Origin of the sequence: Finegoldia sp. BIOML-A2 (genome assembly GCF_009678315.1) — a bacterium.
Classification (GTDB): domain Bacteria; phylum Bacillota; class Clostridia; order Tissierellales; family Peptoniphilaceae; genus Finegoldia; species Finegoldia magna.
Window position 1 is genome coordinate 1 of the sequence record NZ_WKZE01000002.1, and the last position, 57,671, is coordinate 57,671.

At 30.9% G+C, this 57,671-nt stretch carries 54 protein-coding genes, 2 pseudogenes and 1 riboswitch (1 of these 57 running past the window's edge); of the genes and pseudogenes, 53 read left to right on the top strand and 3 right to left on the bottom strand.

What is annotated here, in order from left to right; translation table 11 throughout:
* Both GKF99_RS02040 and mobC read right to left on the bottom strand, forming a co-directional pair.
* Positions 1-113: pseudogene (locus GKF99_RS02040) on the bottom strand (relaxase); the annotation flags it as partial.
* 1 nt (position 114) lies between these two features.
* Positions 115-471: a plasmid mobilization relaxosome protein MobC gene (gene mobC / locus GKF99_RS02045; RefSeq protein ID WP_154272563.1), complete on the bottom strand. Its 357-nt coding sequence runs from the start codon at positions 469-471 to the stop codon at positions 115-117.
* Positions 472-781: 310 nt separating this feature from the next.
* On the opposite strand from mobC, the gene GKF99_RS02050 reads away from it, so the two are divergent.
* The 29 genes and pseudogenes from GKF99_RS02050 to GKF99_RS02190 all read left to right on the top strand — a co-directional run bounded on the left by GKF99_RS02050 (position 782) and on the right by GKF99_RS02190 (position 33,981).
* A complete protein-coding gene (locus GKF99_RS02050) occupies positions 782-1,405 on the top strand; it encodes a TetR/AcrR family transcriptional regulator (protein ID WP_010815642.1) in 624 nt (207 codons plus the stop codon).
* 93 nt (positions 1,406-1,498) lie between these two features.
* On the top strand, positions 1,499-3,244 hold the full coding sequence (locus GKF99_RS02055; RefSeq protein ID WP_154272564.1) for an ABC transporter ATP-binding protein: 1,746 nt from the start codon (positions 1,499-1,501) through the stop codon (positions 3,242-3,244).
* Positions 3,238-4,971, top strand: coding sequence for an ABC transporter ATP-binding protein (locus GKF99_RS02060; protein WP_154272565.1), 1,734 nt, complete (start codon positions 3,238-3,240; stop codon positions 4,969-4,971). The genes GKF99_RS02055 and GKF99_RS02060 overlap by 7 nt, the downstream gene beginning before the upstream one ends.
* Positions 4,972-5,051: 80 nt before the next feature.
* A complete protein-coding gene (locus tag GKF99_RS02065) occupies positions 5,052-5,633 on the top strand; it encodes an MptD family putative ECF transporter S component (protein WP_010815644.1) in 582 nt (193 codons plus the stop codon).
* The gene (locus GKF99_RS02070; protein WP_154272566.1) at positions 5,633-6,367 is read left to right on the top strand and encodes an energy-coupling factor transporter transmembrane component T; all 735 of its coding nucleotides are present in this window, start codon (positions 5,633-5,635) and stop codon (positions 6,365-6,367) included. The genes GKF99_RS02065 and GKF99_RS02070 overlap by 1 nt, the downstream gene beginning before the upstream one ends.
* Positions 6,368-6,369: 2 nt before the next feature.
* Positions 6,370-7,833, top strand: a complete 1,464-nt coding sequence (locus tag GKF99_RS02075; RefSeq protein WP_154272567.1) for an ABC transporter ATP-binding protein — start codon at positions 6,370-6,372, stop codon at positions 7,831-7,833.
* A gap of 42 nt (positions 7,834-7,875) precedes the next feature.
* A complete protein-coding gene (locus GKF99_RS02080; protein WP_154272568.1) occupies positions 7,876-9,240 on the top strand; it encodes an MATE family efflux transporter in 1,365 nt (454 codons plus the stop codon).
* A 238-nt stretch (positions 9,241-9,478) separates the two neighbouring features.
* A complete protein-coding gene (locus GKF99_RS02085) occupies positions 9,479-9,889 on the top strand; it encodes a sigma factor-like helix-turn-helix DNA-binding protein (protein WP_150889017.1) in 411 nt (136 codons plus the stop codon).
* Between the two features lie 435 nt (positions 9,890-10,324).
* The gene (locus GKF99_RS02090; protein WP_009345237.1) at positions 10,325-10,534 is read left to right on the top strand and encodes an excisionase; all 210 of its coding nucleotides are present in this window, start codon (positions 10,325-10,327) and stop codon (positions 10,532-10,534) included.
* Positions 10,535-10,611: 77 nt separating this feature from the next.
* A complete protein-coding gene (locus tag GKF99_RS02095) occupies positions 10,612-11,847 on the top strand; it encodes a tyrosine-type recombinase/integrase (protein ID WP_005956591.1) in 1,236 nt (411 codons plus the stop codon).
* A 219-nt stretch (positions 11,848-12,066) separates the two neighbouring features.
* Positions 12,067-12,450: pseudogene (locus GKF99_RS02100) on the top strand (hypothetical protein); the annotation flags it as partial.
* 121 nt (positions 12,451-12,571) lie between these two features.
* Positions 12,572-13,849, top strand: a complete 1,278-nt coding sequence (locus tag GKF99_RS02105; protein WP_154272569.1) for an ABC transporter permease — start codon at positions 12,572-12,574, stop codon at positions 13,847-13,849.
* Positions 13,850-13,859: 10 nt separating this feature from the next.
* Positions 13,860-14,504, top strand: coding sequence for an ABC transporter ATP-binding protein (locus tag GKF99_RS02110; RefSeq protein ID WP_094207262.1), 645 nt, complete (start codon positions 13,860-13,862; stop codon positions 14,502-14,504).
* Positions 14,505-14,514: 10 nt separating this feature from the next.
* Positions 14,515-15,891 carry an ABC transporter permease gene (locus GKF99_RS02115; RefSeq protein WP_154272570.1) on the top strand — a complete coding sequence of 459 codons (1,377 nt, stop codon included), beginning with the start codon at positions 14,515-14,517 and terminating at the stop codon, positions 15,889-15,891.
* A gap of 78 nt (positions 15,892-15,969) precedes the next feature.
* Positions 15,970-16,626: a response regulator transcription factor gene (locus tag GKF99_RS02120; protein WP_094203785.1), complete on the top strand. Its 657-nt coding sequence runs from the start codon at positions 15,970-15,972 to the stop codon at positions 16,624-16,626.
* A complete protein-coding gene (locus GKF99_RS02125; RefSeq protein WP_154272571.1) occupies positions 16,623-17,936 on the top strand; it encodes a HAMP domain-containing sensor histidine kinase in 1,314 nt (437 codons plus the stop codon). Before GKF99_RS02120 ends, GKF99_RS02125 begins: the two co-directional genes overlap by 4 nt.
* 11 nt (positions 17,937-17,947) lie before the next feature.
* Positions 17,948-18,514 (top strand): hypothetical protein, encoded by a 567-nt coding sequence (locus GKF99_RS02130; RefSeq protein WP_154272572.1) that lies wholly within the window; start codon positions 17,948-17,950, stop codon positions 18,512-18,514.
* A gap of 141 nt (positions 18,515-18,655) precedes the next feature.
* Entirely contained in the window at positions 18,656-19,708 is a 1,053-nt protein-coding gene (locus GKF99_RS02135; RefSeq protein WP_094224800.1) for a zinc ABC transporter substrate-binding protein, read from the top strand.
* Position 19,709: 1 nt separating this feature from the next.
* Complete coding sequence (locus GKF99_RS02140; protein ID WP_094207285.1) at positions 19,710-20,351, top strand: metal ABC transporter ATP-binding protein; 642 nt, start codon at positions 19,710-19,712, stop codon at positions 20,349-20,351.
* Positions 20,344-21,150 (top strand): metal ABC transporter permease, encoded by an 807-nt coding sequence (locus GKF99_RS02145; protein ID WP_094207257.1) that lies wholly within the window; start codon positions 20,344-20,346, stop codon positions 21,148-21,150. Before GKF99_RS02140 ends, GKF99_RS02145 begins: the two co-directional genes overlap by 8 nt.
* 115 nt (positions 21,151-21,265) lie before the next feature.
* The gene (locus tag GKF99_RS02150; RefSeq protein WP_094207256.1) at positions 21,266-22,156 is read left to right on the top strand and encodes a YitT family protein; all 891 of its coding nucleotides are present in this window, start codon (positions 21,266-21,268) and stop codon (positions 22,154-22,156) included.
* Positions 22,157-22,168: 12 nt separating this feature from the next.
* Positions 22,169-23,026 (top strand): S1-like domain-containing RNA-binding protein, encoded by an 858-nt coding sequence (locus GKF99_RS02155; RefSeq protein ID WP_094207255.1) that lies wholly within the window; start codon positions 22,169-22,171, stop codon positions 23,024-23,026.
* Positions 23,007-23,759: a peptidylprolyl isomerase gene (locus GKF99_RS02160; protein ID WP_094208716.1), complete on the top strand. Its 753-nt coding sequence runs from the start codon at positions 23,007-23,009 to the stop codon at positions 23,757-23,759. Before GKF99_RS02155 ends, GKF99_RS02160 begins: the two co-directional genes overlap by 20 nt.
* Before the next feature lie 19 nt (positions 23,760-23,778).
* Positions 23,779-25,338 (top strand): cell wall-binding repeat-containing protein, encoded by a 1,560-nt coding sequence (locus GKF99_RS02165; protein ID WP_154272573.1) that lies wholly within the window; start codon positions 23,779-23,781, stop codon positions 25,336-25,338.
* A gap of 414 nt (positions 25,339-25,752) precedes the next feature.
* Positions 25,753-27,003, top strand: a complete 1,251-nt coding sequence (locus GKF99_RS02170; protein WP_154272574.1) for a dicarboxylate/amino acid:cation symporter — start codon at positions 25,753-25,755, stop codon at positions 27,001-27,003.
* Between the two features lie 150 nt (positions 27,004-27,153).
* Positions 27,154-29,124 carry an excinuclease ABC subunit UvrB gene (gene uvrB, locus GKF99_RS02175; RefSeq protein WP_094205807.1) on the top strand — a complete coding sequence of 657 codons (1,971 nt, stop codon included), beginning with the start codon at positions 27,154-27,156 and terminating at the stop codon, positions 29,122-29,124.
* Positions 29,125-29,133: 9 nt separating this feature from the next.
* Positions 29,134-31,953: an excinuclease ABC subunit UvrA gene (gene uvrA, locus GKF99_RS02180; protein ID WP_154272575.1), complete on the top strand. Its 2,820-nt coding sequence runs from the start codon at positions 29,134-29,136 to the stop codon at positions 31,951-31,953.
* A 61-nt stretch (positions 31,954-32,014) separates the two neighbouring features.
* Positions 32,015-32,704: a response regulator transcription factor gene (locus GKF99_RS02185; RefSeq protein ID WP_002836609.1), complete on the top strand. Its 690-nt coding sequence runs from the start codon at positions 32,015-32,017 to the stop codon at positions 32,702-32,704.
* Positions 32,704-33,981 carry a HAMP domain-containing sensor histidine kinase gene (locus tag GKF99_RS02190; RefSeq protein WP_154272576.1) on the top strand — a complete coding sequence of 426 codons (1,278 nt, stop codon included), beginning with the start codon at positions 32,704-32,706 and terminating at the stop codon, positions 33,979-33,981. The genes GKF99_RS02185 and GKF99_RS02190 overlap by 1 nt, the downstream gene beginning before the upstream one ends.
* Before the next feature lie 41 nt (positions 33,982-34,022).
* Here the strand turns inward: GKF99_RS02190 and GKF99_RS02195 are convergent, their stop codons facing one another.
* Complete coding sequence (locus GKF99_RS02195) at positions 34,023-36,959, bottom strand: transglycosylase domain-containing protein (RefSeq protein ID WP_154272577.1); 2,937 nt, start codon at positions 36,957-36,959, stop codon at positions 34,023-34,025.
* Positions 36,960-37,086: 127 nt separating this feature from the next.
* Here GKF99_RS02195 and hflX point away from each other — a divergent pair, with 127 nt between their 5' ends.
* The 24 genes from hflX to asnA form a co-directional block, all read left to right on the top strand.
* On the top strand, positions 37,087-38,343 hold the full coding sequence (gene hflX, locus GKF99_RS02200; RefSeq protein WP_154272578.1) for a GTPase HflX: 1,257 nt from the start codon (positions 37,087-37,089) through the stop codon (positions 38,341-38,343).
* A complete protein-coding gene (locus GKF99_RS02205) occupies positions 38,330-38,974 on the top strand; it encodes a YigZ family protein (protein ID WP_154272579.1) in 645 nt (214 codons plus the stop codon). The genes hflX and GKF99_RS02205 overlap by 14 nt, the downstream gene beginning before the upstream one ends.
* Before the next feature lie 39 nt (positions 38,975-39,013).
* A complete protein-coding gene (gene nadE, locus GKF99_RS02210) occupies positions 39,014-39,739 on the top strand; it encodes an NAD(+) synthase (RefSeq protein ID WP_154272580.1) in 726 nt (241 codons plus the stop codon).
* 12 nt (positions 39,740-39,751) lie between these two features.
* Positions 39,752-40,477, top strand: a complete 726-nt coding sequence (locus tag GKF99_RS02215; protein WP_154272581.1) for a YebC/PmpR family DNA-binding transcriptional regulator — start codon at positions 39,752-39,754, stop codon at positions 40,475-40,477.
* Positions 40,478-40,479: 2 nt separating this feature from the next.
* On the top strand, positions 40,480-41,226 hold the full coding sequence (gene lgt, locus GKF99_RS02220; RefSeq protein ID WP_154272582.1) for a prolipoprotein diacylglyceryl transferase: 747 nt from the start codon (positions 40,480-40,482) through the stop codon (positions 41,224-41,226).
* Between the two features lie 30 nt (positions 41,227-41,256).
* Positions 41,257-41,850 (top strand): SOS response-associated peptidase family protein, encoded by a 594-nt coding sequence (locus tag GKF99_RS02225; protein WP_347233077.1) that lies wholly within the window; start codon positions 41,257-41,259, stop codon positions 41,848-41,850.
* Between the two features lie 229 nt (positions 41,851-42,079).
* On the top strand, positions 42,080-43,477 hold the full coding sequence (locus tag GKF99_RS02230; protein WP_154271078.1) for a glycine--tRNA ligase: 1,398 nt from the start codon (positions 42,080-42,082) through the stop codon (positions 43,475-43,477).
* 4 nt (positions 43,478-43,481) lie between these two features.
* Positions 43,482-44,747 (top strand): Glu/Leu/Phe/Val dehydrogenase, encoded by a 1,266-nt coding sequence (locus GKF99_RS02235; protein ID WP_154272584.1) that lies wholly within the window; start codon positions 43,482-43,484, stop codon positions 44,745-44,747.
* Complete coding sequence (locus tag GKF99_RS02240; RefSeq protein ID WP_154272585.1) at positions 44,747-45,631, top strand: DNA glycosylase; 885 nt, start codon at positions 44,747-44,749, stop codon at positions 45,629-45,631. Before GKF99_RS02235 ends, GKF99_RS02240 begins: the two co-directional genes overlap by 1 nt.
* A gap of 178 nt (positions 45,632-45,809) precedes the next feature.
* On the top strand, positions 45,810-46,094 hold the full coding sequence (locus GKF99_RS02245; RefSeq protein WP_002836581.1) for a co-chaperone GroES: 285 nt from the start codon (positions 45,810-45,812) through the stop codon (positions 46,092-46,094).
* Positions 46,095-46,107: 13 nt separating this feature from the next.
* Positions 46,108-47,727 carry a chaperonin GroEL gene (gene groL, locus GKF99_RS02250; protein WP_154272586.1) on the top strand — a complete coding sequence of 540 codons (1,620 nt, stop codon included), beginning with the start codon at positions 46,108-46,110 and terminating at the stop codon, positions 47,725-47,727.
* A 105-nt stretch (positions 47,728-47,832) separates the two neighbouring features.
* Positions 47,833-48,951 carry a GTPase gene (locus GKF99_RS02255; RefSeq protein ID WP_154272587.1) on the top strand — a complete coding sequence of 373 codons (1,119 nt, stop codon included), beginning with the start codon at positions 47,833-47,835 and terminating at the stop codon, positions 48,949-48,951.
* A complete protein-coding gene (locus tag GKF99_RS02260; RefSeq protein WP_094205784.1) occupies positions 48,944-49,159 on the top strand; it encodes a hypothetical protein in 216 nt (71 codons plus the stop codon). Before GKF99_RS02255 ends, GKF99_RS02260 begins: the two co-directional genes overlap by 8 nt.
* A gap of 29 nt (positions 49,160-49,188) precedes the next feature.
* Positions 49,189-49,277, top strand: a riboswitch (THF riboswitch).
* A 102-nt stretch (positions 49,278-49,379) separates the two neighbouring features.
* Positions 49,380-49,934 (top strand): GTP cyclohydrolase I FolE, encoded by a 555-nt coding sequence (gene folE / locus GKF99_RS02265; RefSeq protein ID WP_035109546.1) that lies wholly within the window; start codon positions 49,380-49,382, stop codon positions 49,932-49,934.
* Entirely contained in the window at positions 49,934-50,413 is a 480-nt protein-coding gene (locus GKF99_RS02270; protein ID WP_154254325.1) for an HD domain-containing protein, read from the top strand. The genes folE and GKF99_RS02270 overlap by 1 nt, the downstream gene beginning before the upstream one ends.
* A gap of 11 nt (positions 50,414-50,424) precedes the next feature.
* Positions 50,425-51,240, top strand: coding sequence for a dihydropteroate synthase (folP, locus tag GKF99_RS02275; protein WP_154254324.1), 816 nt, complete (start codon positions 50,425-50,427; stop codon positions 51,238-51,240).
* Entirely contained in the window at positions 51,240-52,058 is an 819-nt protein-coding gene (gene folK / locus GKF99_RS02280) for a 2-amino-4-hydroxy-6-hydroxymethyldihydropteridine diphosphokinase (RefSeq protein ID WP_154272588.1), read from the top strand. The genes folP and folK overlap by 1 nt, the downstream gene beginning before the upstream one ends.
* A 143-nt stretch (positions 52,059-52,201) precedes the next feature.
* Complete coding sequence (locus tag GKF99_RS02285) at positions 52,202-52,849, top strand: redox-sensing transcriptional repressor Rex (RefSeq protein ID WP_094205778.1); 648 nt, start codon at positions 52,202-52,204, stop codon at positions 52,847-52,849.
* Between the two features lie 99 nt (positions 52,850-52,948).
* A complete protein-coding gene (locus tag GKF99_RS02290; protein WP_094207228.1) occupies positions 52,949-53,494 on the top strand; it encodes a hemerythrin domain-containing protein in 546 nt (181 codons plus the stop codon).
* 111 nt (positions 53,495-53,605) lie between these two features.
* Entirely contained in the window at positions 53,606-54,760 is a 1,155-nt protein-coding gene (locus tag GKF99_RS02295) for a glycosyltransferase family 4 protein (protein ID WP_154272589.1), read from the top strand.
* A gap of 82 nt (positions 54,761-54,842) precedes the next feature.
* Positions 54,843-55,364 (top strand): VTT domain-containing protein, encoded by a 522-nt coding sequence (locus tag GKF99_RS02300; protein WP_241673559.1) that lies wholly within the window; start codon positions 54,843-54,845, stop codon positions 55,362-55,364.
* A gap of 6 nt (positions 55,365-55,370) precedes the next feature.
* Positions 55,371-56,369 carry a glycosyltransferase gene (locus tag GKF99_RS02305; protein WP_154272590.1) on the top strand — a complete coding sequence of 333 codons (999 nt, stop codon included), beginning with the start codon at positions 55,371-55,373 and terminating at the stop codon, positions 56,367-56,369.
* Between the two features lie 127 nt (positions 56,370-56,496).
* Positions 56,497-56,817, top strand: coding sequence for a septation regulator SpoVG (spoVG, locus tag GKF99_RS02310; RefSeq protein WP_094207224.1), 321 nt, complete (start codon positions 56,497-56,499; stop codon positions 56,815-56,817).
* Positions 56,818-56,941: 124 nt separating this feature from the next.
* On the top strand, positions 56,942-57,671 hold the 5' portion of the coding sequence (asnA, locus tag GKF99_RS02315; protein ID WP_094205772.1) for an aspartate--ammonia ligase. It continues 281 nt past the right edge of the window; 730 of the gene's 1,011 nt are visible here — the first part of the coding sequence; its start codon is at positions 56,942-56,944; the stop codon falls past the right edge of the window.

Below are 57,671 nucleotides of genomic sequence, written 5' to 3' on the forward strand. Positions count from 1 at the left end.
TGACATTTAAATGAAGATACTAAAATTTTTTCATCAGTTTTTTCACTCTTAGTTATATAATCTATTGCCAAATTTAGAGTTGATTTTATAGGATGTATTTTTGTAATTGCCATACTAATCACCAGAACTTTCTTTTGATTTGTTAAGAAGTAGGGAATGGATCTGCCATATTTCTTTTGCCAATTTTTCTATTTTTTCTCGCATATAATCAATGTCTTTCTTGTAAATTACTCCCGTTGTATTAGTTGCTTTTGCAATCTGGTTTATATTATTTGTTGCATTTGAAAGTAGCCATTGTAGGTTTCTAAATGGTTCTAAATCTACAACATAAATCTCTTTTTCTAATACACATTTCCTAAGAAAGTGGGACATAGTTTTGCAGTTTGCAAGTTTCATTTTCTTTTCAAAAACTTCTTTTTCTTCTTTAGTTAGTTTTATTTCTATTCTTTCATTTCTAAATCTATTTGCCATTTTATTCTCCTTTTTAAAATATATTTCGGGGTCTTAGGGTTCTCCCTAACAAGGTAAAAATTTAAAAAAAATGGAGCATTCCGTAAAGGTATGCTCCATTAATTTTTTCGTAAGTGTCCGTACACTTACTGTGCTTGCTATTAAAGTTATAAGCGTTAAGCCTGTATTTAATTATTAGTAATTATATCATAATTAAGTATGATTTTCTACTGTTCCTATTGACAAAAATAAGATAAGAGTATATAATGATAACTAAGTTATCTATATGCCGCAAACTTATAAATTTAGCCGTTAGTAAAGGAAGTGGGATATGACAGAAATTACTGGTTATGATTTAACACATAAAAAGATTATGGATAGTGGTAAAGTTAATTTTTTAAATGATGGCTATGAACGAGCTAATTTAAGAAAAATTTGCAAAGATGCTGGGGTTACAACGGGTGCTTTTTACAGGCATTTTAATGATAAAGAAGATTTATTTATCAGTTTAGTTGATCCATTGGCAAACGAACTTTTGGGTTTTTATAGCAAGTTTGAAGAGGAATCTTTTCAAAACATAGAAAAAAATTGTGGAGAAGATTTATCAAAAATTAACATTGAAGGGTCAATTGAATCTGCATTATATATGTTTAGCAAAAAAGATTTATTTAATCTTTTAATATATAAATCATATGGTACGAAATATGATAATTTTATAGAGCTTCTTGTGGAAAAGGAAGATATAAACAGACATAAAGCGTTTCAGATTATTTCAAAGAAAAAGAATATAAAATCAGAAGTCCCTAAAGATGCAATGCATTTGTTAAACCATGCTTATATTAATGCATTGTGTGAAATTATAATACATTCTCAAACAGAAGAAGAAGTAAAGTTAAACACAAGAATAGTTTCGAAGTTTTTTTATGATGGATGGGAGAAATTGCGATGTTTTTAAATATAAGGGAAAGGGTATTAAACGCCCTTATATTTTTTAAAATAAAGATAACTAAGTTAGCTAATTAAGTTATTTCATTTGGAGGTGTTGATTATGAAACAAAAAAGTCCTGCTACTATATTGTGGGAGCTTGCAAAAAAGGAACATTCAAAGTTAAAAACATCTGTATTTATAGCGAGTATCGGTGTTATTACAGGGATTATTCCATATATTGCAGCAAGTCGTATTTTAGTTGAATTGTTAAAGGGAAATGAGGATTTTAAAATTTATTCTTTATGGTTAGGAATAGGATTGTTATCCTACATCTTAAAATCATTTTTATACTCTATGGCTTTATCTGTATCCCATAAAGCAACTTTTAGTGTACTGAAAGATGTTCGTTTAAGAATGCTTGAAAAACTTCCAAAGATGCCATTAGGAGAAATAATATCTGTTCCAAGCGGAAACTTTAAGCAGATTATAGTGGATCAGGTTGAAAGTATGGAGAAACCGCTCGCTCACCTGTTGCCTGAAATGACATCGAATCTCTTAGGTTCTTTGAGTATATTTATTTACTTATTATTTCTTGATTGGAGAATGGCTCTTTTATCATTAGTATCCATTCCTGTGGGAATGCTTTTTATGGGACTCGTAATGAAAAATTATGCTGTTCAATATGAAGGATCTGTAAAGGTAAATCGAGAAATGAATTCTGCAATTATTGAGTATGTCAATGGAATAGAAGTGATAAAAACATTTAATCAAGACAAGAGATCGTACGCAAAGTACAAAGATAAAGTCATTGCAAATGCAAGATACTTTTATGAATGGATGAAGAGTTGTCAGTTACCTGTATCTTTATCTAAAAATATATCTCCTACTACAATGATAACAGTGCTTCCATTTGGTTGGTATTTCTACATTAGCGGCAGTTTAAGTGCAGAAGTATTTATATCTGTAATTATTCTATCTTTAGGTATTGCAGGACCTTTACTTGAAACAATCAATTTTGTTGATGGTCTTGCTAAGATAGGAACTATTGCTAATTCTATTAACTTAATTTTAGAAGGAAAAGAACAAAAGCATTCTGATAGAGAAGTAACTATCCAGCAATATAATATTGATTTACAAAATGTAAAGTTTGGATATGAAGAAGAAAAAGAAATTCTTCATGGAATATCCCTAAACATAAAAGAAGGGACAACAGTGGCTTTTGTTGGACCAAGTGGAAGTGGCAAGTCAACTTTAGCAAAATTAATAGCTGGATATTGGGATATTACGGAAGGAAATATAAATATTGGTGGATACAATCTTAATGAAATTCCATTAAAGCAATTATATAGTTTAACTGCCTTTGTTTCGCAGGATAATTTTTTGTTCAACGAAAGTATTAGGGAAAATATCCGAATGGGTAATCCAAGTGCCAGTGATAAAGAAGTAGAAGACATTGCTAAGAAATCGGGTTGTCATGATTTTATTATGAAAATGGAACATGGTTACGATACGGTTGTCGGAAGTAGTGGTAGCCATGTTTCTGGTGGAGAAAGGCAAAGAATATCTATAGCAAGAGCAATGCTCAAAAATGCACCTATTGTAATACTTGATGAAGCTACTTCATATATAGATCCTGAAAATGAAGTGATTATAAAGCAAGCTTTATCAAAGCTTATAAAAGATAAAACGGTGATTATTATTGCTCATAGATTATCAACTATAACAGATGCAGAACAAATATTCTTAATTGAGAATGGAAAACTTGTTTCATACGGTAAGCATGATGAATTATTAAAAGGTTGTGAATTATACCGAAATATGTGGAACGCTCATATAGGAACAAAGGATGGTGGGATGAAATGTTAAGTGCTTTAAAAAAGATTTTAGATTTCTCAGGTGATGAAAAGAAAAATGTATATCACTCTATATGGGTAAGTTTTTTGTTTGCGATTTTTCATATGCTTCAAATCAGTGCTATTTATTTTATAGTGAAAGCAATTGTCCAAAAAGACATGAGCATGATGCCTGCGTGGATCGCATTAATACTTCTTGTTATTAGCATAATCGGAAGAAGTGTTACAAATTATTTTTCACAATTACAGCAATGCCATGCAAGTTATTTTATGGTGGCAAATAAAAGAGTAGCAATAGGTGAAATGTTAAAAAAAATACCTATGGGATTTTTCAATGAAAACAATATTGGTGAAGTGGTTGGAATTTCTACAACTGTTTTAGAAGATGTAGAAAATACCGCAGCAATGGTTATGGTAAATACATTATCAGGTTTTATAAACACGATAATATTTACAATAATGATTTTAGCATTTGAGTGGAGAATAGGTTTTATTGTTGCAATTGGATGCCTATTGTACTTATTTGTTCTCTCAAAAATGGAAAGCAAATCAAGGAGTGTTCTTCCTAAAAGACAAAAAGCATCTGCTAAATTGGTTGATGCCATTTTAGAGCAAATTGGAGGAATGTCTGTTATAAAATCCTTCAATTTAACAGGGAAAGGAGATGAAAAAGTCAGAGGTGCTATTGAAAATAGTAGAAAAATAAATCTTGATTGTGAAAAACTGTTTACACCTTATACGATTTTGCAAAATATTCTTTTGGATTTGTTTAGCATTTTGATAATAGGTGCAGGTATTTTCTTTTATATCAAGGGAGAACTCTCATTCTTAAATACAGTTATGACGATTATAATTTCTTTTCTTGCTTTTTCTCAAATAAAATTGGCAGGAAGTGCAACAACCTCTCTCAGAGTTGTTAGTGGATCTATTGAGCAAACAAAGAAGTTAGAGAAATTTCCACAGATGGATATTGATGGAAAAGACATAAAGCCTACTACTTTCGATATTTCTTTTGATAATGTAGAGTTTTCTTATTCAGGCAAAAAAATCCTTGATGATATTTCTGTCAAGATACCACAAAACCAAATGACAGCTATAGTTGGACCTTCAGGAGCTGGAAAAACTACATTTTGCAATTTGATAGCGAGGTTTTGGGATGTAGAGAAAGGAGAAATCAGCATAGGTAAACGTAATATTAAAGAATATTCATTGGAGTCATTAATGAGACAAATTAGTATGGTTTTTCAAAATGTTTATTTATTTCAAGACACTATTGAGAACAATATAAAGTTTGCCAAGCCGAATGCTACACATGAGGAAGTTATAGAAGCTGCAAAGAAAGCGTGTTGTCATGAATTTATTATGAAGCTTCCTGAACAATATGAAACAGTTATAGGAGAGGGAGGTGCAAGTCTATCTGGTGGAGAAAGACAAAGAATATCAATTGCAAGAGCAATGATAAAGAATGCACCTATCATTATTTTCGATGAAGCTACTGCAAATGTAGACCCCGAAAATGAGGATAAATTGCAGGTTGCTATGGAGGAACTCACAAGAAATAAAACAGTAATAATGATAGCACATAGACTAAAGACAATAAAAAATGCAAACCAAATACTTGTTTTAGCAAATGGAAAAATAAATCAAAAAGGCACACATGAAGAGCTAATTCAAGCAGAAGGTATCTATAAAAATTTTGTTGAGGCACGACAAAAGGCAGTTAATTGGAAACTGTCATAAGTGAAAATGATTTATATGAGAATTATTCAAATATAACTCATGTAGATTTATATTATTTTAATTTAAGGAGGATTAAAAAAATGAAAAAAGGATTGTCAGCTAAAGATCTAATCAATGTAGGAATTTATACAGCTATTTATTTAGTTCTGTTTTTTGTAGTAGGGATGATGAATGCAATTCCTATCTTATACCCAGCTATCTATCTTCTAATTCCTATAGTCACAGGAATTCCCTTTATGTTGTTTTTAACCAAAATAGAAAAATTTGGCATGGTTACGATTATGTCAATTATTATCGGTGTGTTTTGGTATTTTATGGGCTATACATGGTTAGCATTGGTAGGATATATCCCATTTGGTATTATCAGTGATCTGGTTATGAAATCAGGTGGTTTTAAGAGTTTTAAAAAGAATGTTATTGGATTTTGGCTATTTTCTTGCGGAATGATAGGTTGTCAAATGCCAATGTGGGTAATGGCAGATACCTATATGGAAGGTGTTAAGCAACAAATGGGAGAACAATATGCACTTGCACTCGCAAAATATATGCCTTCTTGGATGGGGATTGCTGCATTTGGAATTATTTTTATCGGCTCAGTTATTGGTGCAAATTTAGGGAGGAAAATGCTTAAGAAACACTTCGAGAGAGCGGGTATCATTTAATGGAAGAGTATGAGGTATATAAACCGAATAAACCAAAGGGCTTTTTCTTAGATCCTCGTACTAAAATTTTATTTATGATATTTATAACAACCATAATGTCTATCGGATATAAGGATATTTTAGTTAGCCTTATATCCGCCATTGTGGCAATAGCATTATTATTATCTAATAAACAATTTAAGATAGCTTTCATTTATGGAGGGCTATTTACTTTGGCTATTATGGCACACTTTACGAAAGATATGTACACATTGCCTACACTCATAAATACAATTTCAGTATTGTTGAATGCCTTGATTTTAAGACTATTTCCAATTTTTATGTTGGGCTATTATGTTGTAATGTCTACAAAAACGAGCGAGTTTATAGCAGCCATGGTAAAGTGGAAAATTCCCAATGCATTTATTATTCCAACAGCAGTTGCATTCAGGTTTATTCCAACTTTGAAAGAAGAACACAATTCTATTAAGACTGCTATGAAAATGAGAGGAATTAGCTTTAAAAATAAAAAGGCGTGGAAAAATCCAAGCTTATACTTGGAATATGTAACAATACCTTTAATCGTTTCTATTGTAAAAATAGGTGATGAATTGTCGGCGGCAGCAATAAGTAGAGGATTGGGAGCTTTGAAAAAGAGAAGTACTGTGGTAAAAGTAAAGTTTACTATATATGATTTATTAATTTTACTCTTTTCAGTTGCCTTTACAGGACTATTTTTATATAGGAGGGGATAGCATTGATTGAATTTAAAGACGTGTCATTTACTTATGATAGCGGGAATAAGAATGCTGGAATTTATAATATTAATTTAAATATCAATGCTGGTGAAGTAGTTGTATTTTGTGGTGAGTCCGGTTGCGGAAAAACTACAATAAGTAGGTTGATAAATGGGTTAATTCCCGGGTATTATTCCGGAAATTTGACTGGTAGCGTTATTGTAAATGAACATGAAATTTCTAAAAATTCTATTAATGAATTGAGTCAATATGTAGGATCAGTATTTCAAAATCCAAGAACTCAATTTTTCAATGTAGATTCAACAAGCGAAATTGCATTCGCCTGTGAAAATTTTGGGATTTCAAGAGAAGAAATTTGTAGAAGAATTGGCAAGGTAACAAAAGAATTAAATATAAAAGATTTGCTTGATAAGAGCTTGTTTTCTATGTCAGGAGGAGAAAAGCAAAAAATTGCTTGTGCTTCTGCTGCTGTTATGGAGCCTGAAATCTATGTATTAGATGAGCCATCTTCTAATTTAGATATACAAACTATAAAAATGTTAAAAGATATCATAAAAAAATGGAAAGAAAAAAAGTCCACTGTGGTTATTGCAGAGCATAGACTACAATATTTAATAGATATTGCAGATAGATTTATATATATGAAAGATGGAAAAATTAACAAAGAATTTTCTTGTGTTGAGTTCAAGAAATTACCTAACAGCATTTTAAATAATATGGGGTTAAGGAGCATACACCCTATTGATACCAATAGCCGTATAAAAAATATAGAATCTAAGGAACTAATAGAGATTAAGAATTTTATGTTTAGTTATGGAAAAGAGCCGTTTTTTGAAATTAATGATGCTGTATTACCTCAAAAATCTATTGTGGCTGTTTTAGGAAATAATGGTTCTGGAAAATCAACTTTTTCAAAATGCTTATGTGGAGTTGAAGAAAAAGCAAAAGGAACTTTAAATATACAAACAGAAAGTTATGCTACAAGAGAAAGGCTAAAAAAATGTTTTATGGTGATGCAGGATGTTAATCATCAATTATTTACCGAATCAGTTAAAGAAGAAATTCTTTTGAGTATAGAGAACGATGAAAATAAAGAAGAAAAGATCGATGAGATATGTAAAAAGTTAAATTTAATGGATTTTATAGATTGCCATCCAATGTCATTATCCGGAGGGCAAAAACAAAGGGTTGCAATTGCAAGTGCTATCGCTTCTGATAGGACAATACTGATTTTGGACGAACCTACAAGTGGTTTGGATTTTAAGAATATGAAAGAAGTTTCTAATGAAATGATAAGGCTTAAAGAGGACGGAAAAACTATTTTTATTATCACACATGATCCGGAATTAGTAGAATGTTGTTGTGATTATTTTATGTTTATGGAGAATGGAAAAGTCAAATGGCATGGTATTAAAGATGAAAAGAATATGGGAAAAATTAGGGAATTCTTCGATCAAACTTAAAATTTGCTAAAAAAATCTGGATGAAAAAAAGGAGGTAATTTTATGAAACAAGATATGAAAGAACAATTATTAACAAAAAGACCTATAGATTTACTTTTTCAATTATCTATCCCTGCTGTAATAGGAATGATAGTAATAGGTCTTTATCCACTAATGGATGGAATTTTTGCAGGAAATATTATAGGACAAACTGCAATGACAGCTTGTGGTGTAGCTATGCCACTTACCTTTTTTAATAGTGGAGTATCTACACTCATAGGTGTAGGTTCAGCATCAGTTTTATCAAGAGCTATAGGAAAGGGTGACCAAAAAACAGTTGATAAAATTATGGGGAATTTAATCTTTTGGGTTATTCTATTCTCATCAATTATTACAATAGGCGGAATTTTACTTGCACCACATTTTTTAGATATGGTTGGAGCAAGTGGAGAAATTAAAGAATATGGTATCAGATATTTACGAGTAATTTTCATTGGTTCTTTATTTGTAAACTTTACTCAATCAGCAAACATGGTTATGCGTGGAGAAGGATTAATGAAAAAAGCAATGCTCATTATGGGGCTAGGGGCTTTTTTAAACATAATTCTTGATCCCATTCTAATGAAATTAATGGGAAAATACGCAATAGAAGGGGCTGCACTTGCAACTATTACAGCACAATTTGTTCAAGCGATAATAACACTCCATTACTTCAAATATAAAAGTAAAGCAGTAAAAATAAATAAAATCAAACCTGATCAGGAAATAAAAAAAGAAATGTTTGGCGTAGGGTCATCTGCTATGATGATGCAAATTTTATTTATGATTCAACAAACAATGCTATATAAAATGTCATTTAAATATGGCGGAGATACAAATGCTATCTTGATGGCAGCAACACTTAGAATATATGCCTTTTCATTCATTCCACTTTGGGGAATGAGTCAAGGTTTACAACCTGTAGTTGGTACAAATTTTGGAGCGAAAAAATACGACAGAGTAAAAGAAGCTATGAAAGTATTTTCTATCGGAGGATTAGTTCTTGCATCAATATTTTGGATACCAACATTAGCATTTTCAAAGAATATACTTTCCTTATTTGGAGTAGAAGAAAGTATTATAACTCAGGGAATAGGAAACTTTAGACTATTTTATTCTATCTTTATCCTATATGGAGTAATCGTAATGACTATAACATTCTTCCAATCAATAGGAAATGCTAAAAAAGCCGGCATAATAGTAATGCTAAGACAGTTATTTTTATTCGTACCTGCCATGATTATTTTACCAATGATATTTGGAGTTAAAGCAGTATGGTTTGCAGAACCCCTTGTAGATTTAATTATGATAATAGCTGGTGTAGTAATGATGTTTGGGGAATTAAATAGGATGGATAAAATCAGTTTGAAAAATTCAAGTAATGAATAATAAGTGGGTTTATTTAAAAGAATGGAGGGAAATATGCAAATAAATATAATTAAATTACATTTACCTTTTTTCTTTGGTTTATGCTGTTTACAAGTTAGATAACTCAGTTAAAAAATTAAATACAATTACTATTAGAAAGAGTTTCTTTCATTCTAGAGGACTAACCATGCCCAAGAGCAGGAGTCCTCCTTTTTTTGTCTGAAAACATAAAGACAAAAAAAGAATGGAGGAAACATAAATGACGAAAGAATATTACCTTTATGTCGGTGGGCAAAAAATCAAAGTAAGCGAGCAGATATACAAAGTCTACTGGCAAGAAAGAGAACATGAAAAATATTTAGAGCAGGTGGACAAGAAAAACCACTTGCTCTTTTTTTCGTCCCTAAATCATGATGGGAATTTTGAAAATAATTTAGAAGATAAAAATGTTGATGTAGAGAAAGTTGTAGCTACACAAATGATGATTGAAGCATTAAAAAATGCTATGTCAAAGTTAAATGAGGATGAACGGGAAATAATTGAAAGATTATATTTCAATGATGAAACACTTCGTGCAGTAGCAAAGACTCAAAATATATCACATCCTGCTTTAATAAAAAGACGAGATAAGATTTTAGAAAAACTAAAGAAATTTATAGAAGAAATATAAATTCTGGTTACCAAAGAGGGCAAATTTTCCTTTATAAAGTGAGGGGAGTTTTGTCCTCTTTCTATTTTAAAAGAAATTTAAACAATACTTGAACCTTAACAATTGAATAGACCAAGACAAGACGTTAATCATTTTTGGAGCGTGATAACCTATCCGCCAAGATCTTTCTGCTGAATAATTCGGCAAAACAAGTACTGCTAAGCTAAAAGCAAGGGAAGAAGAAAGGGAGCGATAAGTAAGAGTTTGAATATAGGGAGGGATACCCTATTCGCTATGAAGAAAATGAGGATAATGATACTTCTAAGGTTGAAGCCGGCTCATCCTGAACAGAGGCGGAGGTGAGATTCCTATGTTGCTAATCCAAGGCACTTGTCAATGTCAAAAAACTTTAAAAATATTAAAATAAATATTTTAAATATATTATTTGGAGGATTTATGATTAACGAAAATATAAAAGGTGTTCGTGTTTCTGAGAAAGCATTTCTAACATTAAAAGAAGCATCTGAATATTTTAATATTGGTCAAGATAAAGTTAGACAATTAACGGATGAAAATGATTGTGATTTTGTATTATTTAATGGAAGTAAGCGTCTTATTAAGAAAAAATTAATGGAAGAATATTTAAATAGACAGTTCTCTATTTAATCTAAAACTATATATAAAACACGCATAATGCGGTATAATAATTATAGCGTGTCTTTTATCAAAAAAGGAGAATTTTTATGGTAAAAAGACGCAAAGATAGTAAAGGGGTTGTTTTAAAAGACGGTGAATATCAAAGGTCAAATGGCACTTATGAATTTAAGTGGCAAGACAAAATAGGTCGTAGAAAATCTATCTATGCGAAAACTCTAAAAGAATTAAGAGAAAAGGAATTAGATATTTTACGCAATACTATAGATGGAATCAACAACGAAGGAAGTAGCTTGTCTGTAAATGATACTTTTAAGCTATGGACAAAGGTTAAAAGAGGTTTAAAGGATAATACCTTTAAAAATTACATCTATATGTATCAACAATTTGTAGAACCGACTTTTGGTCGCATTAAACTATCTGATATTAAAAGATCTGATGTTAGAAGTTTTTATAACAGATTAAAGGAAGACCAGGGATTGATGGTTTCTACCATAGATTGTGTCCATACTGTCTTACATCAGGTATTAGAATTAGCAGTGGATGACGAATATATAAGGTTTAATCCGTCTGACAATGCTTTAAAGGAACTGAAAGTAGCTTATCGAAATGAATCTCCGAAGAAAAAAGCCATGACAATAGAAGAACAGGTGCTATTTGAAGAATATTTATCTAATAGTGATGAATATAAAAAATGGTATCCAATATTCATTGTTATGCTTTGGACAGGCATGAGAGTTGGAGAAGTCACAGGATTGCAATGGGACGATCTAGATTTTGATAATGGTCTTATAAATGTAAATAGGACTTTGGTATATTATAGTAAAGGTAAAGGATTAAACAATAGATATGCTATTAATACACCGAAGACAGAATCAGGTAAGCGAAGTATTCCTATGGTTCAAAAAGTAAAAGATGCTTTTCTTATGGAAAGAGAGTTACAAAAAACTTTTGGAATCGAATGTTGTGATTCAATCGATGGATTTAAAGACTTTGTATTTTTAAATAGATTCGGAAAGGTTCACAATAATGGAACACTTAATAAAGCTTTAAGAAGAATTGTTAGAGATTGCAATTTAAGTATAATGGATAAAAATAAATCGAACTCTAATGATATTCTATTAGTTCCACATTTAAGCAATCACATTTTCAGACACACCTTTACTACAAGGCTTAATGAACAAAATATAAATACAAAAGCAATGCAGTCTATTCTAGGTCATTCTGATATTAGTACAACAATGGATATATATGTAGATGCTACAGAGGACTTTAAGATAGAACAGATGGGAGAATTTGAAAAAGCAATGAAATTTATATTTTAGAATTTACGACAGCTTACGACAAATTTACGACAATTTGCTAGAAATCTATGGGCACTTATAGAGAGTTAGCAAATTGTCGTAAATGGAGAAGTACCATAAAATAGACTTTTATAGAGATTTAGACAATTATCTAAGGTAAAGGGGATTTTCCCAACAATGAAGCCAGTTGGAAATAATTCTTCTAGCAATTCAAAAGATGGCGAAGATAACACAAAAGCTAAGAAATTGGACTTATCAAAAGTGAAAGTTGAACCATTATTTGAAGATTTTGTAGATTTTGACAAATTCTCGGAATCTGATTTCAGAGTAGTAAAAGTAAAATCTTGTGAAGAAGTACCAAAATCCAAGAAATTATTAAAATTTACATTGAATGACGGATCTGGAAAAGACAGAATCATATTATCAGGAATTAAAAACTACTACAGCGCAGAAGACTTAGTAGGTAAGACATTACTTGCAATCACTAACTTACCACCAAGAAAAATGATGGGTGAAGAATCTTGTGGAATGCTTTTATCTGCAATCTGCGAATATGATGGAGAAGAAGTATTGAATCTTATAATGTTAGATTCAAATATTCCAGCAGGATCAAAAATTTATTAATTAAATAAAATCCTTAGACGATAGAAATATATTCTGTCGTCTTTTTTTATTGCCATGAATTTCATATACATTTCATAAAACTTTTGTAACATATACATGTAACAAAGTTAAGGAGATATTTATGATAAAAAATGCGATTGCTTATATAACAAGAAAAAGAAATAGGACTTTGATAATACTGATAATTCTAACACTTGTCTTATCATGTTTGTATGCTTGTTTGAGTATAACAAAATCACAGAAAACACTGGAGAAATCACTGTACGAAACATCAAGTTCATCTATTTCAATAACGAAAAAAGATAATAACGGATATTTTGATATAAAAGAATTTGACAAACTGAAACAGATCAAAGATATAAAAGAGGTTTCATATCATTATGAGGGATTAGCCAACGTAACAAATACCAATGTCGTTGAAAGTGATCAGAAAGTTATGCGTGAAGATTTGTCTACAAATATGAAAAATTTAGTATCGATAGATGCTATGACAGATCAAAAACGTTACACATTGTTCACAAGTAACGTGTTTACTATAAAACAAGGCAAGAATTTGGATAAAAATGATGACAATAAGATTCTAGTTCATGAAGAATTTGCAAAGAAAAACAAGCTCAAACTTCACGACAAAATAGGTCTAAAGTTCATGAATATGAATGGAAATGGAGATACAAATAAAGAGACAAAATATGAGATAGTTGGAATATTTTCAGGAAAAAAACAAGAAAAATATACAGGTTTGTCTTCTGATTTTAGTGAAAACTCAATGTTTGTGAATTACAATTCAGCTCAAAATTCGTTGAATATAAAAGACGGTAACAAAATTGCCAATAAAATATCTGTTTACACACAGAATTCAGATTCAATGGATAATATAGTAACTAAAATCAAAAACCAAACTGGGAATTCTTCGAAATACATTATCGAAAAAGATGACAATGCATTCAAAGAAGCTATTGATTCGATAAACAGCGTTAAGCACATCATACAGATGATGACATATTCCATAATGGTTGCAGGACTTGTAGTTTTATCGTTGATTTTAATATTATGGCTAAGAGAAAGAATTTACGAAATAGGAATACTTTTATCAATTGGCTTTAGTAAATCTAAAATCATAGGACAATTCATCATGGAGCTTGTATTTGTATCCGTTCCTGCGGCAGTTTTATCGTTCATTAGTGGAGATTTCATTATCAAACTAATTGCATCAGGAATAACAGAATCGGAAAATGCATCATTTACAGGTAGCCTATTAATTACTAAAATATCAGATAAATTAGAAGTGTTTATCAAAAGCTACGGATTGCTTCTATTAATAATAGCAGTTTCTGTGATTATCGCATCGATAATGATATTAATCAAAAAACCAAAACAAATATTATCACAAATAAGTTAGGAGATATAAAATGAATATTTTAGAAATCAAAAACGTATCATACAGTTATTCAAGTTCAAACGAAGAAGTTTTGTCATTAGTTAACAGAGGATTTGAACAAGGAAGATTTTATGCAATAATTGGGAAATCAGGTACTGGTAAGTCAACACTTTTATCTTTATTGGCTGGATTAGATTCACCAGATACAGGTCAAATTTTATTCAAAAACAACAACATCGAAGAAAAAGGACACAGCTATCATAGAAAAAACAATATATCGTTAGTTTTTCAAAACTATAACTTAATAGATTATCTAACTCCTCTTGAAAATATAAGATTAGTAAATAAAAATGCATCAGAAGATATTTTATTGGAATTAGGATTGGATAAAAGTCAAACAAGAAGAAATGTTATGAAACTTTCTGGTGGACAACAACAAAGAGTTGCGATAGCGAGGGCTTTAGTTTCAGAAGCACCAATCATATTGGCAGATGAGCCTACTGGAAACTTGGATGATGTGACTGCTGGTGAAATTATAGATATATTGAAGAAACTTGCAATGGAAAGAAACAAATGCGTAATAGTTGTTACTCATAGTAAAGAAGTAGCAAAAGCAGCAGATATTGTTCTTGAATTAAAAGATAGAAAACTACAAGAAGTAGTTGACAATATTTAGGGAGGAAATTATGATAAAAAACGCATTTGCTTATGTAACTAGAAAAAGTCTCAAATCGATAATTATATTAATTGTAATAATGTTGATGTCAGCTTTAAGTTTGATTAGTTTATCCATCAAAGATGCCACTGACAAAGCTTCAGAAAAAACATTTGGAAATATTACCAACAGTTTTTCAATGGAAATTAACAGACAAGTAAATCCAGGAACACCAAGAGGCGGTGGAAATGTAAAAGGACAAGACATCAAAAAAATCACAGACTCACCTGATATTGAAAGCTATGTAAAAAGAATAAATAGCGTGGCTGATCTGGATGGATTGGATATAATTGAAACACAAGAAACTTTGGCAAACCAATCCCCAGAACGTGCTAAAAATTTTAAAAGCACTGTAATGTTGACTGGAGTTAATGAATCATCCAAGGAAACAAAATTTGTATCTGGAGCATACAAATTGGTAGAAGGTGAACATTTGAAAAATGATGATAAGAATAAAATTCTTATGCACAAAGATTTGGCAGCGAAAAACAATTTGAAAATAGGTGACAAATTAAAACTAAAGTCTAATTTATTTGATGCAGATAATGAAAAACAAGCCAATGAAACAGTAGAAGTTACAATTAAGGGTTTGTTTGATGGACACAATAACGGAGGTGTGAGCGCTGCTCAAGAATTGTACGAAAACACATTGATTACTGATTTGAATACAGCAGCCAAAGTATATGGTAACACCGAAGATACAGCTGTCTATCAAGATGCAACATTCTTCGTAAAAGGTAACAAAAAACTAGAAGATGTCATGAAAAATCTTTCCAAACTAGATATCAATTGGCAAGAATATAATTTAATAAAAAGTTCATCAAACTATCCAGCATTACAAGAATCAATCAGTGGAATATATGCAATAGCCGATAAATTATTTGTAGGATCACTTGCATTTGCAGGATTAGTAGTAGCTTTACTGTTATTCTTATGGATGAATGCAAGGAAAAAAGAGATTGCAGTATTGTTGTCGATAGGAATGTCGAAAGCGAAAATATTCGGACAATTTGTCACAGAATTATTGTTAGTTGCTGTACCAGCGTATATAGGATCATTCTTCTTGGCTAGATTTGCAGGAGATAAAATTGGAAATAATATACTACAAAAAGTTACAGGAAATATCGCAGAAAAAATCGCGAAGCAATCAGCGTCAACTGGACTTGGTAGCGGTGCTGAAGTTGATGGATTCAATAAAACATTGACAAGCCTAGACATTAGCATTTCGTCAAAAACCTTGATATATGTAGTAATATTCATGACAATAGTGTTGTTAATATCATTGATTATTTCATCAACAAATATTCTTAGGAAAAATCCAAAAGATTTATTAATAGATACTAAGTAAAATTATCGGGGCATATGCCCCGATAATTTTGTAATTAAAATAAATATTGTATAATAAAATAAAAGAGAGGAATAAATTATGAATTTACTTGTAGTAGAAGATGACAAAATGATACGTGAAGGGATTTGTGAATTTTTGTCTGAATTTGGATACAAAACATATCAAGCAGAAGACGGAAAACAAGCCATATCCATATTTGAAAATAACGAAATCAACTTAGCTATATTAGACATTCAACTTCCATACATAAATGGACTTGAAGTTCTCAAAAAAATCAGAGAAACAAGTGATATTCCAGCTATAATGTTGACTGCATTCAGTGATGAAGAATATAAAATCAACGCATTCACAAGCTTAGCAGATGGCTACATTGAGAAGCCATTCTCACTTCCTGTTCTCAAAGTTAGAATAGAATCTTTAATTAAAAAACATTATGGAAATAATGAAACATTTAATTACAAAAATACCGAAGTTAACTTCACAAGCTACACTGCAAAAATAAATGGTGAAAAAGTTGATATAAATGCCAAAGAACTAGAAATACTCAAATATATGATAGAAAATGAAGGTCAAGCACTCACGAGAATGCAAATAATCGATAGTGTATGGAAAGAAACCGACGAAATACCATTTGACAGAGTAATTGATGTTTACATAAAAGAATTACGTAAAAAATTGCAACTAGATTGCATAGTAACCATCCGAAACGTTGGTTATAAATTGGAGAGAAAATGAAAAATTTAAAAATATTTCCGAAAATGTTCCTGCAAATATTTACAGCGTTAGCATTTACAGTTTTGTTCATACATTTTATGGTGTTTTTAATATTTCCTAAAACATATTTGGAAGATAGAAAACAAGAGATAAATAAAAAAGCAAATGAAATATCCAAGACATTAACAAATAAAGATATAGGATATGTTACACAGTCTTTGGATTTTTATTCTAATAACAACGATATTAAAGCTTACGTTAAAAATCAAAACAACGACAACGAATTACAAATCAAAGAAATCATCGATTTTGACAAAAAAAGTGAAAACAATTCACTTATAATTGAAGAACGAGATATTACAATCAACACTGGAGAAAAAATCTCACTTCAATTCGTATCAACAGCTGATATGAAAAAAGATGCCAAGAATTTGAGTCTAAGATTTCTTCCGTTTTCGCTTTTAATTTCTATGTTTTTCTCAGCAATCATTTCATTAATTTATGCTAAGTTAATCAACAATAATATACAAGAGATAAAACATATTACTGACAAAATGATGAATAGGGACAAAAACGCACTACTTGAAGTAGATTCTACCAATGAGATTGGACAGTTAAAATTGCAAATCAATGATTTGTACACTACATTGTTACATTCCATTGACGATTTGGAATCAAAAAACGAAGAAATTATCAAACTTGAAGAACTAAAATATGACTTTTTTAGAGGAGCATCACACGAACTAAAAACCCCTGTAGCTAGTCTCAAAATAATTTTGGAAAATATGAAGTACAACATAGGAAAATACAAAAACAGAGATTTGTATATTGACGAATCTCTTAAAATAATTGATGGATTGTCACATAGTATTTCACAAATACTTACATTGTCCTCCATTGAAAAATTGAAAAATGACGAAGAAAATGTAGCGATTTTACCAATATTAAATGATATAATTAATAAGCAGGAAGTAATTGCAAATCAAAAACACATCACAATCGACAATCAGATCACAGATGAAACGATTTTTATTGGTAAATCAGCACTTAAAATAATACTATCTAATGTGATTGGAAACGCTGTAAAATACACTGATGAATATGGGACAATTACTATCAAATCAGATGGAGAATGGTTTGAAGTAATTAATACTTGCGCAAAGGCAAGCGAATTAGATACCACTAAAGTGTTTGATGTGAATTGTGATTTGAACAAAGAAAACAGCAATGGACTTGGGTTGTATATCGTGGGAAATTTATTAAATAATTACAAAATCGATGCAATCATTGAAACACAAGAAGAAAACGTAACATTCAAAATCAAGTTATAAAGGAGAATAAAATGTATATTTTAGAATTGAATCAAAATGGACAAGCAACAGAATTAGCGTTATTTGACACAATTGAAGAAGGAAGAGAATTCATCAAGAAAACAAACTGCTACGAAATCACAGAGGAAGATGGATTTGTATATGAATATATCATTCCTGAAAAATTAGGTGAATACGTTGAACTAGAATACAATGGAAATATAATTCCAATGACCAAATTCATGTTTACAGAACAAGGAAAAGCAGAAATTTTCTGGAAAGAAATTCCGAATCTATCAGAAAAAGGAAATGGAATAGTAGATAGTTCTACGAGAGTAGACGCTTATGTAATAACTAACAAAGATGTGAAAACATATATTGAAGCAAGAGAAAAATCCTACAGCGAAGTAAAAAAATACTTGGAAGAAAAAGGATATGAAGTAGACAGATTATATTTTGGTTCAGAAGATGGAGAAGCAATAGTCTACAGAAAAAACGAAAAAGACGAATGGCACTTCTTAACACACATGGATCCATCATTTTTTGAAGACAAAACACCACAAGAAATAATCGACGAGATAGAAGAAGATTTAAATTAAATAGAATAAAATAGCATAGCTCTTCTTAAAGAAAATAAGAAGAGCTTTTTAATTTTTATATAATCCTTGACAAAATAATAAAAACACTCTAAAATGATAATGCAAATAATTTGCATTAATAAATTATTATTTGGAGGGTTTATGAAAAAAATTTATAGAATATTATTATTAGCTCTTATGATTGGTGTGGCATCAGGATGTACTAGACAAAACAATGATGTTAACAATCAAAAGGTTCAAGAACAAAAAGAAAAAAGTGATGACAAATCAACTGAAAAGTCAGATTCAAAGAAATTATATGTTAGTTTTTATCCGATTGAATATATGGCAAAAGAAATCGCTAAGGATAAAATTGAAGTGGTAAATGTTATGCCAAAAGGCGCTACAGTTCATGATTGGGAACCAACTGCACAAGATATTAAAAATTTATCTGATTCAAAGATGCTTATTGTTAACGGTCTTGGATTGGAAGGTTGGTTAGAAGATGTTAAATCTAGTTTAAAAAACACGGAAATAGTTGATTCATCTACAAATATTGATAAGATTAAAGCTGAAGAAGACCACGACCACGACCATGAAGAACACGACCACGACCATGACCACGAAGAAAAAGGTCACGATCATGATCACGAAGAAAAAGAACACGGACATGATCATGAACATCATCACCACGGTGAATTTGATCCACATGTTTGGATGAGTCCAAAACAAGCTAGAATTCAAATGAAAAATGTGTATGAAGCTATTATTAAATTTGACTCTGAAAACAAAGATTTCTATGAAAAGAATTACAAAGAATTAGATAAAAAGTTTGAAGAATTAGACAAAAAATACGCTGAAGTTTTGGCACCACAAAAGGACAAATATTTCATCGTGCCACATGAAGCTTTTGGATATTTAGCTAGAGATTATGAAATAAAACAAGTACCTATTGAGGGTATTAATTCAGATTCAGAACCTGATTTAAATAAGATGAAAGAATTGACTAATTTCGCAAAATCACATAAGATAAATACAGTATTTTATGAAATGGGAGAAAGCGATAAGATTGCAAATTCTTTGGCTAAGGAAATCAACGCAAAAACTGCTGGTTTGTCCACGATAGAAGCTAAGACTCAAGATATCGAAGATGGAAAGGACAATTATTTTTCATTGTTAGAGAAAAACTTGGATGCAATCTCACAAGCAAAATAATATGAATAGTATAATTAGTGTAGAAAATTTGAATTTTTCGTATAGAAACGAAAAACTATTAAGGGATATAAATTTTAATATCGAAAAGGGAGATTTCGTAGGGATAACCGGAGCTAATGGCTCCGGTAAATCTACGTTATTGAAACTTATTTTAGGATTTCTGAAAGCAGATAGTGGTGAGATTAAATTTGCCGGAGGAAGGGACAATTTTAGTTTTGGATATGTTCCTCAAAATAATCACGAAAAGAGCATTTCTTTTCCTATTACTGCATGGGAAATCGTGGCTATGAATGTAAGCGATGATGAGAATATGAAAGCTAATGAAAAAATCGAAAACGCGTTGTCTATTGTAGAAATGAAAGATAAGAAAAATTACGACTACAATAAGATGAGCGGTGGAGAACAGGAAAGAGTCATGATTGCAAAGGCGTTGGCTAACGATCCACAAATTTTGATTTTTGACGAACCTACTGCAGGACTAGATCAACGAAGCAAGGAAAATCTGTTTGATTTGTTGAAGCATTTGAATATTCATCATAATATAACGATTCTGGTGGTTACTCATGAGCTGGATTTTACTAAAGATTATTTTAACAGGATTTTTAGATTGGATAATGAATTTGTTGAGGTGAAACATGTTTGAGATGTTTTCTTATGATTTTATGAGAAGAGCTTTTATCGTGGGGATACTAGTGTCAATTATTGTTCCTTTGATAGGAACCTTTGTCGTTAACAAGAAAAACTCCATGGTAGGAGATGCTTTGAGTCACAGTTCCTTAGCTGGTGTTGCCTTGGGACTTATTTTTGGAATAAATCCTGTTATAGCGGCGATTTTCGTATGCGTGATTGCAGCTTTTGGAATAGAAATCATCAGAAAAAACTTTGCCAAGAGTTCTGATTTGTCAACTGCGATTGTGATGAGTAGCGGTATTGGACTTGCGGCGATCTTGTCAGATTTTGTTCCTGGCGCTGCGAATTTTCAATCATTTATGTTTGGATCTATTGTAGCTATTCCAGATATTGAATTGTACACAGTAATTATTGTGAGTTTTATTGTTATTGTGACTTATGTGCTGTTGTACAAAAAATTAGTGTATATTATCTTTGATGAAGATGGAGCTAGATTGTCTAATATCAACGTAGGACTTATCAATAAAATATTTACTTTTTTGATAGCTATCACTGTTGCTATTGCGTCTAGAACTGTCGGTGCACTTATGGTTTCAAGCTTGATGGTTATTCCTGTGTCTTGTGCAATAATGGTATCTCATTCTTTTAAAAGAACTGTGATTAATTCGTCTTTATTTGGAGTATTGTTTACGATTATCGGTATCAATATGTCTTATTATTTTCAATTAAAACCAGGTGGCTCAATTGTGTTGACAGGACTTTTAGTTCTGATAATTTTGATGATAGTAAATAAATTTAGAAAAAATAATTAACTGTAAACACTGCATTATGAATTGTGAATTAATTTATTTTGTGGTGTTTTTTGGTGTATAAAACGTTGTAATTTGCAATTTTTACAAGTATAATAAAAAGATAGGAGGCGATAGCATGAACAAAATGATTAAAAAAATAATGATATTAACATTGGGAACATTAATACTTACTTTTGGCTTTTTCTTTTTTATAATGCCTTTTAATTTAACTATTGGTGGAATTTCTGGTATTGCGATGAGTTTGAACGCTTTTGTTCCACAAATCCCAACGGGTATTTTTGTTATGATTATGGATACTATTTTGTATATTATAGCGTTTATAATTTTGGGAAAAAGTTTTGGGGTTTTGTCGATATATTGTTCTTTTATTTTTGCAAGTTCAACGACACTATTGGAAATTTTGCTACCAAATTTTAAACCTTTGACTGATGATATTTTGATTAATTTGATTTTTGGAATTATTATTTCCGCTGCTGGTATGGCATTGGTTATCAACCAAGGTGCATCGACTGGCGGTACGGATATTATCGCTATGATAATCAGAAAATATTTTTCAATTGATGTGGGTAAGTGTATGCTTGTAGCAGACTTTTTCGTTGTGTTACTTGGTATGTATACTTTCGGAACAAAAAGTGGAATGTATGCTATGCTTGGAATTTTCATAAACTCAATTGTCATTGACAAAGCTATCGCTGGTCTAAATACAAGGGTAAATATGATGATAACAAGCGATAAATACAAGGAAATTAACGCTTATATTATAGATCAAATTTCAAGAGGATCCACAATTTATAAAGCAGTTGGTGGTTTTTCTGATAATGAAAAATTTGTTATTAATACGATTGTTTCAAGAGGAGAGTATATTAAGATTAAAAACTACGTGAAATCTATTGATCCTAAAGCATTCGTATGTATTTCGTATGTCAGTGAAGTGGTTGGTGAAGGATTTACTTACGATCCAGTGGATAATCCAGAGCTTGAAATACTTCCTGGTGGAATGAGTTAGAATGGAGAAGAAATGTATAAATTAGGACAAAGAGAGAATTTAAAAATTGATAAGATAAATACGGAAGTTTTGTTGAAAAAAGACAACGAAAATAATTTTGTTAGAATGAATGTAGACGAACTTTCTGGAGAAAAAGTTGGCGATGTTGTAGATGTATTCATTTACAATGACAATAAAAAACTAATGGCAACGAAGAAGCAACCTAAGATTGAATTGGGTAAGATTGCAAGACTAGAAGTAAAAGATATTACTAGAATTGGTGCTTTCTTAGATTGTGGCTTAGATAAGGATATTTTGTTGCCATTTAAGGAACAAACTTCAAAATTGGTAAAAGGTCAAAAATATTTAGTGTATTTGTATATTGATAAGTCGAACAGATTGGCACTTACTATGAGAATTAAAAATTTATTGAAAAACGACAGCAACTATGTTAAGAACGATTGGGTAGAAGGCGTTATATACAACATAGTGGACGGTCTAGGAGCTTTTGTAGCTGTAGACAATAAATACGAAGGACTTATTCCTGCAAGTGAATTAACGGGCGTTGTAGACCTTGGAGAAGAAGTCAAATGTAGAGTTACAGATGTGAAGTCTGATGGAAAATTAGATTTGTCATTTTTTGAACCTGCATATAAGCATATCTCATCAGATGCTGATGTTATTATGGAAGAACTTAAAAACTCAGATGGATTTATTAATTTTAACGATAAAACAGACGCCAATAGAATTAAATCGGTATTTAATATGTCAAAATCCAGTTTCAAAAGAGCTGTTGGAAGACTATTAAAAGAAAATATGATACAATTTTATAAAGACGGAATAAAATTAACTAGTAAAGGGAGAGGTAATAATGGAAGACAACAAAGATAAAATATTAGCAGTAGTAAATGGTGAAGAAATTAAACAATCAGAAGTTGATAATTTTATTCAAGCTTTAGGTTATAGAGGAGCACAATTCAATAATGAAGAAGGAAGAAAAAGATTAACTGATGAATTAATCAATAGAAAACTTTTATTCTTTGATGCTAAGAAATCTGGCTTAGATAAAGATGAAATATATGTAAAAGAAGTTAAAAAACAATCCGAAGAATTGTTGAAGGATTTTGCTATGGCTAACATAATCAATTCAGTTAGGGTATCAGATGAAGATTTGAAGGAATATTATGAAAACCACAAAGATAATTTCAAAGTTCAACCAACATTCACAGCTTCTCACATTTTAGTTGAATCTGAAGATTTGGCTAATGAAATTAAAGAAAAAATCGATAACGATGGTGATTTTGCACAATTAGCAAAAGAGTATTCTACATGTCCATCAAAAGAACAAGGTGGAGATTTGGGAACTTTCCAACAAGGTCAAATGGTTAAGGAATTTGAAAATGCTTTGATTGAAAATGAAATCGGAGATATCGTAGGACCTGTTAAAACACAATTCGGTTATCACATTATTAATATTAAAGATAAAACTGAAGGAAAAGTAAAATCTTTTGAAGAAGCTAAGAATGAAGTTAAACAAACACTATTACAATTGAGACAACAACAAGCATATATAGACGCTACAGACAAATTACAAAAAGAATACAAAATCGAAAAATTTTATTAATAACAAATGGAGAAGTTAAATGAATAATCTTAAGAAGAAGATAGTAGCTTTATGTCTAACATTTAGTATGGTATTTAGTACAGGCACTGCTGTATTTGCGAAGGAACAAGATGATAATGCAAGTCCTAAAAAAGTAGAATCAACTATGAATAGAATTGAAGGTCGAGATAGATTTGCCGTCGCAAATAAAGTGATGGAAGATTATTATCAAAACTCTAAAAAAGTCGTGCTTGTATCAGCGATAAAATTTCCCGACAACATCAGTTCTACTGTAATGAGTCAAGGACAAATCCCTATATTATACACTTATTCAGATAAATTAGACGCATCTACTGAAAAACTTTTAAAATCAAAAGATTTGGACGAAGTCATAATTATTGGTGGAGAAAAATCTGTTAGTAAGGATGTTCAAAATCACATAGAAAATGATTTGAAAATCAAAGTTGTTAGATATGCTGGATACGACAGATATGCAGTTAATGCTAAAATAGTTTCTGAAAAGTTCTCTAGCAAAAGTGCTGAAAAACAAAACTTGGTTGTAGCTAGTGGAGAAGTATTTGCAGATGCTATTAACGCTACGTCTTTAGCACAAAAACACAATGCACCAATATTATTAGTATCAAAAAACAAGATTTCTAGCGACACAAAAGATTATTTACAATCTTTCTATAAAGGAAATATAGGTAAAATTTTTGTAGTCGGTGGACAAAATACAGTTTCTGATAAAGTTGTTCAAGAAATCAAAGCTATTACTAATGTTAAGCCACAAAGAATATTTGGATCTAACAGATATATGACATCTGTAAGAGTTGCAAACGCAAGTTTTACTGCACCAACTAAAGCGATATTTGCTAGTGGTGAAGTTTTTGTAGATGCATTGGTAGCGGCACCACTTTCACAAAAGCTAAAAGCGCCAATACTCTTGGTTTCAAAATCATCCATTACAAGTGATGTAAAATCATATATTGGTAGCAATTCTTTTGAAGAAATGTATATTGTAGGTGGAAAGAACACAGTATCAGAAAAAGTAAAAGATTTGATTTTGGATAACAAATCAGACGAAACTGTTACAACTGATCCGAAGTATCCTGGCAAGAAAGTTATTCGTAGAAAACCATTACCAGGATTAGAAAATGAACAAGAATTTCCAGTTCAAATCAGTGACGATACAATTGTAATGGTACGTGGTCATTACGATGACGAAATGGCAGATGAAATACTAAGACTTTTGAATCAATATCGCAAAGAAAATGGACTAAAAGCATTAAAACAAGATAATTCATTATCACCAGTTGCAAAAACAAGGGCAACTGAAATTGTTCATTTATTTGAACACGTTAGACCAAGAGGTGGCTTGGTAACAGATATTTCTAACATCAATGGAGAAAATATCTATAATGGCCCATACACTGCAAGTGGTGCAATGGAAGCTTGGAAGAATTCTCCAGGACACAACGAAAATATGTTGAGAGAAGTGTTCACAAGAGTTAAAATAAAAGTATTCGTTACAAAAGCATATTACGAAGATTCTGATCAAACTTATGACAGATATTACGCAGTTCAAATATTTGGAATTTGATATCAGATTTTATCTAAAATTATGTGATGATATAATATTGACAAGAAATCAAAATATAAACTAAAAGAAATATTTGATTTTTGAAATTTAATAAAAAATATACGAGATTCATAATATGACCCTAACACAATATTTGTAGATTATTATAAGATTGGGGGCAGTATGAGTCTCTTTTTTTACATTAAAAATAGTGGGAAATTACGGCAGTTTGATAAAATATTATGATATTAGTGATTTTATATACGTTATTAAAATAAAATAAAACCAAGAATATAACAAAATTTAAATAAATCTGTTAAAAATCTATTGAATTACTTGCTCTTTTTTAAATTGTATTGTAAAATAATTTGGGTTTAAAATGCAATATGTATTTTACATATAAAACAACATAAAATAAGGAGTGATTTAAAGAAAATGAGTAAAACTGAAAAGAAAAAACTAGGATTAATACCAAAATTATTAATCGCGATTGGATTAGGTACTTTAGCTGGTTTGTATATGCCTCAATGGTTCGTGAAGACTGCTGTAACATTCTCATCAATGTTCGGCGCATTTCTAAACTTTGTTATTCCACTTATGATTATTGCTTTTGTAACAAAGGGAATTGCTGATCTTGGAGAGGGAGCTGGACAATTATTATTAGTAACTGTTGTAATTGCTTATGCATCTACTCTTATTGGTGGGTCATTATCATATGTTATGAGTTCAAATGTATTCCCAGCATTTATAAGTCCAGACCAAGTTTCTAAGATTCAAGCCTCAACTAAGATAGGCATGGATCCGTTTTTTGAAATTCCAATCAAACCATTTTTTGATGTAACTTCATCAATTATTTTCGCATTTATGATGGGAATTTCAATATCATGGTTAAGAAAACACGGTGAAGGAGAATATTGCTACAATTTAATCTCAGAATTTAATGACATAATCACAAAAGTATTGTCAACTGCAATTGTACCATTGTTACCTTTCTTTATTTTTGGTAATTTCTCAAAAATGGCATTCACTGGATCTGTATTTGCAGTTCTTTCAATTTTCTGGAAGATATTCTTATGTGTAATTGCACTTCACTTAATATATGTTTCTGTATTATTTATAATAAGTGGTACTTACACGAAGAAAAATCCTGTAAAGTTAATCAGAAATCAAGTAAAAGGATTTTTAACAGCAATAGGAACTCAATCATCTGTTGCGACAATTCCAGTAAACTTGGAATGTGCTAAGCAAAATTCAGTAAGTAAAAGTATTAGAGATTTTGTAATTCCATTGGGAGCTACCGTTCATATGCCAGGTTCAATGATTACAATTACAGCTTGTACTTTTACAATTTTAACAATGTATGGAATGGGACATTCTTATTTACTAATGTTAAAATATATGGCAATTCTTGGGATAGCTATGGTTGCTGCTCCAGGAGCTCCAGGTGGAGCAATAATGAGTGCATTGCCATTTTTGCCAGTAGTTGGAATTCCATCTGAAGGTGAACTTGCATCATTGTTGATGACACTTTATTTGACACAGGATTCATTTGGAACTGCTGCAAATATTTCTGGAGATACTGCTATTTCAGTGGCTATCGATAAAATATTTAACAGACATATTGTAAAAAATGATGAGTATAAAGACGGTTTCAATGAAAAAGTAATAAATGAAGAAGATTTATAATAAAAAAATTTGGCTAGGCTCTGTGAGCCTAGTTTTTGTTTAGAAAATTTTTTTGATTTTTTTGATAATGAATACGAATTATTATTTATTGAATTAAATACACAGATGATATATAATGTTAAAGTAAAACATATGTTCAAGGGGTGAGTTATGGAATTTAAATTACATTCAAAATTCAAGCCAACAGGTGATCAACCACAAGCGATTGATAAACTTGCAAATGGTTTAGAAAATGGAAAAAATCATCAAATTTTAAAAGGAGTTACTGGTTCAGGTAAAACTTTTACGATGGCGAATATTATTCAAAAAGTTCAAAGACCGACTTTGGTTATAGCTCACAACAAAACTTTGGCATATCAATTGGCTAGTGAGTTTAGAGAATTTTTTCCAGAAAATGCGGTTGAATTTTTCGTTTCTTATTACGATTATTATCAACCAGAAGCATACGTGGTTCAATCAGATACTTATATTGAAAAAGATTCAAGCATCAATGAAGAATTGGACAAGCTTCGCCACAGTGCTACGATGAGTTTATTCGAAAGAAGAGATGTAATTATAGTTTCTTCTGTATCTTGTATTTACGGTTTGGGAGATCCTATTGATTACGAAAATTTGGTTATATCTTTGCGTCCAGGAATGGAAAAAGATAGAACTGAAGTTATGAAAAAATTAATTGACATTCAATACGTTAGAAATGACATTAATTTTACCAGAGGAACTTTCAGAGTAAGAGGAGATAGCTTGGATATTTTCCCAGCATCCAGTGGAGAAAAAAGCGTTAGAATTGAATTTTTTGGCGATGAAATAGATAGAATTACTGAAATTGATGCTTTGACTGGAGAAATTGTAGGTGAAAGAAATCACGTTGCGATTTATCCTGCAAGTCACTATGCAACGACTCAGAAAAAAGTCGAAAAAGCTATCGTAACTATTGAAGAAGAATTAGAAGATAGATTAAAATACTTTAAAGACCATAATAAACTATTGGAAGCTCAAAGACTAGAGCAAAGAACTAGATACGATATAGAAATGTTAAAAGAAATGGGATTTTGTACAGGAATAGAAAACTATTCAAGACATATGTCTCAGAGAAAGCCTGGTAGCAGACCTTACACTCTTATCGACTATTTCCCAAAAGATTTCGTGACAATGATTGATGAATCACACGTTACTGTTCCACAAATCGGAGGAATGTACGAAGGAGATAGGTCCAGAAAAACTAGCTTGGTTGATTATGGTTTCAGATTGCCATCTGCATTGGACAATCGTCCTTTGAAATTCAACGAATTTGAATCGATGATGAATCAAGTAATATATGTGTCGGCAACTCCAGGAAAGTATGAAAAAGCAAAAACTAATGAAGTGGTTGAACAAATTATTAGACCTACGGGATTATTAGATCCAAAAATTGAGGTTCGTCCTACTAAAGGACAAATCGACGATTTGGTTAGTGAAATCAATAAAACTATTGAAAAAGGTGAACGTGTTCTTATCACAACTCTTACTAAAAAGATGAGTGAAGATTTGACGCGTTATCTTGAAGATTTGGATATAAAAGTAACTTATTTGCATTCAGATATTGATACAATTGAAAGAATGGAAATTATAAGAGATTTGAGAGAAGGAAAATATGATGTACTTGTAGGAATTAACCTTCTGAGAGAGGGATTGGATTTACCAGAAGTTTCTCTGATTGCAATTTTGGATGCTGATAAGGAAGGTTTCCTACGTTCAGAGACTTCTCTTATACAAACTATAGGTAGAGCTGCTAGAAACTCAAATGGTCACGTTATAATGTACGGTGATACGATTACTAGGTCGATGGATGTGGCTATCACAGAAACTAATAGGCGTAGAGAAATACAAGAAGAATACAACGAAGAACACAACATTATTCCAACTACTATTAATAAATCTGTTAGAAAAAGAATCCAAAATACTTTTGTTGCAGAAGAAAATGAAAGTTATGATGTTAATAAAGTTACGGAATTTTCAAAGGACGAAATAGAAGTTATTATTGAAAATTTGAACACAGAAATGTTAAAAGCTGCAGAAGAATTGGATTTCGAGAGAGCTGCTACACTTAGAGATCAAATCAGGAATTTGAAAAACACTTACTAAAGGAGCAAAATGAGCAAAGATAAAATTGTTATAAAAGGTGCTAAGGAGAATAATCTAAAAAATGTGGACCTTACCATTCCTAGGAATAAAATGGTCGTGTTCACTGGATTGAGTGGGTCAGGTAAATCTTCTTTGGCATTTGACACTATATATGCGGAAGGACAACGAAGATATGTAGAATCTTTGAGTTCTTACGCACGCCAATTTTTAGGGCAAATGGATAAACCAGATGTAGAATACATTGAAGGATTGTCGCCTTCGATTTCTATAGACCAAAAAACAACTAACAATAACCCACGTTCAACAGTGGGAACTGTTACAGAAATATACGATTATTTTAGACTACTTTTCGCAAGAGTTGGAACTGCTTATTGTCCTGTTTGCGGGAAAGAAATTGTTAGCCAAACTGTCGACCAAATTGTAGACAGTGTGAAAGAATTAGAGGAACGTTCCAGAATTCAGATTTTAAGTCCCGTAGTAAAAGGCAAAAAAGGTGAATTCAAGAAACTTCTTCAAAATTTGAGGAAAGATGGATTCATAAGAGCGATTGTGGATGGTGAGCAAGTTGAATTAGCAGAAGATATCGAACTTGATAAAAACAAAAAACACGATATTGATGTAATTGTCGACAGAATTATAATTAAAGATGGAATTGATTCAAGGCTTACAGATTCCATAGAAACAGCTCTTAGATTGTCTGAAAATAATGTAAAAGTTGATGTAATTGGCAAAGATGTAATTTCTTATAGTACATCAATGAGCTGTCCAGACGGACATATTTCTTACCAAGAATTAGAGCCAAGAGATTTTTCGTTCAATAATCCGTTTGGAATGTGCACTCATTGTAATGGACTTGGTTTTCATAAAAAAGTTGATGAAGATTTGGTAATTCCAAATAAAGAGTTGTCGATTTTACAAGGCGCAATAGATCCTTATCAATCTTCGAAACCAGGTGGATATTATTTCGAAATAATAAAAGCAATCGCAGATTCTTATGACTTTCCATTGGACAAACCAATTAAGGATGCTCCAAAGAAAATGATAAATGAAATCTTGAATGGATCAAAGAAAAATCTTTCATTTATTTTCGATAGTCATTTTTCTGGAAGAAAAAAATTCAACGGTAAATTTGAAGGAGTTTTGAAAAACTTAGAAGAAAGATACAACAGAAGCGCGACAGATTCTATGCATCAAAAAATTGGTGAGTATATGACTGACGTTGAATGCGATTATTGTCATGGAGCTAGATTAAAAGATGAGTATTTGTCAGTTCGCATAAATGAAAAAAATATTTATGAAATTTGTCAAATGCCTGTAAAAGATTCTCTTCAATGGTTCAAAGATTTGGAATTGGAAGAGTCCAAGAAATTTATTGGAGATGAAATATTGAAGGAAATTATCAGCAGACTTCAATTTTTGAACGATGTTGGGCTTGATTATTTAACTTTGGATAGATCTGCTTCTACTTTATCAGGTGGAGAATCTCAGAGAATTAGATTGGCAACACAAATTGGATCTGCATTGGTAGGCGTTGTGTATGTATTAGATGAACCTTCAATCGGACTTCACCAAAGAGATAATGACAAATTGATTAAAGCGCTTAGAAATTTGACGGATATTGGAAATACTTTGGTTGTAGTTGAACACGATGAAGATACGATGAAAGAATGCGATTATCTTGTTGACATCGGACCGGGAGCTGGTGTTCATGGAGGCGAAATCGTAGCTTGTGGAACTATTGATGATATTATCAAAGAAAAAAGATCCATTACAGGTAAGTATTTGTCAGGGGAACTATCAATTCCCGTTCCTGAACAAAGACGAAAACCAAATGGATATTTGGAATTTAAAGGTTGCAAAGAAAATAACCTTAAAAACATAAATGCGAAATTTGCACTTTCATGCTTCAACTGTGTTACAGGTGTTTCAGGATCTGGAAAGTCTTCATTGGTTAACGAAATTGTCTACAAGAAATTAGCCAGAGATTTGAATAATGCTAAGATGAAAAATGGTAAATTCAAATCGGCTACTGGAATTGAAAATTTGGATAAAGTTGTACAAATAGATCAATCTCCGATTGGTAGAACGCCTAGAAGTAATCCAGCGACTTATACAAAAGTATTTGATTTGATAAGAGATTTGTTTGCGTCAACACCTGAAGCAAATATGAGAGGATATCAAAAAGGAAGATTCTCATTTAACGTAAAGGGTGGAAGGTGTGAAGCTTGTAAAGGCGACGGAACTTTAAAAGTAGAAATGCACTTTTTACCAGATGTTTATGTTCCATGTGATGTTTGTAAAGGAAAAAGATACAACAGAGAAACTTTGCAAGTAAAATACAAAGGCAAAAATATCGCCGACGTGTTAGATATGACAATTGATGAAGCGTTAGAATTTTTCAGAAACTTCCCTCCTATAAAAAATAAATTGCAAACTTTACAAGATGTAGGTTTGGGCTATATTAAATTAGGACAATCTTCAACGGAATTATCCGGTGGAGAAGCTCAAAGAGTAAAACTAGCCAGTGAATTATCTAAAAAAAGTACAGGAAAAACTGTGTATATTTTAGATGAGCCAACCACGGGTCTTCATTCAGCAGATATTGACAAATTAGTTGAAGTATTGCAAAGACTTGTTGATCAAGGAAATACCGTTATTGTTATAGAACACAATCTTGATGTTATTAAGGTTTCTGATTATATTATAGATTTAGGACCTGAAGGAGGAAATGGTGGAGGACAAGTGATCTTCCAAGGAACTCCTGAAAAATTAATTAGTAAGAAAAATTCTTATACTGGTCAATATTTGGCTCCAAAATTGAATCGTTAAATTTTTGTAATAATCACCTTCTGATTTTTAGTGTATAATAAAAGTTAAGAAGGTGATTTTTATGTACAATATTATGGTTGTCGACGACGAAAAAGACATAGTAAAAGCCATAGAAATATATTTAAAAACAGATAATTACAATGTGTTGAAAGCCTATAATGGTTACGATGCGTTAGAATTAATGGAAAAGAATAAAATAGATTTATTTTTGGTAGATATAATGATGGAAGGAATGGACGGCTTAGAACTAACACAAAAAATAAGAGAAGTATCAAATGCACCAATCATAATTTTGTCTGCAAAAAGCGAATTGAATGATAAGGTTATGGGATTGAATTTGGGTGCTGATGATTATATTACTAAACCTTTCGATGCTGTAGAATTATTGGCTAGGATAAAATCATGTTTGAGAAGATTGGAACTTAGCAAGGACAATTCTCTAAATGGAAATGTATTTTCAGCTGGAAGATTGACAATCAACGACGATAAAAAAGAAGTATTGATTGATGGTGAAGAAATAAAGTTAACTCCTTATGAGTATGGAATAATTTTACTTTTATTGAAAAACAAGGGAATAGTATTTACATCAGAAGAAATATATGAAAATGTGTGGGAAGCTCCACCTTATGATGTAAAAAAAATAGTTTCAGTCCACATATCAAGACTCAGAGAAAAAGTTGAAATCAATCCTAGAAGACCTGATTTGATTAAATCTGTATATGGAATGGGATATAAGATAGAGGACATTTAATGATAAATTGGATTAAAAAAAGTTTTCGTTCTATCGATGGTTATGTTGAAAAACAACTGGTAGATTTACTATTGTATTTTAGTTTTGGCTTCATTCTTGTATTCACTGTATCATTTTTTATTGAAAATATAATTAATGTATATAATTTTTCTGTTGCCATAACGTTGATATATGCGATAATTGCTTTTTTCTATTCAATGGTCAAGGTAGTAAGGACCATTTACAAAAAGAAAAAGAATGCTTTTTTAATATATCAATTTATAAGTAATTTCAAAGGTAAATACTACAATATTTATGTTGAGTCATTATTAACTTTTATATTTTTAATGTATACAATGGCGACGATTATGGTCACAAACAGGAATTTGTTTGGAATTGTATTTATCGGTGCAATTTTAGCGAAAATTTACATATCAATTTTGATTAATAATCTGGGCAAAATACTGCTTAACAAAAAAGTGGAGGCTATGTATTCTGGAAAAGATATTGATGTGTTCATAGATGATGAAATTTTCAAAGATTCTGTATATCTTATAAACCATTTGCATGATTCGGTTATCAACACGATGCAAGATAAAATTAATTCAGAAAAAATGAAAACGGAACTAATCACAAATATTTCACATGATATCAAAACGCCTTTAACTTCGATTATAAATTACGTAGATTTGCTGAATCACGAAACTGATGAATCAGAAAAGAAAAGATATATAGAAATTCTAGAATATAATGCTAAAAGATTGAAAACAATGGTAATAGATTTGATTTATGCTTCTAAAACTGGAACGGGAAATATTGATATTGAAATGGAAGTTGTAGAATTAAATGAATTAGTATTACAAGTTTACGGTCAATTTGATTCTGATTTCAATAAGATGGGATTGGAATTCGAATATAATGATAAAAGGAAAACTGTTTTGATGATGACGGATGGTGCAAAGTTATCTCGTGTAATCGAAAATATTTTCAGTAATATTGTGAAGTATTCCAAACCCAACACAAAAGTTTACGGAGAATGTGATGTAGTCAATGACAATATTATCCTCAAATTCTCTAATATATCCAAGAATAAAATTGAGGTTAGTGCAGAAGACTTGATGGGTCAATTTGTAAGAGGGGAAAGGTCTCGCCATTCTGAAGGTAGTGGACTTGGTTTGTATATTGCGAAAAATTTGATAGAGTTGCTCGGGGGAACAAGTAAAATATCAATTGATGAAGATAGATTTGTTTATGAGATTAATTTTAAAGTTACTAGAAAGAAAAAGATAGATAAATAAGAAAAAGGTTAATTTTGGAAAATTCCAAAATTAACCTTTTTTTAATTATTTCTATCATTTGACGAATCACGGTCACGATTACGTTTACGATCTCGGTCTCTATTATTTCTATTGTTTTCTTTGTCGTCGTCTTTCTTATCGTTATCTTTTTCGTCCTTGTCGTCTTTGTCCTCGTCATCTTTGTCTTCATCTTTTTTATCATTAGGTTTTAAAATATTAAAGATTGTTCTATTAGAATAACCAGGCATACTGTATTTCCAGTCTTTAGGAATAATGTTGTTATGTTCTGATGGTTTGTATGGAGGATCTCTTTTTATGAAAACTCCCCATCCTAATTCCCAAGGTGGAGTATTATCTGTAGCTAATTTTCCATCTACAACGTCAATTCTTCTAGATTCATACAAATCAGAAACTTCTGTAGGTTCTGTACCTGCTTTGTAGATTTCTTCTTTTACAATTCCACGAGGATCTCTCCAACTGTATTTGCTTGGCAATTTATTTGCCAAAGTATCGACCTTAATTCTTACGATACCGTCTGGTTCCTCAAATTTAATTGGAATTTTATCTTCCAAAGTATATCTGTTGACTGCGCTCCAGATTTGTACAACTTTTTTCTGACTAATTTGAGTCATTTTCAATTGTTGATTGTCAAAACCTAACCATGTACTAATTGTATAGTATGGGCTCATTCCGACAAACCATACGTCTTGGTAGTCGTTTGTAGTACCAGTTTTTCCACCGATATCAAAGCCATCTAACCTAGCGTATTTTGAATAGTTGTAATCTGTAGAAGTTCTGAGTATATCTCTCATAATGTATGCGATTTGAGGACTCACAACTTCATTTTGTTTTTGAGGATTTTCGATTATAACTTTTCCTAAACTGTCAGTAACTTTTGTGAATGAAATAGGTTCTCTGTATTGTCCGCTATTATTGATAGCGTTGTATGCACCTGCCATCTCTACAGGTGTAAATCCTTTAGTTAATGAACCAAGTGCCATTGCCGATGTGTTTTCATCATTTTCTGAAGTGTTTTCAGCTGCACTTATATAGTTATCGGCTTTAGGATTTTTTGCATTAATCAATCCGAATTTTTCTAAATATGTTTTTGATTTTTCAATACCAATATCTTCCAAAACTTTTACGGCAGTTACGTTGATTGAGTTTTCCACTGCATGTCTAAGTGAAACTAAACCTTCATAGCCTTCGTACCAGTTTTGTGGCCATAATTCGTGCTTTTCATTGTAGTGAGGTAAATCATCCAAGCCTGATGCAGGGGAATATCCATTGTCCAATGCTGGAGTATATACACCTAAAGGTTTCATACTAGAACCAACTTGTCTAGTAATATCAGATGCTCTGTTAGTAGTATCTTTATTATCTGAATATCTTCCACCAACCAATGCTTTGATTTGTCCAGTTGTTTTATCTACAACAACACTTGATGATTGTGGCTGTTTAATTCCATCTTCATTTATAGTGTAGAAATCTTTAGCAAAAATCAAATTGTCGTTGTTGTCGTATTTGATTAAATTAGGATTTTCTTTTATATATTGGCTTGAGATTGTGATGTTACCTTCACCATCTGTATTCAAATTCTTACTACCAATATTGATTGAAGATATTTTATGAGTTACCAAATTATTACTATCGTTTACTGAGTAATAATCTTTCAAATCCAAATAGTTTCCGTATTGTTTTACTTTAATAGATTTTGAATAATTAAAAGTAACAGAACCATCTGGGTTTTTAGTATATTGCTCTGGTGAAATAAAGAATTCATCGTTGTCATTGATTATATTTTTCTTTCTAAAATAAATGACTTCATTTAATGCGTTCGTAATATTTCTACCATCATCGCTTGACCATTTTAACAAATTTGCTGATGAACCATCTGCAATTATATCATCGACTTTTTTATCATATAATTTTTCCAAATTACTTTGCATATTCATATCAACACATGAATATATCTTTAATCCACCATTGATAAGTTTACTTTTTGCTTCTTGTTGTGAATACCCTTTTTCGATAAGTTTTGCAATAACTTGTTCGTAGATAATATCTGAATAATAGTTAGACAAGTTATCTACGTTTTTAATTCCAGGCTTAATATTAGCTGCGATATTTTCTTGAAGAGCTTTGTCGTATTCTTCTTTGGTGATTTTGTTGTTATCTAGCATTTTTTTAAGAACGTAATCTCTTCTGTCGATAGTTTGTTGATTGTAGACAGCTTTGTATGTTTCACCGTTTAAAGTAACTTCACCGACGATTTTTGATTGGTCTTTTACTTGACCTGGTTCAATCGCCTTGTATAATGCTAAGTTAGTTGGACTCTTCACAATTCCTGCAAGTGTAGCACATTCAGATAAAGTTAGTTCATCGATGTTTTTCTTGAAGTAAATTTCAGAAGCTGCTTGAACTCCGTAGGCATTTTGTCCCAAGAAAACAGTATTCATATATGTTTCCAAAAGTTTTTCTCTGCCTAGATAGTTTGTTAATTCCATTGCCAAATAAGCTTCTTTGAATTTTCTGTCAAATGATCTTTCATTAGTTAAGTACAAATTACGAGCCAATTGTTGAGCTAGAGTACTTGCTCCACGTTTCATAGAACCAGATTTTAAATTATCAAAAATAGCTGATGTGATACCGATAGGATCCACACCATTGTGTTTGTAAAATCTTTCGTCTTCTACAGATGTGAAAGCATCCATCATATGTTGTGGTATTTTATCTAATTTAACAACCTCTCTATATTCAGTGGTTTTGATTTTTTCGATTAAATTTCCATCCTGATCCAAAATTTCTGATGTCTGATTCATCATATTATTTATTTCTTCGGGATTAACCTTTGGAGCTAATTGCATAGCGCGTACTCCGGCTACTCCAATTAATCCACCTACAAATGCAAATATACAAATCAAACATAATATTAAAATTTTTATGGATTTCAATATTATATTTTTATCTTTATTCATAAATTCCTCCATAAAATGTATATACACTATTATACCACAAAGTATAGATTCAACATATATTCCTAGAAATACGATGAACATTTTACTTAACGAGAGATTATTATATAATATAAATAAAGGAGCAACAATGAAAGAAAAAACAATTTTAGTTTATTTTGAATTTAAAAACAAAAAAATAAACGATGATGATATAAAAGAAATGGAAAGTTTGATTGAATCTTCTGGTGGTGAAGTCTGCGCAATTTCAGAAGTTCGAAAAAATTCCATCGATTCGAAATATTTTATTGGTAAAGGAAAATGTCTGGAGATAAAAGACGCTGCAGAAAAATTGGACGTAACAACTTTGATATTTAATGTAGAATTATCTGGTTCAAATATTAAAAACTTGGAAGATATAACTGGGCTTAAAATAGTCGACAAAACAAATTTAATTTTAGATATATTTGCAAGCAGAGCGAAAACAAAACAAAGTGTGCTTCAAGTTGAACTTGCAGAATACAAATACAGACTTCCAAGATTGATTGGATTTAGAGACCACTTATCCAGAACTGGTGGTGGAATTGGAACTAGAGGACCTGGGGAAACAAAACTTGAAGTAGACAGAAGAACTATCCAAAAGAAAATTGACAATATCAAGTGCGAATTAAAAAATATCGATAAAAGTCAAGAAAATATGAGAAAACAAAGACTAAAATCAGATATAAAAATGGTGAGTATGGTTGGATACACAAATGCAGGCAAATCTACTTTGTCCAACAAATTGGTGAATTTCTACAAAGATAAGTACAAGGAAGAGTTTGAAACAGAGGATTTGCTATTTAAAACATTGGATACTACTTTAAGAAAATGTACATTGCCGAATAAAAAACAATACCTCGTAATAGATACTGTTGGATTTATTAAAGATATTTCAACATATTTAATCGAAGCTTTTAAATCAACATTATTGGATTTGAAACATTCAGATTTGATATTATTTGTTTTGGATTCTTCAAGTTCCGATTTGGACAATCAAATAACTACAACAATGGACATATTAAAGGAACTAAAAGTATTGGACAAACCAATGATTACGGTATTTAATAAATCTGACAAAAATCCTAACGTGATTTTTCCTTATAATTTGGAAAATAAAATTAAGATATCAGCTTTTAACGACGAAGACATCAAAAAGTTATTATACAAAATTCAAGAAGAATTATATGGCAATTACAAATGTGTTAAAATGAGATTTGACTACGATCATCAGGACGTTCTAAACACAATTTTACAAAATTTTAAATGTGAAGATGTGTCATATAACAATGAAGATGTTAGCCTTGTGGTTGAAATCTCTGAGTCTGAAATAGAAAAATATGAGGAATTTATATATGAAAAATTATAAAAGTATTCACAAAAGCGTACCTTTTTCTTTTGTAATCAACAAATCAGAATTTATCGGAAATTGTAAGTTCGTGGAATCAGAAGAAGAGGCTTTGGAATTTGTGGATAGTATAAAATCGAAATATAGTGACGCAACTCACAATTGCTCTGCATATATCATTGGAGAGGACAAATTAATTCAGAGATTTGATGACGACGGTGAGCCTTCTCAAACAGCAGGGATTCCAATTCTTGAAGTAATTAAAAAAGAAGATTTGACTAATGTTTGTGTAGTTGTTACAAGATACTACGGCGGAATTAAACTTGGAGCTGGTGGTCTTATAAGAGCATACACAAAAGCTTCTAGTGAGTGTTTGAATGAGTCGGTTATTGTAGATAAGAAAATATTTAGAAATTTTCAGATGGAATTTGATTACACCAATGTTGGAAGTATTGAAAATTTTTTGATGAATAATGATATTTACGTAGCTAACAAGCAATATTTAGAAAAAGTGGTTTTTGATATTTTATTAGATGAAGATAAATACGAAGAAATAGAAAATAAGTTAATTGATTTAACAAGCGATAACATAAAGTTTACAATGATTGAATTTACTTACCAATCATCATTAAATGGTAAGTTAATATTTTAAAATGATGTAAATTGTGATAAAATTTGAGGGTGGATTAAAATGAATTACGCAAAATTATGTGAAGATATAACAAAATGGATAAAAGAAGAAGTCGAATCAGCTAATTTAAAAGGAGCGGTTTTTGGAATTAGCGGCGGAATCGACAGCGCTGTATTAGCGTGTTTGTGCAAAAAAGCTTTTGGAGATAACGCGTTAGGTTTGATTATGCCTATAAAAAGCAATCCTAAAGATGAAGAAGATGCTAGAATATTAGCAGGAGCGATTGATTTGAATTTTAAAAAAGTCGATTTGAATGATGGTTTTGATACATTAATACAAACTTTTGAAAAAACTTCTGTAGAAATGGCAGTATCAAATATTAAGCCAAGGCTTAGAATGTTGACGTTGTACTATTATGCTCAAAATAATGGTTATATGGTATTATCTGGATCAAATCGTTCCGAATTTATGACTGGATATTTTACAAAATACGGAGACAGTGGAGCTGATCTTATGCCACTTTTGAATTTGTATAAAACAGATATTTTCGAAATGGCAAAAGTTTTGGGCGTTCCAGATGTAATTATTAATAAAAAACCTAGTGCTGGTTTGTGGGAAGGTCAAACCGATGAAGATGAGTTTGGGTTTACTTACGAAGAACTAGATAATTATTTGATGAATAATTCTGAAACTAAGTCTAAAGATTTGATTGATAAAAAGATAAGACAAAGCGAGCACAAAAGAAAATTTGCGAAATCATTTGAGTTCGATAGAAATAAATATTAAGGATGTGATTTTATGTCAGGACATAATAAATGGAGTAAAATAAAAAACAAAAAAGGTAGTGAAGATGCTAGAAGAGGTAAAGTATTCACAAAAATGGCAAGAGCGATTACTGTTGCTGTTAGAGAAGGTGGAGCTGATCCTGAATACAATCCTAGTTTAAAATCTGTTATAGAAAAAGCTCGTGCAGAAAACATGCCTAATGATAATATCGACAGAGCTATCAAAAAAGCAAGTGGCGACGGAGATTCTGCAAATTACGAAAACATTGTATATGAAGGATACGGTCCAGAAGGAGTGGCTGTTATAGTTGAATGCTTGACAGATAACAGAAATAGAACTGCTTCAGATGTTAGGCATTATTTTGATAAATTCGGAGGAAATCTTGGACAAAATGGTTCTGTATCATTTATGTTCCAAAGAAAAGGTCTGTTATTAATTGAAGCAGAATCTTTGGATGAAGAAGAAGTAATGATGGACAGTTTGGATGCTGGTGCAGAAGATTTTGAAGCTGATGATGGAATTTTTGTAATCAACACTGCTATGGAAGATTTTGCACAAGTGAGAGACACTTTGTTGGATAAAGGATACAAATTCGTAAAATCTGATTTGGTTTATGAACCATCAAATTACGTTAAAATCAACGACGAATCCAATGTTGATAAAATGGAAAAATTAATCGATAATCTAGAAGATAGTGATGACGTTCAACAAGTAAGTCATAACTGGGATAACGAATAAAAATGGACAGGGTAGCTTTTTCTATTTTTGGAATAGATATAATGTGGTATGGAATATTGATTACTTTGGGGGTGATTTTAGGCTATGTAGTAGCTGTAAAGTTAGCCAAATTAGAAAATATTTCAGAAAATACCATATTGGACATTTTAGTTTGGGCACTTCCTCTTGCAATTGTAGGAGCAAGGGCTTATTATGTAATATTTGAATGGGATTATTATTCCAAAAATTTAGGAGAAATCATCGATATTCGCGGTGGTGGATTGGCGATTTATGGAGGAATAATTGCCGCAGTTATTACTTGTTATGTTATTTGTAAGAATAAAAATTTTAAATTTTTGAAGATGCTGGATATTTTTATGCCGGCGATTGCACTGGGACAAGCAATTGGTAGATGGGGTAATTTTATAAATAAGGAAGCTTATGGTACTCCAACTAATCTTCCTTGGGCAATTACAATAGATGGTGTAAAAGTTCATCCTACATTCTTGTACGAATCTCTTGGAGATTTTATTATATTCTTAATATTGGTGTATATATTTAAAAACAAGAAGAAATTCGATGGACAAATAACAAGTTTATACATGATTTTATACGGAATATTGAGATTTTTTGTAGAAGGACTCAGAACTGATAGCTTGTACATTGGAGCATTAAGAGTGAGTCAATTAGTAAGTATTGCAATTGTAATTGCAGGAATAATTTTACAAATTAAATATAAAAAGCAAATTGTTAAGTCAGATGAAAAGTAAATCATCTGGCTTTTTACAAATATAAAAGAGGTGATATATTTGTGTTCTAGATTTGAACTGAATATAAGTAAACTTGATTTATTAAAAAGATACAATAAAAAACAAATCACAAAATTTAATCCAAAAACAGAAATACTTCCTGGTCAACAAATTTTAACTTTATGTGATGATTTTGATTATATGAGATGGGGAATAGATGTTGATTTTATGAAAAAATCTATAATAAATTCCAGAATCGAAAAGATTTATACATCAAAGTTTTTCAAGGAAGATTTTGAATACAGAAGATGTTTGATTCCTGCGACTGCATTTTTTGAGTGGAATCAGAAAAACAAAGATAAGTACAGATTAACTGTTGCAAATCAAAAAATATTTTCTATTGCAGGTATTTTTAGAGAATATAAAAGTCAAGAAACCAGTATAAGACATGTCAGTATGCTTACCGCAGAGGCTAAAGGATCAATATCGGAAATTCATACTAGAATGCCAATTATATTGCCGCAATCTTTTGAACAAACATATTTGTACGGAGAAAATTCCAAAGAAATTCACGAGTTTTTGTTGACAAATTTTATTGACTTAGATATGGAAAATTTATCGGATAGTCAATTAACATTTTTGTAAATTTATGATATAATTTATATGAATATTGAAAAGCGAAGAAAGATAAATAATATAACAATTACAGAGAGTTAATGTGTGGTGAAAATTAACAAGTTATAACGGCAGTCTGGAGCTAATAATTCTAAGAGTGATGTTTTATCATAATTAGGGTGGAACCGCGGAAATTACATTTCGTCCCTGAAGTTTTACTTCGGGGATTTTTTATTATTCAAAAAAAATGGAGGGTTTTATGAAAAACGAAGAAAAAACTATGGAGAAAATAGTAAGCTTATGTAAATCAAGGGGAATAATATTTCCTGGTAGTGAAATCTATGGAGGATTATCAAATACTTGGGACTACGGTTCATTAGGTGTTGAAATCAAAAATAATATAAAAAGAGCTTGGTGGAAAAAATTTATCCAACAAAGCCCTTACAATGTTGGTTTGGATGCAGCTATCCTTATGAATCCTCAAACTTGGGTAGTATCTGGTCATGTTGGTGGATTCTCAGACCCATTAATCGACTGTAAAGAATGTAAATCTAGGTTTAGAGCTGATAAATTAATTGAAGACTATTTCATGGATGAAAAAAATGAAGAAATAACTGGATTAGACGGAAAATCAGAACAAGAATTATTGGATATTATTGAAAAAGAAAACATCAAATGTCCTGAATGCGGTAAGCATAATTTTACTGATATCAGAAAATTCAACTTGATGTTCAAAACTTTCCAAGGTGTTACTGAAGATAACAAATCAGAAATTTATTTGAGACCCGAAACAGCACAAGGTATTTTTGTGAACTTTAAGAATGTTCAAAGAACTTCAAGAAAGAAAATTCCTTTTGGAATTGGTCAAATAGGTAAATCATTCAGAAACGAAATCACTCCAGGTAACTTTATTTTCAGAACAAGAGAATTTGAACAAATGGAACTAGAATTCTTCTGTGAACCAGGAACTGATTTGGAATGGTTCGAATATTGGAGAAACTTCTGTAAAGAATTCTTATTGAATTTGGGAATTAGAGAAGAAAACTTGAGACTTAGAGACCATGAACAAGAAGAATTATCATTCTATTCAAAAGCCACAACAGACTTTGAATATCTATTTCCATTTGGATGGGGAGAATTGTGGGGTATTGCCGATAGAACTGATTATGATTTGTCAAAACACAGTGAAGGTTCTGGAGAAAAACTAGAATATATGGATCCAACAACAAACGAAAAATATATTCCATATTGTATAGAACCATCTGTAGGTGTAGACAGAATGTTTTTAACTTTCTTATGTGATGCTTATGAAGAAGAACAATTAGAAGACAACTCTACAAGAACTGTTTTAAAAATTCATCCAGCATTAGCGGCATATAAAGTTGCAGTTCTTCCTTTAACTAAAAAATTAAATGATAAGGCAATGGAAGTTTATAATGAATTAGCTAAGAATTTCATGACTCATTTTGATGATGCTGGTTCAATTGGCAAGAGATATAGAAGAGAGGACGAAGCAGGAACTCCATATTGTGTAACGATAGATTTTGATACTTTAGAAGATAATACCGTTACTATAAGAGATAGAGATACTATGGAACAAAAAAGAATGACAGTTGAAGAAATTATAGAATTTGTTAATAAAGAAATGGAGTTTTAATTATATGACAGAAACATTAAATCCGTTGGAAAATGCAAGATATCAAATTAAAAAAGCTTGCGAAATTTTAAAATTAGACGATAGCGTTTATGAATTATTGAAAGATCCTTACAGAGTAATTGAAATAAATATTCCAGTGAAAATGGATGATGGTTCAATGAAAGTGTTTAAGGGTTACAGATCACAACATAATAATGCAATGGGTCCTACAAAAGGTGGATTGAGATTTAGAGAAGATGTTAACTTGGATGAAGTTAAAGCATTGTCGATATGGATGACTTTTAAATGCCAAGTAACAAACCTACCTTATGGTGGAGGAAAAGGTGGAATAATTGTAGATCCATCAAAGCTTTCTGAAGGTGAATTGGAAAGATTATCTAGAGGATTTGTTGATGGAATGTACAAATATTTAGGAGAAGATTTTGATATTCCAGCTCCAGATGTTAATACAAATGGGAAAATTATGAGTTGGATGGCTGATGAGTACAACAAACTAACTGGTACTAATCAAATGGGTACTTTCACTGGAAAACCGATTGAATTTGGTGGATCATTGGGAAGAACAGAAGCTACAGGATTTTCAGTAGCTTTAAGTGCGAAAAAAGCAGTTCTAAATTTAAATAAAAAATTAGAAGAAACAACTGTTGCCTTACAAGGATTAGGTAATGTTGGGATTTATACTTTAAAATACGTTCTTGAACATGGTATGAAAGTAAAATATATCATGGAGTATAACAAGCAAAGAGGAGTATTTGCAATTTATAAAAAAGACGGATTCAACTTTGATGAATGTTTTAAAATTTCTCAAACTAAAGAAAAAGACTTCGCTAGTATTGAAGGATGTGAAGTAATTTCAGCAGAAGATTTCTTCTCAGCAGATGTAGATGTAATTATACCTGCAGCTTTGGAAAATGCGATCACTACAGAAAATGTCAATTTGATAAAAGCGGGAATTATTGTCGAAGGAGCAAACGGACCTATAACTAAGGATGCTGATGAGATTTTAAATGAAAAAAATGTAGTTATTGTTCCAGATATTTTGGCAAATTCTGGTGGAGTTACCGTATCTTATTTTGAATGGGTACAAAACAAAGCGGGATATTATTGGTCTGAGGAAGAAGTTAGAGACAAAGAATATCAATTGATTAATAAATCATTTGATGAAATTTGGAAATTATCCGAAAAGCTTAATATAACTTTGAGACAAGCTGCTTATGTAAATTCAATCAAAAAGATTAGCGAAACAATGAAAATACGCGGATGGTATTAATGCAAACACAAATAGAATTTAATGATGAATTAAAACTTACTAAAATTAAACAATCATCTTTTAACCCTACCCACATTTTTGAATGTGGGCAGGCGTTTAGATGGTACAAAGAAGATGATATGTCTTATACGACTGTTGATGGTGACATGTACTGTAATGTAAGTTTGGTTGGAGATTACGTTTATATCAAAAACTGTACAGAGGATGATTACTATAAAAAATGGGAAAATTATTTTGATTTGAAAACAGATTATTCAAAAATTAAAGAAGAATTATCTTTCAATGAAACTTTGAAAAACGCATTAGAGTATGGTGATGGAATCAGAATCTTGAACCAAGATAAATTCTCTACAATAATTTCATTTATTATATCAGCTAACAATCAAATACCTAGAATTATGAAATCCGTTAATATAATTTGCGAAAATTACGGTAAATTATTGGGAGAATTTAACGGTAGAAAATTGTATTCTTTTCCTAAGCCTGAAGATTTAGCAAAGGTACCAGTAGAAGAAATGAGAGAAGTGTGCCGTGTTGGATTCAGAGATAAAAGAATTGTAGATGTGGCAAAAATGGTTGCGAATAATGAATTTGATATATTTGAAATAGATAATTTATCAAATGAAGAATTAAGAAAAGAATTAATCAAACTTCCAGGAGTAGGACCTAAAGTTGCCGATTGTATAATGCTTTTCTCATACAATAGACACAATACATTTCCGGTTGATGTGTGGATTAAAAGAGTTATGGAGTATTTATTTATAAAAAAAGAAACAAATAAAAATTTGATTGCAAAGTACGCTGACGATTTGTTTGGAGAATATGCAGGATATGCACAGCAATATTTATTCTACTATGGAAGAGAAAATACAATCGGAAAATAACTTTGAGAATTTCATCATAGAAAATAGAAATAAAACAAGAAATATCAAAATAAACTGAGTTATTTGCTTTTAAATACTAATAAATACGTTTGATTTAAACAAAAACGTGGTTTATTATATAAGAGGATTAACACTCAACAGGTTAGAGTGCTAACAAAAGATTCTGAAGGAGGATATCATGAATTTAAAACCTATTGGTGATAGATTAGTATTAAAAAAACAAGAAAAAGAAGAAGAAAAAACATTCTCTGGAATAGTTCTCCCATCTTCAGCTAAAGAAGCTCCTGTTTATGCAGAAGTTTTAGCTATTGGATCTGAAGTAGAAGAAGATGAAAAAATGAAAGGCAACATTAAAGTTGGAGATAAAGTTATATACTCAAAATACGCTGGAACAGAAATAAAACTAGAAGATACAGAATATATATTAGTTAAATATGAAGATATTCTAGCAGTTGTAGAATAGGAGGATAAATTTTATGGCAAAACAAATCAAATTTTCAGATGATGCTCGTAAAAGCATGGTAGAAGGTATTAATAAATTATCAGATACAGTTAAAGTTACATTGGGACCAAAAGGTCGTAATGTAGTTTTGGATAAAGAATATGGTGCACCATTGATTACAAATGACGGTGTTTCAATTGCAAGAGAAATCGAACTTGAAGATGAATACGAAAACATGGGTGCACAATTAGTAAAAGAAGTTGCTACTAAAACTAATGATGTTGCAGGTGATGGTACTACTACTGCTACACTTTTAGCACAAGCAATTATTAGAGAAGGTTTGAAGAACTTAGCGGCTGGTGCCAATCCAATTGTTTTACAAAAAGGTATCAGAAAAGCTGTTGAAAAATCTGTGGAAGCTATTAAATCAAGAAGTCACAGTGTTACAACAAAAGAAGAAATAGCGAATGTTGGTAGCGTATCAGCAGCTGATGAAACTATTGGTAAACTAATTGCAGAAGCTATGGAAAAAGTTGGAAATAATGGTGTAATTACTGTTGAAGAATCAAAATCTATGGGAACTACATTAAATGTTGTAGAAGGTATGGAATTCGATAGAGGATATGTTTCTCCTTATATGGTTTCTGATTCAGACAAAATGGTTGCAGCAATGGAAGATCCATTCATTTTAGTTACTGACAGAAAAATTACAAATATTCAAGATATATTGCCATTATTAGAACAAGTTGTTCAACAAGGTAAGCCATTATTTATAATTGCAGAAGATGTTGAAGGTGAAGCATTAGCAACTTTAGTTTTAAATAAAATCAGAGGAACATTCAACTGTGTAGCTGTAAAGGCACCAGGATTTGGGGATAGAAGAAAAGAAATGCTTGAAGATATTTGCATTTTAACTGGAGCTCAATTAATCACAGAAGATTTGGGAATCGAATTGAAAGATGCATCTTTTGATATGCTAGGAAGAGCAAGAAAAGTTAATGTTTCAAAAGACAAGACAACTATTGTTGACGGAAATGGTGAACAATCTAAGATTGAAGAAAGAATTAAACAAATCCAAAACAGAATTCCTGAAACTGATTCTGAATATGATAGAGAAAAACTTCAAGAAAGATTAGCAAAATTATCTGGTGGAGTTGCTGTAATTGAAGTAGGAGCAGCTACAGAAACAGAATTAAAAGAAAGAAAATTGAGAATAGAAGATGCACTTGCAGCAACAAGAGCAGCAGTTGAAGAAGGAATTGTAGCAGGTGGTGGAACAGTTCTATTGGATGTTCTTGAAGAAGTTGAAAAACTTGTCGATGAAGTTGAAGGCGATGAAAAAACAGGAGTTAAAATAATTCTAAAAGCGTTAGAAGAACCTGTAAAACAAATCGCAATTAATGCCGGAATCGACGGGTCTGTTATAGTTGAAAATGTTAAAAACAAAGACAAAGGAATTGGATTTGATGCATACAAAGGTGAATATGTAGATATGTTAAAAGCTGGTATTGTAGATCCAACAAAAGTAACATTATCTGCATTACAAAATGCAGCATCTGTTGCAAGTTTATTATTGACTACAGAAGCAGCAGTAGTTTCTATAAAAGAAGACGAACCAGCTATGCCTCAACCTGGTCCTGGCGCGTATATGTAGACAAATCAAAGGTGAGGATATATTCCTCATCTTTTTTAATGCAATGAATTAAAAATGTTAGTTGAAAATGAATATCGGGTATATATAAGATAAGTTGGTGAGATAATGAATAATTACGATTTAATAAATGAAGTGCTTGGCAAAACAAGTGAAGAAATACAAAAAATGAGTCCAATCAATATTTTATTGGTTGGGAAAACTGGAGTTGGTAAATCAACGTTAATTAATGGAATGTTTAGAGATAATTTGGTGGAGACAGGTGTAGGTAAGCCTGTCACTAAATATTTGCAAAAAATTACTAAGGAAAATATTCCTATTAATTTATACGATACTCAAGGACTCGAACTAAACTCACAAAATCAAAGAGAAGTTCTTACAGAAATAACAACTTTATTAAAAGATTTAAAACGTCAAGGCGAAAAAGATAGAATTCATTTGGTATATTATTGTATTAACTCAAATGGATCTAGGATAGAAGATTCTGAAATATCTCTTATTAACTCCTTAAAACAGTTCGCACCAGTAATTATAGTCTTAACACAATCTCTAGGAGAAAATTCTGAAAAATTAAAAGAATACATTCAAGATTTGAATTTAGACGTGGCAGATGTTATAGAAATACTTGCAAAGCCATACCGAATTAACGATATGGTCATTGAAGAAAAAGGATTAAAAGAGCTGATGACTAAGAGTTTTGAACTTTTGGATGAGGAAATTAAAAATTCTTTTATTAATGCCCAACATGTCGATATTGATTTAAAAGCAAAAACGGCAAGACGTTGGGCAAAAAGATATATAAAAACAGCTTTTGGTATTGGATTTGTTCCTATACCTTTCTCAGATGCATCGATTTTAGTGCCTATGCAAATTGGAATGATAGCTCATATTAATTCTATATTTGGAATATCAATGGATAAACAAAGAGTTGCCTCAATAATAGCGGCCATAGGAGGAACTGGAGGAGCTACTTTTGCAGGAAGATTTATAGTAACAAATGCTTTGAAGTTTATTCCAGGAATAGGTAGTTTAGCTGGTGGATTAATTTCTGCAGCGACTGCATCTATAATGACCACGGCGTTAGCGATGAGTTATATAGAGGTTTTGAGTTATATTGCTAAAAGAGAAAAGCTAGGAATTAATATGGATTTTTCTGAAATTGAAAAATTAATGCAAAAAACTTACACAGAATATTTGAAGAATAGGAAGAAGAAAGACGATGAATGATTTAACTAAAAAAGATTTTATTGAAAAATACAAAGATGGAAAATTTGATTTTGCAGTTCAAAATACTTGTAGAGCTGTTGAATACGCAAAGCTTGAAGACTGTTTCAATGTAGCTGAAAGAAATAGAGAACCATCTGATATCATTATCTATGAAGATGATGATATGATTGACTATTTTCACTTTGATGGGTTAAAATATCAAGATTAAAAATCACATAAGTGTGGTATAATAATAATTACAGAGTAGGGTTGATGCGTTTAGTGTAATGGGATAGGGAGTTGCCCATTAACGAAATTATTGCGATATCAATGCCGCTTCCGCTGATAATATGAATTAGTGGGAGCATTATCTTTGAAACAAAGGATAATGCTTTTTTTGTGGAGCACTCTCGGGTGCTCTTATATTTTTATAAATGAGAGGGATTTAAATGGATAAAGAAAAAATTGAACAAGCAGTATCGATGATAATAGAAGCTATTGGTGAAGATCCAAACAGAGAAGGATTATTGGAAACACCTCAAAGAGTAGCTAGAATGTACGAAGAAATTTTTAGTGGACTAAACCAAGATGCGAAAGTGCATTTGTCAAAATCTTTTGAAATAGTTGATGATAATATGGTTATAGAAAAGGATATTCCTTTCTATTCTATGTGTGAACATCATTTACTACCATTCTGGGGAAAAGTTAATATTGCTTATATTCCTGATAAAAGAGTTGCTGGTTTATCAAAATTAGCTAGAACTGTTGACGTTTATTCAAAAAAGCCACAGTTACAAGAACGTTTAAATATCGAAATAGCTGATGCATTAATGGAATATTTAAATTGTAAAGGATGTTTGGTTACTATTGAAGCTGAACACATGTGCATGAATATGAGAGGAGTTAAAAAACCAGGCACTTCAACAATGACTTCTGTAGCAAGAGGAGCTTTTGAAGAAGATTTGGATTTGAAAAACGAAGCATACAGATTAATGGGATTATAATGAAAAATACCGACATTGTCCTTAATCATAAATTATTTAATAAAAAAATAAATAAAATTGAAGATGATGAGAAAACTCGTGTATTTTGTAAACATGATTTCTCTCATCTTATGGATGTAGCTAGAATCTGCTATATTATAAACTTAGAAGAGAATCTGAATATTGATAAGGATTTAATATATGTTACTGCGCTTTTGCATGATTTGGGAAGAGCTGACGAAGTAGATACAGGGATCAATCACAGTATATTATCACAAGAAATTGCACAAGAAATTTTGAAAGATTTAGATTTTAATGATGAGTCAAAAAAACGAATAATTAGTGCGATTAAACATCATAGAACTAATGAAGAAAACGACGACAGATTTATAGAGATTTTTTACAAAGCAGACAAGCTATCGAGGATGTGTTTTGGATGTCCTGCAAGAAGTATTTGTAATTGGCCAGAAGAAAAGAAAAATAAAACAGTTATTTATTGAAAGGATACAATATGTTAATTAGAAACAAAGAATTTGATTTTAAAAACGATGCTTATATAATGGGAATTTTGAATGTCACACCAGATTCTTTTTCAGACGGAGGAAAATGGAATGAAGTAGACAGAGCTGTGAAACATGTCGAAGATATGATAAACGAAGGAGCTAGTATCATTGATATTGGTGCTGAATCCACAAGACCAGGACACACTCCTGTATCTTCTGAAGAAGAACTTGAAAGAGTTATTCCTATCATTAGAAAAATAAGAGAAAACTTCGATATTCCAATTTCTTTGGACACTTATAAAGCTAATACTTTAAGAGAAGTTGTGAAAGAAGGGGCAGATATTTTAAATGATGTCTGGGGATTGAAATCAGATCCAGAAATGGCTAAAACTGCTAAGGAACTAGATATTCCTGTAATATTGATGCACAACAAAGATAATAATAATTACAATGATTTAATGAAGGACTTAAACAGAGAAACATTAGAATCTGTTGATTTAGCAAAAAAAGCGGGAATCAAAGATGAATTAATTATATTGGATCCGGGAGTTGGATTTGCACTTGATTACGAAAAAGATTTAACCGTTGTAAACAGAATCAAAGAATTTGTCGATTTGGGATATCCTGTTTTATTGGGAACAAGTAGAAAAAGATTTATTGGTAAAGCTATGGGAATAGATGTAGCTACTGAAAGAGATTTTGGAACAGCTATAACTACTGCTATTGGTGTAATGAATGGATGTTCAATTTTTAGAGTTCACAATGTAAAAGAAAGTTATGATGCTATGAGAATGGCTTTGGCTATAAAAAGAGAAGGAAAATAATGGACTACCTATTAGTAAAAGATTTGGAAATATACGCTAACCATGGAGTATTTCAATCTGAAAAAGAATTGGGACAAAAATTTTTGGTGACATTAAAAATGGGATACAACATGAAAAAAGGCGCAACTTCTAATAATTTAGAAGATTCAATACACTATGGAGTTTTGAGTAAAGAAATTTACGATTATTTTCGTTCAGAATCCATAGATTTAATAGAAACAGTTGCTTATAAATTGGTTGAGTTTATATTTGAAAAATACAAAATTGTACAAGAACTTACTGTAGAAATTAAAAAACCATGGGCCCCAATTAATTTGCCACTTGATACTGTTAAAGTGACAATTAATAGAAAAAAAAGAAGATATTTTCTGGGAATAGGATCCAATATTGGAGATAAACAAGATTATGTTGATTCTGCTATTGATAGATTGAAAAACACAAATAGTATTGAATTAAAAAACGTGTCTGAAATGTACACTACAAAAGCTTGGGGAAAAACTGATCAGGAAGATTTTCTCAATTGTGCCGTTGAAATAGAATCATACGAAGAGCCTGAAGATTTGCTGAAAATAACTCAACAAATTGAGTTGGATCTTGGCAGAGAAAGACACGAAAAATGGGGACCTAGAACTATAGATATCGACATTCTATTTTGTGATGATGAAATAATATATACTGATGATTTGAAAATTCCACATCCTTATGTTCAAGATAGAAAATTTGTGTTGGAACCTTTGAATGATTTTGCACAATTTTTTGTACACCCTGTTCTAAATAAAACATTAAAACAATTGCTAAGTGAATTAGAAAATAGTTAATTTTTAAAATATAAATATCATAATAAACAAAGTCAAGCATAAAAAATGCTTGGCTTTTTCTTATTCAAATTAATTGCAGAATTATTGAAATTAAAATATTTTTTTGATATAATTATATTAATAACAATGAATGGAGTGATAATATGGCAAGGGCAAGAGTATCATTAGCTGTTGTTAAGAGACTTCCAAAATATTACAGATATTTAGGAATGATCGAGCAAAAGGGAATAATAAGAGTATCAAGTCAAGAATTGAGCAGCATTACAGGTTTAACTGCTTCTCAAATTAGACAAGATTTAAATCATTTCGGTGGTTTTGGTCAACAAGGATACGGATACAATGTCGAAGAATTAAAATCAGAAATAGAAAAAATTATGGGTATAAACAAATCTTATAAGGCAATTATTTTGGGTTGTGGAAATATTGGAAAAGCCATAATGAACTACAGAGGATTTAAATCTTCAGGTTTTAATATTGTTGATGTATTTGACCATGGAAAAAAGGTAGGTACAAAAATTTCAGATTATGAAATCAAAGATATTGATAAAATTGAAGAGTATCTAAAAGAAAAGAAACCAGAAATAGCTGTTATTGCCCTACCAACAGATGTAGCTCAAGATGTTTGTGATAAGCTAGTTGATGGCGGCATAAAAGGTATTTGGAATTTTGCTTCATTGGATTTGAAATTACCAAAAAATGTTGTATTGGAAAATGTACATCTTGATGAAAGTCTGTACACATTAACATACTACATGAATAATTTGGCAGATTATCCAGGAACTAAAAATTAATTATATTCGGCGTTTTATAACGCCGTTTTTTATTGTAACGAATGTTACAATATTTTTTACGCTTTTATAATATAATTGTTGTATAAAAGGAGTGATAATATGGATAGTATTTTAGTTTTAGAAAAAGAACACGAAAATATAAGTAAAATAATAGGTTTAATGAAAGAAAAGTCAATTGAATTTATAAATAATAAGGATATAAATGTTGAATTCGTAGAATTATTGATTTATATTTTAAAAGAATACGCAGATAAATTTCACCACAGAAAAGAAGAAGAAATTTTGTTTAAAAAGATGAAAGAAGATTTGGGTAGAATTGGTGAAGTTATGGTTTTGAATGGAATGTTAGTAGAACACGAAATAGCAAGAGGTATAATTTTTGACCTGGGTCAAAGTATTAAAGAATACGAAAAAGAAAGATCGGATGAGAATTTTGTTGAAGTAATAGGAAATCTAATGGGATACAGAAGACATTTACAAAAACACATTGAAAAAGAAAATACAGTGGTGTATCCTTATGGAAAGAACAATCTATCTGATGAGAGATTAAAAGAAGTTGAAGATGAAACTATAAAATTTTTAGAAGAAAATAAAGAAGTTCATAATAATTTGATGGAGAAAATTGACAAATTATTTAATATGTAATGTATGAGAGGAATTAGGTAATAATTCCTTTTTTATTTGCATAAAATGTAATATTATTGTAACAAATACACACCTTTCATTTATGTTATAATTTTATGTGGAAGGTGTTTTATGAAAATATTAATAACCACAGATACTTACAGACCGACAATAAATGGAGTTGTAACATCGATTGAATCTTTAAAGAAAGCTTTAGATAGATTGGGACACGATGTTAGGATTTTAACTTTTTCAGATAGTTTTAATTCAAAACAAGAAGACGACATTTATTATATGGGTTCTTTAGGAGCTGGAAAATTTTATCCAGACGCTAGAATGAATAAGTTATTTTATAATAGATTTTATGAAGATATTATGGATTGGAAACCAGATATAGTTCATTCACAAACAGAATTCACTATGTTTATCCAAGCAAAAAAGATTGCTAAGGATTTGGATATTCCACTTTTGCATACTTACCACACTGTTTACGAGGATTACACTCATTATTTTTCTTTGAATAAAAAGATTGGCAAAGAACTTGCAAAACAATTTACGAAACAAATTATTAAAACTACTGACGGTGTAGTAGTTCCAACTAATAAAATATATAATTTGTTAACAGATTACAATATACACGAAGATATATATGTGGTACCAACTGGAATTAATGTTCATAAGTTATCTGAATGTGACGATTTTGATATACGAAGTGGCTATAAAATTCCTGAAGATAAGCATATAGTATTATTTCTAGGAAGAATCGGCAAAGAAAAAAATATCACTGAAATTCTACAGTATCTTGAAAATATTGATAGAGATGATATTGTGTTCATTATTGCAGGTGCAGGACCATTTCTTTCAGAATTAAAGGAAATTTGCTTAAATTCAAAAATAAGAGATAGATTGATATTTACAGGAATGATTGATTCTTCAAAAGTAGGAAACTTTTACTCCAAAGCAGATGTATTCGTATCTGCATCGACATCCGAAACACAAGGATTGACATTTATTGAGTCAATGGCATGTTCTACACCAATAATTTGTAGGCACGATGACTGCTTGGACGGGGTGTTGATTGAAGGTAAAACAGGATTCGGTTACGATACAGAAGAAGAATTTATCGATTATCTAAATCAAATTTTGGACAATAAAAAACTTAGAGATAAAATGGGTAAAAATTGTAAACAATTAGTAGATGAAAACTATACAGAAGATTCATTTGCAAATAAAATTGAGCAGATATATACAAAGGTAATTGAAAATCATGCAAAATCTGTTCAATAAGATACTCGAGGCTGACAACAAAAAATTTCAGATTATTATCCATGTTCTAAATGCACTTGGAATATTACTAAGTATATGCGTTATGATTTACGCATGGAAAACAGGAATACTTAAAGATATCGATAAGTTTCAAGAATTTATGAATCAGTTTGGGAAATTAGCTGCTCTGATATTTATCTTATTTCAGATTATGCAAGTCATTATCCCAATAATTCCTGGTGGTATAACTTGTCTCGGGGGAGTAATCTTATTCGGATCATGGATGGGATTTGTATACAACTATGTAAGTATTTGTATAGGGTCAATAATTGTATTTTTTATTGGTAGAAAATACGGTACGCCATTGATTATAGCAATTTTTGGAGAAAGGGCATATAACAAATACATCAAAATTCTTACCAAAAAGAACAGATTTGATCATGTATTTGCGGCTTTGATATTTTTTCCAATTGCACCAGATGATATGCTATGTTACATAGCTGGAACAACAAAAATGAAATTCCAAAAATATTTCTGGATAATTATATTAGGAAAGCCTATGTCTATAGCTCTTTATTCATTAGGATTAGAAGTATTATTTAAGAAACTAGTATTAAGGATTTAAGAATAAATGAAAATTTTGATATATAAAGGAGATTATGATTTAGTAAAGCAAAGTGGAGTAGGTCAAGCGATTGAACACCAGGAAAAAGCTTTGAAACTAAATAATATTGACTACACAACCGATGAAACTGACGATTATGATATTGTTCATATAAATACTATAATGCCAAAATCAAAAAAATTCGGACGAAAAGCAAAGAAACAAGGTAAGAAAGTTATTTATTATGGGCATTCCACGATGGAAGATTTTAGAAATTCTTTTCGTGGAGCGAATTTATTGAGCAGACTTTTTAAAAAATGGATTATTAGTTGCTACAATATTGGAGATATTATTATAACTCCATCACAATATTCGAAAAACATACTTGAAGGATATGGAATTAATAAGAAAATATATAGCCTATCGAATGGTATTGACCTTGATAAATTTAAGGGCGACAAAGATAGCAGAAAGAGATTTCGAGATAAGTATAATTTGAAAGATGATGATAAAGTTATTATTTCTGTAGGTCATTTGATGAAGAGAAAGGGTCTGGATGATTTTATAGAAGTTGCAAGGAAGCTTCCGCAATACAAATTTATTTGGTTTGGTCACACTAATCCTAAACTATTGACTACAAATATTAAAAAAGCAATAAAAAATAAGCCGGATAATGTAATTATGGCTGGATATGTTGATCAAAAAGAACTGGTAGATTGTTATCGAGGGAGTGATTTGTTCCTATTTATGACCAGAGAAGAGACAGAAGGAATTGTACTATTAGAGGCTTTCGCTTCTAAAATAAAAGTTTTGGTAAGAGACATTAAAATTTACGAAAATATGTTTACTGATGGTAAAGAAGTTATCAAAGCAAAAACCAATGATGAGTTTAAAAACAAAATTGTTAATATAATAAATGGCAAATATTCTACTGTTGAAGAAGCGTATAGATATGTTAAAGAACGAAGTGTTCAGAAAATTGGAGAAAAATTGAAAAGCATTTATTTAAAATTAGAAGATGCTTAAGATTTAGTGACATCTTAATCTCACAAAAATATATTATATATAAATGTTTTGTTTAATATTTACATTTATTTACAAAAGAGTTTTTTAGCGGTATAATTATATATATAAAACACAAGGTGGTGAGGTTATGCAAATTACAGATGTTAGAGTTAAAATACTAAATATTGATAACAGATTAAAAGCAATTGCTTCTGTTACTTTTGATGACGAAATAGTAATTCATGATATCAAAGTTATAGAAGGTGAAGAGGGATTATTCTTAGCTATGCCTAGTAGAAAAATCGGTAATAATAAATATCGTGACATAGCTCATCCAATTAGTTCTCCAGCCAGAGAAAAAATTGAAGTAGCAGTTATCAATAAATACAATGAAGAATTTGAAAAACAATCTTCTGAAGAAACTGAGCCAGTGACTGAAGAAAATATAGAAACTGCAGAAAATGAATAGTACAAAAAGCATCTATTAAGGTGCTTTTTTTAGTGCTTAAATTATCCGATTCAAATTATTTTACATATTTCGTATGTTTGATATAATAATAAAATATGGTTAATTTTGAATAAAGGAGATATTTATGGAATTAAAAGTACCGAAAGGATACAAATCCTCTTTGGATTTATTAGAAACACAGAAAGCTATTAAAATTATCAAAGATTTTTTTCAATATAGGTTGTCTGAGACTTTAAATTTGACTAGAGTTTCTGCTCCGCTATTTGTTAGAGCTAATACTGGGATTAATGACAACTTAAATGGTATTGAAAAACCCGTAGGTTTTGAATTCCTGGAAGATGGTTCAATGAGTAGGTTGGAAATCGTACAATCACTTGCAAAATGGAAGAGAATAGCATTAAAAAACTACGAGATTCCAGTAGGAGAAGGGATTTATACGGATATGAATGCTATCAGACCTTCAGAAGTTTGTGACAACACACATTCATTGTATGTGGATCAGTGGGATTGGGAAAAAGTAATTTCAAAGGAAGACAGAAATGTCGGATTTTTAAAAGATACAGTAAGAAATATATATCAATGTTTCTTAGACACTCAAACAATGTTGATTAATTCTTATGATGATTACAAAAAAATACTTAGAGATGAAATTACTTTTGTAACTACTGAAGAGTTAGAAGAAATGTATCCGGATAATACTTCAGATGAAAGGGAAACTTTGATTACTAAAAAATACGGATCTGTATTTTTGATTGGAATTGGTGATTCTTTAAAATCGGGGAAATCTCATTCTGACAGATCTCCCGATTACGACGACTGGAGCTTAAATGGAGATATATTAGTTTATAATCCTG

Bases quoted from the DNA above. Each gene is read 5' to 3' on its own strand.
- mobC (WP_154272563.1), bottom strand. From the start codon at position 471: ATGGCAAATAGATTTAGAAATGAAAGAATAGAAATAAAACTAACTAAA.
- GKF99_RS02160 (WP_094208716.1), top strand. From the start codon at position 23,007: ATGGAAGACAACAAAGATAAAATATTAGCAGTAGTAAATGGTGAAGAA.
- GKF99_RS02300 (WP_241673559.1), top strand. From the start codon at position 54,843: ATGATTTACGCATGGAAAACAGGAATACTTAAAGATATCGATAAGTTT.
- folP (WP_154254324.1), top strand. From the start codon at position 50,425: ATGTTAATTAGAAACAAAGAATTTGATTTTAAAAACGATGCTTATATA.
- GKF99_RS02260 (WP_094205784.1), top strand. From the start codon at position 48,944: ATGAATGATTTAACTAAAAAAGATTTTATTGAAAAATACAAAGATGGA.
- GKF99_RS02095 (WP_005956591.1), top strand. From the start codon at position 10,612: ATGGTAAAAAGACGCAAAGATAGTAAAGGGGTTGTTTTAAAAGACGGT.
- GKF99_RS02135 (WP_094224800.1), top strand. From the start codon at position 18,656: ATGAAAAAAATTTATAGAATATTATTATTAGCTCTTATGATTGGTGTG.
- nadE (WP_154272580.1), top strand. From the start codon at position 39,014: ATGAATTACGCAAAATTATGTGAAGATATAACAAAATGGATAAAAGAA.
- GKF99_RS02230 (WP_154271078.1), top strand. From the start codon at position 42,080: ATGAAAAACGAAGAAAAAACTATGGAGAAAATAGTAAGCTTATGTAAA.
- GKF99_RS02125 (WP_154272571.1), top strand. From the start codon at position 16,623: ATGAAAAATTTAAAAATATTTCCGAAAATGTTCCTGCAAATATTTACA.
- GKF99_RS02140 (WP_094207285.1), top strand. From the start codon at position 19,710: ATGAATAGTATAATTAGTGTAGAAAATTTGAATTTTTCGTATAGAAAC.
- GKF99_RS02150 (WP_094207256.1), top strand. From the start codon at position 21,266: ATGAACAAAATGATTAAAAAAATAATGATATTAACATTGGGAACATTA.
- GKF99_RS02170 (WP_154272574.1), top strand. From the start codon at position 25,753: ATGAGTAAAACTGAAAAGAAAAAACTAGGATTAATACCAAAATTATTA.
- GKF99_RS02155 (WP_094207255.1), top strand. From the start codon at position 22,169: ATGTATAAATTAGGACAAAGAGAGAATTTAAAAATTGATAAGATAAAT.
- folE (WP_035109546.1), top strand. From the start codon at position 49,380: ATGGATAAAGAAAAAATTGAACAAGCAGTATCGATGATAATAGAAGCT.
- lgt (WP_154272582.1), top strand. From the start codon at position 40,480: ATGGACAGGGTAGCTTTTTCTATTTTTGGAATAGATATAATGTGGTAT.
- GKF99_RS02110 (WP_094207262.1), top strand. From the start codon at position 13,860: ATGAATATTTTAGAAATCAAAAACGTATCATACAGTTATTCAAGTTCA.
- GKF99_RS02070 (WP_154272566.1), top strand. From the start codon at position 5,633: ATGGAAGAGTATGAGGTATATAAACCGAATAAACCAAAGGGCTTTTTC.
- GKF99_RS02130 (WP_154272572.1), top strand. From the start codon at position 17,948: ATGTATATTTTAGAATTGAATCAAAATGGACAAGCAACAGAATTAGCG.
- GKF99_RS02165 (WP_154272573.1), top strand. From the start codon at position 23,779: ATGAATAATCTTAAGAAGAAGATAGTAGCTTTATGTCTAACATTTAGT.
- groL (WP_154272586.1), top strand. From the start codon at position 46,108: ATGGCAAAACAAATCAAATTTTCAGATGATGCTCGTAAAAGCATGGTA.
- GKF99_RS02215 (WP_154272581.1), top strand. From the start codon at position 39,752: ATGTCAGGACATAATAAATGGAGTAAAATAAAAAACAAAAAAGGTAGT.
- GKF99_RS02090 (WP_009345237.1), top strand. From the start codon at position 10,325: ATGATTAACGAAAATATAAAAGGTGTTCGTGTTTCTGAGAAAGCATTT.
- GKF99_RS02305 (WP_154272590.1), top strand. From the start codon at position 55,371: ATGAAAATTTTGATATATAAAGGAGATTATGATTTAGTAAAGCAAAGT.
- GKF99_RS02290 (WP_094207228.1), top strand. From the start codon at position 52,949: ATGGATAGTATTTTAGTTTTAGAAAAAGAACACGAAAATATAAGTAAA.
- GKF99_RS02145 (WP_094207257.1), top strand. From the start codon at position 20,344: ATGTTTGAGATGTTTTCTTATGATTTTATGAGAAGAGCTTTTATCGTG.
- GKF99_RS02065 (WP_010815644.1), top strand. From the start codon at position 5,052: ATGAAAAAAGGATTGTCAGCTAAAGATCTAATCAATGTAGGAATTTAT.
- GKF99_RS02190 (WP_154272576.1), top strand. From the start codon at position 32,704: ATGATAAATTGGATTAAAAAAAGTTTTCGTTCTATCGATGGTTATGTT.
- GKF99_RS02270 (WP_154254325.1), top strand. From the start codon at position 49,934: ATGAAAAATACCGACATTGTCCTTAATCATAAATTATTTAATAAAAAA.
- GKF99_RS02185 (WP_002836609.1), top strand. From the start codon at position 32,015: ATGTACAATATTATGGTTGTCGACGACGAAAAAGACATAGTAAAAGCC.
- GKF99_RS02085 (WP_150889017.1), top strand. From the start codon at position 9,479: ATGACGAAAGAATATTACCTTTATGTCGGTGGGCAAAAAATCAAAGTA.
- uvrB (WP_094205807.1), top strand. From the start codon at position 27,154: ATGGAATTTAAATTACATTCAAAATTCAAGCCAACAGGTGATCAACCA.
- GKF99_RS02060 (WP_154272565.1), top strand. From the start codon at position 3,238: ATGTTAAGTGCTTTAAAAAAGATTTTAGATTTCTCAGGTGATGAAAAG.
- GKF99_RS02235 (WP_154272584.1), top strand. From the start codon at position 43,482: ATGACAGAAACATTAAATCCGTTGGAAAATGCAAGATATCAAATTAAA.
- hflX (WP_154272578.1), top strand. From the start codon at position 37,087: ATGAAAGAAAAAACAATTTTAGTTTATTTTGAATTTAAAAACAAAAAA.
- GKF99_RS02115 (WP_154272570.1), top strand. From the start codon at position 14,515: ATGATAAAAAACGCATTTGCTTATGTAACTAGAAAAAGTCTCAAATCG.
- spoVG (WP_094207224.1), top strand. From the start codon at position 56,497: ATGCAAATTACAGATGTTAGAGTTAAAATACTAAATATTGATAACAGA.
- GKF99_RS02195 (WP_154272577.1), bottom strand. From the start codon at position 36,959: ATGAATAAAGATAAAAATATAATATTGAAATCCATAAAAATTTTAATA.
- GKF99_RS02105 (WP_154272569.1), top strand. From the start codon at position 12,572: ATGATAAAAAATGCGATTGCTTATATAACAAGAAAAAGAAATAGGACT.
- GKF99_RS02205 (WP_154272579.1), top strand. From the start codon at position 38,330: ATGAAAAATTATAAAAGTATTCACAAAAGCGTACCTTTTTCTTTTGTA.
- uvrA (WP_154272575.1), top strand. From the start codon at position 29,134: ATGAGCAAAGATAAAATTGTTATAAAAGGTGCTAAGGAGAATAATCTA.
- GKF99_RS02120 (WP_094203785.1), top strand. From the start codon at position 15,970: ATGAATTTACTTGTAGTAGAAGATGACAAAATGATACGTGAAGGGATT.
- GKF99_RS02050 (WP_010815642.1), top strand. From the start codon at position 782: ATGACAGAAATTACTGGTTATGATTTAACACATAAAAAGATTATGGAT.
- GKF99_RS02080 (WP_154272568.1), top strand. From the start codon at position 7,876: ATGAAACAAGATATGAAAGAACAATTATTAACAAAAAGACCTATAGAT.
- GKF99_RS02295 (WP_154272589.1), top strand. From the start codon at position 53,606: ATGAAAATATTAATAACCACAGATACTTACAGACCGACAATAAATGGA.
- folK (WP_154272588.1), top strand. From the start codon at position 51,240: ATGGACTACCTATTAGTAAAAGATTTGGAAATATACGCTAACCATGGA.
- GKF99_RS02255 (WP_154272587.1), top strand. From the start codon at position 47,833: ATGAATAATTACGATTTAATAAATGAAGTGCTTGGCAAAACAAGTGAA.
- GKF99_RS02240 (WP_154272585.1), top strand. From the start codon at position 44,747: ATGCAAACACAAATAGAATTTAATGATGAATTAAAACTTACTAAAATT.
- GKF99_RS02055 (WP_154272564.1), top strand. From the start codon at position 1,499: ATGAAACAAAAAAGTCCTGCTACTATATTGTGGGAGCTTGCAAAAAAG.
- GKF99_RS02245 (WP_002836581.1), top strand. From the start codon at position 45,810: ATGAATTTAAAACCTATTGGTGATAGATTAGTATTAAAAAAACAAGAA.
- GKF99_RS02285 (WP_094205778.1), top strand. From the start codon at position 52,202: ATGGCAAGGGCAAGAGTATCATTAGCTGTTGTTAAGAGACTTCCAAAA.